This is a genomic window from Amycolatopsis sp. NPDC051716 (genome assembly GCF_040681595.1).
Classification (GTDB): Bacteria; Actinomycetota; Actinomycetes; order Mycobacteriales; family Pseudonocardiaceae; genus Amycolatopsis.
The window spans coordinates 57,672-113,596 of the sequence record NZ_JBFAZA010000035.1 but is presented as its reverse complement, the minus strand read 5'-3'; the positions used below and the strand labels follow the sequence as shown (position 1 = coordinate 113,596).

General features: G+C 69.6%; 58 protein-coding genes (2 of these 58 cut by a window edge). 37 read left to right on the top strand and 21 right to left on the bottom strand.

Going from position 1 to position 55,925, the window contains the following annotated elements:
* From AB0M30_RS36750 to AB0M30_RS36740, 3 genes are all read left to right on the top strand, one after another.
* Positions 1-234, top strand: the end of a protein-coding gene (locus tag AB0M30_RS36750; protein ID WP_364593840.1) for a glycosyltransferase. The gene continues 2,346 nt to the left of window position 1, outside the view; 234 of the gene's 2,580 nt are visible here — the last part of the coding sequence; its start codon lies beyond the left edge, outside the window; the stop codon is at positions 232-234.
* Positions 235-1,665, top strand: a complete 1,431-nt coding sequence (locus AB0M30_RS36745) for a radical SAM protein (protein ID WP_364593838.1) — start codon at positions 235-237, stop codon at positions 1,663-1,665.
* Positions 1,666-1,758: 93 nt separating this feature from the next.
* Positions 1,759-2,577 (top strand): GH25 family lysozyme, encoded by an 819-nt coding sequence (locus AB0M30_RS36740; RefSeq protein WP_364593836.1) that lies wholly within the window; start codon positions 1,759-1,761, stop codon positions 2,575-2,577.
* Between the two features lie 22 nt (positions 2,578-2,599).
* Here the strand turns inward: AB0M30_RS36740 and AB0M30_RS36735 are convergent, their stop codons facing one another.
* Positions 2,600-2,842, bottom strand: coding sequence for a hypothetical protein (locus tag AB0M30_RS36735; RefSeq protein WP_364593834.1), 243 nt, complete (start codon positions 2,840-2,842; stop codon positions 2,600-2,602).
* A gap of 128 nt (positions 2,843-2,970) precedes the next feature.
* Here AB0M30_RS36735 and AB0M30_RS36730 point away from each other — a divergent pair, with 128 nt between their 5' ends.
* Genes AB0M30_RS36730 through AB0M30_RS36720 form a run of 3 tightly spaced genes read left to right on the top strand, consistent with a single transcriptional unit; the run spans position 2,971 to position 5,034 of the window.
* Positions 2,971-4,218: a GDSL-type esterase/lipase family protein gene (locus AB0M30_RS36730; RefSeq protein WP_364593831.1), complete on the top strand. Its 1,248-nt coding sequence runs from the start codon at positions 2,971-2,973 to the stop codon at positions 4,216-4,218.
* 56 nt (positions 4,219-4,274) lie between these two features.
* Positions 4,275-4,661, top strand: coding sequence for a hypothetical protein (locus AB0M30_RS36725; RefSeq protein WP_364593873.1), 387 nt, complete (start codon positions 4,275-4,277; stop codon positions 4,659-4,661).
* 25 nt (positions 4,662-4,686) lie between these two features.
* Entirely contained in the window at positions 4,687-5,034 is a 348-nt protein-coding gene (locus AB0M30_RS36720; RefSeq protein ID WP_364593828.1) for a ClpX C4-type zinc finger protein, read from the top strand.
* Here AB0M30_RS36720 and AB0M30_RS36715 read toward each other — a convergent pair.
* From AB0M30_RS36715 to AB0M30_RS36705, 3 genes are all read right to left on the bottom strand, one after another.
* Positions 5,031-5,834 carry an SAM-dependent methyltransferase gene (locus tag AB0M30_RS36715; RefSeq protein ID WP_364593825.1) on the bottom strand — a complete coding sequence of 268 codons (804 nt, stop codon included), beginning with the start codon at positions 5,832-5,834 and terminating at the stop codon, positions 5,031-5,033. The genes AB0M30_RS36720 and AB0M30_RS36715 overlap by 4 nt on opposite strands.
* Before the next feature lie 324 nt (positions 5,835-6,158).
* The gene (locus tag AB0M30_RS36710; RefSeq protein ID WP_364593822.1) at positions 6,159-9,452 is read right to left on the bottom strand and encodes a hypothetical protein; all 3,294 of its coding nucleotides are present in this window, start codon (positions 9,450-9,452) and stop codon (positions 6,159-6,161) included.
* A gap of 83 nt (positions 9,453-9,535) precedes the next feature.
* A complete protein-coding gene (locus AB0M30_RS36705; RefSeq protein ID WP_364593819.1) occupies positions 9,536-12,718 on the bottom strand; it encodes a BTAD domain-containing putative transcriptional regulator in 3,183 nt (1,060 codons plus the stop codon).
* 148 nt (positions 12,719-12,866) lie between these two features.
* Here AB0M30_RS36705 and AB0M30_RS36700 point away from each other — a divergent pair, with 148 nt between their 5' ends.
* The 4 genes from AB0M30_RS36700 to AB0M30_RS36685 all read left to right on the top strand — a co-directional run bounded on the left by AB0M30_RS36700 (position 12,867) and on the right by AB0M30_RS36685 (position 16,092).
* On the top strand, positions 12,867-13,238 hold the full coding sequence (locus AB0M30_RS36700) for a hypothetical protein (RefSeq protein WP_364593816.1): 372 nt from the start codon (positions 12,867-12,869) through the stop codon (positions 13,236-13,238).
* A gap of 73 nt (positions 13,239-13,311) precedes the next feature.
* Complete coding sequence (locus tag AB0M30_RS36695; protein WP_364593813.1) at positions 13,312-14,532, top strand: MFS transporter; 1,221 nt, start codon at positions 13,312-13,314, stop codon at positions 14,530-14,532.
* A gap of 26 nt (positions 14,533-14,558) precedes the next feature.
* On the top strand, positions 14,559-15,536 hold the full coding sequence (locus AB0M30_RS36690) for an alpha/beta hydrolase (RefSeq protein ID WP_364593810.1): 978 nt from the start codon (positions 14,559-14,561) through the stop codon (positions 15,534-15,536).
* On the top strand, positions 15,505-16,092 hold the full coding sequence (locus AB0M30_RS36685; RefSeq protein ID WP_364593807.1) for a TetR/AcrR family transcriptional regulator: 588 nt from the start codon (positions 15,505-15,507) through the stop codon (positions 16,090-16,092). Before AB0M30_RS36690 ends, AB0M30_RS36685 begins: the two co-directional genes overlap by 32 nt.
* On the opposite strand, the gene AB0M30_RS36680 is transcribed toward AB0M30_RS36685, so the two are convergent.
* Positions 16,089-16,430 (bottom strand): helix-turn-helix domain-containing protein, encoded by a 342-nt coding sequence (locus AB0M30_RS36680; RefSeq protein ID WP_364593804.1) that lies wholly within the window; start codon positions 16,428-16,430, stop codon positions 16,089-16,091. The two genes, AB0M30_RS36685 and AB0M30_RS36680, sit on opposite strands and share 4 nt — an antisense overlap.
* Before the next feature lie 82 nt (positions 16,431-16,512).
* Here AB0M30_RS36680 and AB0M30_RS36675 point away from each other — a divergent pair, with 82 nt between their 5' ends.
* Positions 16,513-17,091, top strand: a complete 579-nt coding sequence (locus AB0M30_RS36675; RefSeq protein ID WP_364593801.1) for a hypothetical protein — start codon at positions 16,513-16,515, stop codon at positions 17,089-17,091.
* Between the two features lie 91 nt (positions 17,092-17,182).
* Here AB0M30_RS36675 and AB0M30_RS36670 read toward each other — a convergent pair whose 3' ends face one another.
* The gene (locus AB0M30_RS36670; protein WP_364593798.1) at positions 17,183-17,551 is read right to left on the bottom strand and encodes a helix-turn-helix domain-containing protein; all 369 of its coding nucleotides are present in this window, start codon (positions 17,549-17,551) and stop codon (positions 17,183-17,185) included.
* A 108-nt stretch (positions 17,552-17,659) separates the two neighbouring features.
* On the opposite strand from AB0M30_RS36670, the gene AB0M30_RS36665 reads away from it, so the two are divergent.
* From AB0M30_RS36665 to AB0M30_RS36635, 7 genes are all read left to right on the top strand, one after another.
* A complete protein-coding gene (locus tag AB0M30_RS36665; RefSeq protein WP_364593795.1) occupies positions 17,660-18,322 on the top strand; it encodes an NAD(P)H-binding protein in 663 nt (220 codons plus the stop codon).
* A complete protein-coding gene (locus AB0M30_RS36660) occupies positions 18,313-19,236 on the top strand; it encodes a TIGR03564 family F420-dependent LLM class oxidoreductase (RefSeq protein WP_364593792.1) in 924 nt (307 codons plus the stop codon). Before AB0M30_RS36665 ends, AB0M30_RS36660 begins: the two co-directional genes overlap by 10 nt.
* 90 nt (positions 19,237-19,326) lie before the next feature.
* The gene (locus AB0M30_RS36655) at positions 19,327-19,806 is read left to right on the top strand and encodes a hypothetical protein (protein ID WP_364593789.1); all 480 of its coding nucleotides are present in this window, start codon (positions 19,327-19,329) and stop codon (positions 19,804-19,806) included.
* 502 nt (positions 19,807-20,308) lie between these two features.
* On the top strand, positions 20,309-20,713 hold the full coding sequence (locus AB0M30_RS36650) for a ribonuclease domain-containing protein (RefSeq protein WP_364593786.1): 405 nt from the start codon (positions 20,309-20,311) through the stop codon (positions 20,711-20,713).
* A gap of 100 nt (positions 20,714-20,813) precedes the next feature.
* Positions 20,814-20,981: a hypothetical protein gene (locus tag AB0M30_RS36645; protein ID WP_364593783.1), complete on the top strand. Its 168-nt coding sequence runs from the start codon at positions 20,814-20,816 to the stop codon at positions 20,979-20,981.
* A 145-nt stretch (positions 20,982-21,126) separates the two neighbouring features.
* Complete coding sequence (locus AB0M30_RS36640; protein WP_364593780.1) at positions 21,127-21,447, top strand: hypothetical protein; 321 nt, start codon at positions 21,127-21,129, stop codon at positions 21,445-21,447.
* 36 nt (positions 21,448-21,483) lie between these two features.
* Entirely contained in the window at positions 21,484-22,044 is a 561-nt protein-coding gene (locus AB0M30_RS36635; protein ID WP_364593777.1) for a hypothetical protein, read from the top strand.
* Between the two features lie 21 nt (positions 22,045-22,065).
* Here the strand turns inward: AB0M30_RS36635 and AB0M30_RS36630 are convergent, their stop codons facing one another.
* The 10 genes from AB0M30_RS36630 to AB0M30_RS36585 form a co-directional block, all read right to left on the bottom strand.
* Positions 22,066-22,476, bottom strand: coding sequence for a hypothetical protein (locus AB0M30_RS36630; protein WP_364593774.1), 411 nt, complete (start codon positions 22,474-22,476; stop codon positions 22,066-22,068).
* A gap of 17 nt (positions 22,477-22,493) precedes the next feature.
* A complete protein-coding gene (locus tag AB0M30_RS36625) occupies positions 22,494-23,234 on the bottom strand; it encodes a hypothetical protein (RefSeq protein WP_364593771.1) in 741 nt (246 codons plus the stop codon).
* Positions 23,206-24,360: a hypothetical protein gene (locus AB0M30_RS36620; RefSeq protein ID WP_364593768.1), complete on the bottom strand. Its 1,155-nt coding sequence runs from the start codon at positions 24,358-24,360 to the stop codon at positions 23,206-23,208. The genes AB0M30_RS36625 and AB0M30_RS36620 overlap by 29 nt, the downstream gene beginning before the upstream one ends.
* Positions 24,353-25,993, bottom strand: a complete 1,641-nt coding sequence (locus tag AB0M30_RS36615; protein ID WP_364593765.1) for a class I tRNA ligase family protein — start codon at positions 25,991-25,993, stop codon at positions 24,353-24,355. The genes AB0M30_RS36620 and AB0M30_RS36615 overlap by 8 nt, the downstream gene beginning before the upstream one ends.
* The gene (epsC, locus tag AB0M30_RS36610) at positions 25,990-26,631 is read right to left on the bottom strand and encodes a serine O-acetyltransferase EpsC (RefSeq protein ID WP_364593762.1); all 642 of its coding nucleotides are present in this window, start codon (positions 26,629-26,631) and stop codon (positions 25,990-25,992) included. Before epsC ends, AB0M30_RS36615 begins: the two co-directional genes overlap by 4 nt.
* A 19-nt stretch (positions 26,632-26,650) precedes the next feature.
* Entirely contained in the window at positions 26,651-27,802 is a 1,152-nt protein-coding gene (locus AB0M30_RS36605) for an FAD-binding oxidoreductase (protein ID WP_364593759.1), read from the bottom strand.
* Complete coding sequence (locus AB0M30_RS36600) at positions 27,799-28,152, bottom strand: cupin domain-containing protein (protein ID WP_364593756.1); 354 nt, start codon at positions 28,150-28,152, stop codon at positions 27,799-27,801. Before AB0M30_RS36600 ends, AB0M30_RS36605 begins: the two co-directional genes overlap by 4 nt.
* Positions 28,146-29,525: a diaminobutyrate--2-oxoglutarate transaminase family protein gene (locus AB0M30_RS36595; protein WP_364593753.1), complete on the bottom strand. Its 1,380-nt coding sequence runs from the start codon at positions 29,523-29,525 to the stop codon at positions 28,146-28,148. Before AB0M30_RS36595 ends, AB0M30_RS36600 begins: the two co-directional genes overlap by 7 nt.
* Complete coding sequence (locus AB0M30_RS36590; RefSeq protein ID WP_364593750.1) at positions 29,522-30,829, bottom strand: SidA/IucD/PvdA family monooxygenase; 1,308 nt, start codon at positions 30,827-30,829, stop codon at positions 29,522-29,524. The genes AB0M30_RS36595 and AB0M30_RS36590 overlap by 4 nt, the downstream gene beginning before the upstream one ends.
* Before the next feature lie 86 nt (positions 30,830-30,915).
* A complete protein-coding gene (locus tag AB0M30_RS36585; RefSeq protein ID WP_364593747.1) occupies positions 30,916-31,440 on the bottom strand; it encodes a hypothetical protein in 525 nt (174 codons plus the stop codon).
* Between the two features lie 568 nt (positions 31,441-32,008).
* On the opposite strand from AB0M30_RS36585, the gene AB0M30_RS36580 reads away from it, so the two are divergent.
* From AB0M30_RS36580 to AB0M30_RS36540, 9 genes are all read left to right on the top strand, one after another.
* A complete protein-coding gene (locus AB0M30_RS36580; RefSeq protein WP_364593744.1) occupies positions 32,009-32,485 on the top strand; it encodes a hypothetical protein in 477 nt (158 codons plus the stop codon).
* Positions 32,476-32,955: a GNAT family N-acetyltransferase gene (locus tag AB0M30_RS36575; RefSeq protein ID WP_364593741.1), complete on the top strand. Its 480-nt coding sequence runs from the start codon at positions 32,476-32,478 to the stop codon at positions 32,953-32,955. The genes AB0M30_RS36580 and AB0M30_RS36575 overlap by 10 nt, the downstream gene beginning before the upstream one ends.
* Positions 32,952-34,607, top strand: a complete 1,656-nt coding sequence (locus tag AB0M30_RS36570) for an amino acid adenylation domain-containing protein (RefSeq protein ID WP_364593738.1) — start codon at positions 32,952-32,954, stop codon at positions 34,605-34,607. The genes AB0M30_RS36575 and AB0M30_RS36570 overlap by 4 nt, the downstream gene beginning before the upstream one ends.
* Positions 34,600-35,526: an alpha/beta hydrolase fold domain-containing protein gene (locus tag AB0M30_RS36565; RefSeq protein ID WP_364593735.1), complete on the top strand. Its 927-nt coding sequence runs from the start codon at positions 34,600-34,602 to the stop codon at positions 35,524-35,526. Before AB0M30_RS36570 ends, AB0M30_RS36565 begins: the two co-directional genes overlap by 8 nt.
* Before the next feature lie 34 nt (positions 35,527-35,560).
* Positions 35,561-37,195: an AMP-binding protein gene (locus tag AB0M30_RS36560; protein WP_364593732.1), complete on the top strand. Its 1,635-nt coding sequence runs from the start codon at positions 35,561-35,563 to the stop codon at positions 37,193-37,195.
* Positions 37,186-37,878 carry a rhodanese-like domain-containing protein gene (locus AB0M30_RS36555; protein ID WP_364593729.1) on the top strand — a complete coding sequence of 231 codons (693 nt, stop codon included), beginning with the start codon at positions 37,186-37,188 and terminating at the stop codon, positions 37,876-37,878. Before AB0M30_RS36560 ends, AB0M30_RS36555 begins: the two co-directional genes overlap by 10 nt.
* A 27-nt stretch (positions 37,879-37,905) precedes the next feature.
* The gene (locus tag AB0M30_RS36550; protein ID WP_364593726.1) at positions 37,906-39,153 is read left to right on the top strand and encodes an NAD(P)/FAD-dependent oxidoreductase; all 1,248 of its coding nucleotides are present in this window, start codon (positions 37,906-37,908) and stop codon (positions 39,151-39,153) included.
* Between the two features lie 49 nt (positions 39,154-39,202).
* Positions 39,203-41,779 carry an MFS transporter gene (locus AB0M30_RS36545; protein ID WP_364593723.1) on the top strand — a complete coding sequence of 859 codons (2,577 nt, stop codon included), beginning with the start codon at positions 39,203-39,205 and terminating at the stop codon, positions 41,777-41,779.
* A gap of 927 nt (positions 41,780-42,706) precedes the next feature.
* Positions 42,707-42,988, top strand: coding sequence for a hypothetical protein (locus AB0M30_RS36540; protein WP_364593720.1), 282 nt, complete (start codon positions 42,707-42,709; stop codon positions 42,986-42,988).
* 1,023 nt (positions 42,989-44,011) lie between these two features.
* On the opposite strand, the gene AB0M30_RS36535 is transcribed toward AB0M30_RS36540, so the two are convergent.
* On the bottom strand, positions 44,012-44,212 hold the full coding sequence (locus AB0M30_RS36535; protein WP_364593718.1) for a hypothetical protein: 201 nt from the start codon (positions 44,210-44,212) through the stop codon (positions 44,012-44,014).
* A 401-nt stretch (positions 44,213-44,613) separates the two neighbouring features.
* Between AB0M30_RS36535 and AB0M30_RS36530 the strand changes: the two genes are divergently transcribed.
* Positions 44,614-44,844, top strand: coding sequence for a hypothetical protein (locus AB0M30_RS36530; RefSeq protein WP_364593715.1), 231 nt, complete (start codon positions 44,614-44,616; stop codon positions 44,842-44,844).
* A 214-nt stretch (positions 44,845-45,058) separates the two neighbouring features.
* A complete protein-coding gene (locus AB0M30_RS36525) occupies positions 45,059-45,520 on the top strand; it encodes an SLOG family protein (protein WP_364593713.1) in 462 nt (153 codons plus the stop codon).
* A 108-nt stretch (positions 45,521-45,628) separates the two neighbouring features.
* Here the strand turns inward: AB0M30_RS36525 and AB0M30_RS36520 are convergent, their stop codons facing one another.
* On the bottom strand, positions 45,629-46,081 hold the full coding sequence (locus AB0M30_RS36520) for a peptidoglycan-binding protein (protein ID WP_364593710.1): 453 nt from the start codon (positions 46,079-46,081) through the stop codon (positions 45,629-45,631).
* Between the two features lie 71 nt (positions 46,082-46,152).
* Complete coding sequence (locus tag AB0M30_RS36515) at positions 46,153-47,772, bottom strand: hypothetical protein (protein WP_364593707.1); 1,620 nt, start codon at positions 47,770-47,772, stop codon at positions 46,153-46,155.
* Between the two features lie 440 nt (positions 47,773-48,212).
* On the opposite strand from AB0M30_RS36515, the gene AB0M30_RS36510 reads away from it, so the two are divergent.
* The 3 genes from AB0M30_RS36510 to AB0M30_RS36500 all read left to right on the top strand — a co-directional run bounded on the left by AB0M30_RS36510 (position 48,213) and on the right by AB0M30_RS36500 (position 51,940).
* Positions 48,213-48,683 carry a hypothetical protein gene (locus tag AB0M30_RS36510; RefSeq protein ID WP_364593704.1) on the top strand — a complete coding sequence of 157 codons (471 nt, stop codon included), beginning with the start codon at positions 48,213-48,215 and terminating at the stop codon, positions 48,681-48,683.
* Complete coding sequence (locus tag AB0M30_RS36505; protein WP_364593701.1) at positions 48,668-49,423, top strand: site-specific integrase; 756 nt, start codon at positions 48,668-48,670, stop codon at positions 49,421-49,423. Before AB0M30_RS36510 ends, AB0M30_RS36505 begins: the two co-directional genes overlap by 16 nt.
* Before the next feature lie 810 nt (positions 49,424-50,233).
* Positions 50,234-51,940 (top strand): AIPR family protein, encoded by a 1,707-nt coding sequence (locus AB0M30_RS36500; RefSeq protein ID WP_364593698.1) that lies wholly within the window; start codon positions 50,234-50,236, stop codon positions 51,938-51,940.
* 9 nt (positions 51,941-51,949) lie between these two features.
* Here AB0M30_RS36500 and AB0M30_RS36495 read toward each other — a convergent pair whose 3' ends face one another.
* Positions 51,950-52,417: an NUDIX domain-containing protein gene (locus tag AB0M30_RS36495; protein ID WP_364593695.1), complete on the bottom strand. Its 468-nt coding sequence runs from the start codon at positions 52,415-52,417 to the stop codon at positions 51,950-51,952.
* Positions 52,418-52,425: 8 nt separating this feature from the next.
* Entirely contained in the window at positions 52,426-53,169 is a 744-nt protein-coding gene (locus AB0M30_RS36490; protein WP_364593692.1) for a DUF5919 domain-containing protein, read from the bottom strand.
* Positions 53,170-53,405: 236 nt separating this feature from the next.
* Between AB0M30_RS36490 and AB0M30_RS36485 the strand changes: the two genes are divergently transcribed.
* The 5 genes from AB0M30_RS36485 to AB0M30_RS36465 form a co-directional block, all read left to right on the top strand.
* Positions 53,406-53,630, top strand: coding sequence for a hypothetical protein (locus AB0M30_RS36485; protein WP_364593690.1), 225 nt, complete (start codon positions 53,406-53,408; stop codon positions 53,628-53,630).
* Positions 53,631-53,652: 22 nt separating this feature from the next.
* A complete protein-coding gene (locus tag AB0M30_RS36480) occupies positions 53,653-54,105 on the top strand; it encodes a hypothetical protein (RefSeq protein WP_364593687.1) in 453 nt (150 codons plus the stop codon).
* A gap of 246 nt (positions 54,106-54,351) precedes the next feature.
* Complete coding sequence (locus tag AB0M30_RS36475; protein ID WP_364593684.1) at positions 54,352-54,618, top strand: hypothetical protein; 267 nt, start codon at positions 54,352-54,354, stop codon at positions 54,616-54,618.
* Complete coding sequence (locus tag AB0M30_RS36470; RefSeq protein WP_364593870.1) at positions 54,599-54,850, top strand: AMED_5909 family protein; 252 nt, start codon at positions 54,599-54,601, stop codon at positions 54,848-54,850. Before AB0M30_RS36475 ends, AB0M30_RS36470 begins: the two co-directional genes overlap by 20 nt.
* A 335-nt stretch (positions 54,851-55,185) precedes the next feature.
* On the top strand, positions 55,186-55,925 hold the beginning of the coding sequence (locus AB0M30_RS36465; protein ID WP_364593867.1) for an FtsK/SpoIIIE domain-containing protein. 814 nt of this gene lie beyond the right edge of the window; the window shows 740 of its 1,554 coding nt (coding positions 1-740); its start codon is at positions 55,186-55,188; its stop codon lies off the right edge, out of view.

Here is a 55,925-nt window from a genome sequence, read left to right as displayed (position 1 = left end):
ACGCCGATCCACGCCTACAAGACGCCGTCCTACCGGCTGTACTTCGAGTTCGCCGACGAGCTGTTCGCCTGCCTGCGGCGGCACGTCGGCGCGGACATCGGCCACCCGCCGCCCCTGCCGCCGTGCCTGGCGGCGGTGCCGGCCGCGCGGTTCGCGGAGTTCGTCCGCTACTACTGCGAGGACCGCGAGTCGGGAGAAGCGCACAACTACTTCGGCAACGGAGGGGTGTTCTGAATGACCCTGGGCTATGAAGAAGCGGTCGGCTCGCTGCACGCGATCGACCCCGCGTGGCCGCGGCCCGCCGTGCTCGACGTCCTGGAGGCGCCCGAGAACCGGCACCTGCTCGACTTCGTGCAGGAAGACCCGTTCGGGGCGCACGTGTTTCCGGGCAACGTGCCCGGCACGCCGGCGGAGTTCCTGCGCGACCTGGACGCGCAGCTGGCCTCGTCCGGGCCGATCCACCTGTGGTCCTACATCCCCACGTGCGCCTACCGCTGCCGGTTCTGCCAGTACCCGGTGGTGCTGGTCAAGGGCAAGATCGAGAAGGCGGCCGACTGGGTCGACCTCAACATCGCCGAGGCGCGGCTGTGGCTCGACGCCGTGCCGAACCTGGCCGGTGCCGAGGTGGGGGAGTTCAACGTCTTCGGTGGGACGCCGTCGCTGCTGCCGGAGGCCGAGATCCGCCGCCTGCTGGAGTTCTACCGCTCGCACTTCGGGTTCACCGCCGACACGACGATCCGCTTCGAAGGCGACCCGAGCACGTTCACCCCGGCCAAGCTCGAGCTGCTGCGGGAACTGGGCTGCACCAAGCTGTCCAGCGGGGTCCAGTCGTTCGACGACCACGTGCTCGAGCTGTGCGGTCGCGAGCACACCGCGAAGATGTGCGTCGACTTCGTCCGCAACGCGACGGCGGCGGGCTTCGAATGGGTCAGCATCGACCTGATGTACGGGCTGCTCGACCAGACCCTCGACAGCGTCCGCCGCGACCTCGACGTCGTGCTGGAGAACGAGGTGACGGCGGTGGTGTGCACGAAGCTGCACCTGGCGTCCTACAGCGACACCCGCACCGGCGTCACCGGGGAGAAGCCGGCCGCGTGGCAGCTGCCGTCCTACCGGGACAAGCTGGTGCGCGACGGGCACCGCTGGCCGACGCTCGGCGAGCAGTACCAGATGCGGGAGCTGCTCACCGAGGGCCTGCGCGCGGCCGGGTACACCGAGCACCCGACGATGTACTTCGCGCGCGACGGCCTCGGGCCGGAGAAGTGGAAGTCCATCATGGTCGACCAGGACAAGCAGGAGGCCGAGGTCGCGATCGGGCTGGGCGGCAGCTCGAGCTGCCGCGCGTCCGAGGCGATCACCGACGTGAACTCCCGCCGCTACCCCGAAACCGTGCGCTCCGGCCGGATCCCGCTGGGGTCCGCGACGCGGTTCACGCCCGAGGCGCAGGAAGCCCGGGCCGTCAAGATGGCGCTCACGACGTTGCAGCCGCTGCGGGATTCCCGGCACACCGCGCGGTTCCCCGGGCGCTCGCTGTTCGCGGAACCGTGGCTGGGCAAGTTCCGCTCGCTGGCTTCGCGGGGCCTCGTCCGGTTGCGGCCGGGTGTCGTCGAGCTGACGCCGGCCGGGGAAGTGCTCGTCGAGGCGATCATCACCACCGAACTCTGAAGATCACTGCATCGGGTGACACAAGCCTCGCGGGAACCGGGCCCGGCAGGCAGCATGGGTTCCGGAGCTGCTGCCACCGAGATCGGAGGCCGGATGAACCGAACCGTGACGAGACGGCGGCTGTCGGGCGCGACCGCGCTGGCGGTGTTCGCGGCGGTCGTGGCCGCGACGCCCGCCCGAGCCGACTGTTCCCAGGCCGACTACTCCCTGGCCGACACGAACTACGCGGGCACGCAGATCGCCCGGCACGAAGGCGTCCAGGGCACCCCGCGGACCGACCCGGCCGGGCAGACGCTCGGGCACGACGTCAGCGGGCACCAGGGCCCGGTCGACTGGGCCGCCGCGGCCGGCGCCGGCGCGAAGTTCACCTACGTCAAGGCGACCGAAGGCACCGGCTTCGTCAACCCGCAGTTCGGCCAGCAGTACGACGGCGCGCACGCGGCGGGCATCATCCGCGGCGCCTACCACTTCGCCCGCCCGGACGTCTCGGGCGGCGCCGAGCAGGCGGAGTACTTCATCGCCAACGGCGGCGGCTGGCGCGCGGACGGCACCACGCTGCCCGGCGCCCTCGATGTCGAATACAACCCGTACGGCGACGTCTGCTACGGCAAGAACCCGGCCGACCTGACGGCGTGGATCGCGGACTTCACCCGCACGTACCTGGCGAAGGTCAAGCGCAGCGCGCTGATCTACACGAGCACGGCCTGGTGGAAGCAGTGCACCGGCAACACGCCCCGCTTCGGCAACACCGACCCGCTGTGGCTGGCGCGCTACGGCCCGGACGTCGGCGAGCTGCCGGCCGGGTGGGAGAAGCAGAGCATCTGGCAGTTCGCTCGCGGCGGCGCCCTGCCGGGGGACCAGAACTACTACAACGGCCCGATCGGCCGGGTGCAGGCGCTGGCGAAGGGTTAGGTCTCCCTGGTCGGCCCCCGCCCTAGCGCCGGCGCGCGCGCAGGTCCGGCCACGGCGGCCGGTGCACCATGGCGATCCCGGCGAGGGTGGCGGCGACCAGCCCGATGCCCACGCCCAGGAGGGCGACGCGCGTGGCGTCGACCGCCGGTTCCCACTTGGCCTGGCCGTCGCGGACCGCGAACACGCCGACCGGCCGGTGGACCGGGATCACCGTCGTCCCGTCCGGGGTTTCGTACGGATCGCCGAAGGTGCGGGGTTCGCTCATGTCGCCATCGAACCGGAGACCGCCGCCGCTGACAAGATCGGACAAAACCTTGTCGCCTCCGTGACCGGCTGCTTACGATCGGCGGAGGAGCTGTTCGTCGCTCGTCCTTTGTGGACTCAGGAGGCGCCGTGCGCAGGATCGCCGTTCTCGCTGCGGTTTCCGTGGCCGCGGCCGCCGTCGTCTCCGCTCCGGGTGCCGCCGGGGCCGGGCGGACGTGGTTCACGTCGTGGGCGCAGTCCCAGGACGGGCGGGCCGACACGGCGGTCACCGGGCAGTCGCTGCGGATGATCACCCACCTCAGCCAGGGTGGCGACGCCGTGCGCGTCCGGTTCCAGAACACCTTCGGCGCCGGGCCGCTGACCATCGGGCACGCCACCGCCGGGCCGAGCGCGGGCGGCGCCGCGGTCACCGGGGTCCGCGACCTGACCTTCTTCGGGCGCCACGCCGTCACGATCCCGGCGGGGGGCGAGGTCTGGAGCGACGAGACGAAGCTCGTGACGCGCCCGGACTCCGACCTCGCGGTGAGCATGGCGGTCGAAGGGACCGCCGTGCCCGGCCGCCACGGCGCGGCCTTGCGCGACAACTACCTCACGCCAGCGGACTCGGGTGACCACGCCGGCGATGCTTCGGGCGAAGCCTTCACGGCGACGGTGGGCGCCACGTACGTCGTCAGCGCCGTCGACGTGCACAACGCGGCTTTGCAGGGCGTCGTCGTCCCGTTCGGCAGCTCGGTCGTCGACGGCATCGGCAGCACCAACTGCGGCCCCGGCTGCACCGAGCTCGGCGCGAACCGCCGGTGGACCGACGACCTGGCGCGGCGGATCGTCGCCTCGTCCGCGCCGCTCGCGGTCGCGAACGCCGGCGTCTCGGGCACGACGAGCGCCCGGTCGTGCCCGGGGATGCCGCCGTCGGTCGCGGGCCTGGACGCGGCGAGCAGGCTGGACCGGGACGTCCTGGCGCTGCACGGCGTCACGGCCGTCATCTACTACTACGGAACCAACGACCTGGCGTACGGCTGCGACGCGGCGACGATCCTCGACAGCTACCGGGCCGTGTTCGCGCGCCTGCGAGCGGCGGGCATCTCGGTGTACGTCACGCCGAGCACGCCGCGGCCGGGGTACAGCGACCAGGCGAACCTCGCCCGGCACGAGATAGCGCTGTTCGTCGAGCGCTGGAACACCTGCGGGGGCACGTGTTCCGGCGTCGTGGACTTCGACACGGTGCTGGCGGACCCGCTGAAGCCCAACAGCATCCTGCCGGCCTACGACAACGGCGACGGCATCCACGCGAACGCCGCCGGCCAGCAGGCCCTCGCGGACTTCGTCTCGGTGCCGATGCTCACCCGATCCGGGCTGGTCGGCCACACGATGGGGTGAGCCGGCGAGTCGGAACGGCGGGACTGTGCGTGCCGGTCAGCAGAGTACGTCCGGTGATGAACGAGTCGATGGACGACGCCGGGTGCTGCCTGCTGTCGGTGGCCTGGAACGTCGCCCCGCTGGCCGAAGGACCGCCCGGCTCCCGTCGCGGTGACCTGCGGCGCACGGTGGAGGCGGTGTGCCGCACCGCCGGCCACGGCGCCCGTGACTGGGCCGCGCGGCACGGGGCGGGCACGGAGGCCCAGTACCGGCCGTTCCTGCAGCTCGCCGACGTCGCCTACGAGATCGCGACGCTTCTGCTGCTGGTGGAGGACTTCCTGGTGCCGGACCTGGAGCGCGAGCACCGCCGCTGGGCGGAGATCGAGGAGCTGACCGGCCGGCTGACGGAGCTGTCCGAGTGGACGGCGGCCTTCCTCTTGTCAGGCGCACCCTTACGGTTGTAAGGTCACGCCTGACAAGGGAGGTCTCATGAGTACCGCGGTGTTCGCACGCTGTTCGTTCTGTTCCAAGCCCAACACGGAAGTGGACACGCTGGTCGCCGGCCCGGGGGTGTTCATCTGCGACGGGTGCGTGCAGCTGTGCGTGTCGGTGATCGAAGGCAAGCCGGCCGACGTCCCGCTGATCGCGCCGTGGGAGCACGACCTGCCCCTGGAGCAGGTGCTTTCGAACCTGCGCCCGGTATCGGCGGCGAGCACCCAGGTGCAGGACAACCTGGCGGCCTGGGTGGGCAAGGCCCGCGCCCTGGGCGGCACGTGGTCCCAGATCGGCGAGGCATTGGGGATGACCCGCCAATCGGCTTGGGAGCGGTTCGCCTAAACCTTGACACCGACCCCGGCGTACAAACCGTCTTCTTCGGGATCGACGACGGCGGCGAGCCGGTCCGGCCGCCAGTTGGCGGAGGTGGTCAGCCCGGGTTCGACGAGCTCGAAGCCCTCGAAGAGCGCGAGCACTTCGTCTTTGCTGCGCGGGTGGATGTGATCCTGGGTCTGGCGCATGGTCTCGGCGACGCGCGGGTCGCTCAGGACGGCGAAGTCGTTGGTCAGATGGGTGAGCGCGAGGTAGCTGCCGGGCGCGAGGGCGTCACGGTAGGCGGCGAACACCCCGCGGACCTCGGGCAGGTAGTGCCCGAGGGTGATGGCCAGCAGCCCGACGGGCTTGTCGAGATCGAGCAGCCGTTCGACCGGTTCGGACTTCAGGACGGCCGCGGTGTCGGTGGCATCGGCTTCGAGGGCCTCGGCGTGCACGTTGCCCTTGAGCAGCATCCGGCTGTGCGCGACGGCAACGGGTTCGTAGTCGACGTAGACGACCTTGGCGGCCGGATCGACCTCTTGGGCGACTTCGTGCACGTTGCCGACGGTCGGGATGCCGGAGCCGAGATCGAGGAACTGCCGGACGCCCCGGTCGAGCATGAACCGCACCACGCGCCGGAGAAAGGCCCGATTCCGCCGGGCGACCGCGGCGACCTGGGGCTGGATGGCCTCGAGCTTGCGCGCGACGTCCCGATCGGGCGCGAGGTTGTGGGCCCCGCCGAGCAGGTAGTCGTAGATCCGCGCGGCACTGGGCCGCGAGAGATCGGCCCCGGCCGGAATCCAGTCGGCGCCTTCCTGATCGGTCATGGCGATCCCCTCGAGTCGGCTCGGGTCACCTTAGCGCTCCCCGTGGCGTTCATCCCGTGAACGGCTTGGACGCCAGGGCGATCGTCGTTCTCTCCGTCTCGATGCAGCCGATGGTCTTGCCGGTCCGATAGGCGTGGTCCGTCAGGAAGAAGGGGCGCTCTTCGCGCTCTCGGTGCGCAGCACCGCCAGGAACGCTTCCCGTCGCGCAGCTTCTCGGCCGCGTCGGCCTCGGCCATTCCCAGACCTCGCCGTCGTCGGGCGAGCGGCGAGCTCAGCGCGCGGTTCCGCCGTTCGTCGCAATTCTGAACGCGAGGCGCCCCGGCATCACTCGGGAGCGAAGAAGATGTGCGACGCGCGTTCGCGGATATCCGCGTCGGAGTGGTCGCGCAACGCCGATACCAGCTCCCGCCACGGGGGCGGCCATCCCGCGTGAGGCCCGGCCTGGCTCGCGATACTCGCCGCGAACAACGCCTCCACGGGGTTCGCCGTGAGGGCCCAGGCGGTATCGCGCAGCTCCGGACGGCCCGGGGCGTGGCCGGCCAGCCAGGCCGCGAGCCGGTCCGCTACTTGCCAAGCCAGTGCGGGACGGTCGGCGATGGCGGCGATCCGGCGGAGGTCCGGCAGCAGGTCGCCGCGGCGGGGGAGGGCGGTTACCGCGAGCAGGAGCGCGTCCGTTCGGTACTCCGCCCGGTCCGCCAGCGCCATGGACAGCCGCTGCGCCTCAGCGCACATCGTTTCGCCCCCTGCGTCCAAGCTGGCCGCGAAGCGCGCGAGGAAGTGGCGCAGTCGCTGCCGGGCCGGCTGGTCGCGGCCGTCGACGACGACGTCGGCCGATTCGGCGAGCGTCGTCGCCACGGCGTGCACCGGTGCGGGATCGCCGGTGACCGCGGCTGCGGCGAGCACCGCCTCCACCACGGATCGCCAAGTCGCCGTGCTGGTCAGGTCGCCGATCAGGGGCACCAGCGCGGCAGGTCCTTCGCGGTCCCAGACGCTCCACGCGGGCCACGCGGCCAAGCCGATCCGCGCGGTGTCCGGGTCGGCGCTGCCCGCCACGGTCCGGACGAGCGCGCCGTAGCGCGCGCGGTACCGCTCGGCGACCGTCATCGGGTCGGCTTCGGTCACGGCCGTGGCCACCGCGGTCATCGCGGACGCTTCGCTGAGCCACCGCCACGCGCGTTCGTCGTCGAGCAGCCGGCGCGCGGCCGACACGATCGCGCGGCGGAGGTCGCGGTGCAGCCGCGGGTCCGCCCACAGCACGGCCAGTTCGCCGGCTGCGCCGGGCACGCGGTGCTCGGCGAGCAGCCGGACCGCCTCCTTGCGGGACGTCAGCTTCTTCCCCGCCAGCACCGGCCGGAGTGCCGCACCCAGTTCGGCCGGCGGGATGGTCCGCGCGGCCCGGCCGGCCGCGTACACCGCGACCCGGGCACGCTCGGTGTCGGCGTAGCCGAGCAAGATGCCCAGCGCGTCGCCCGGCCGATCGGTCCAGGCCAGCCCCGCCAGTGCGGCCTCGACCACGGCGACTTCACCGTCCTGGAGGAACGGCGTCACGTCGTCGACGCGGGCGCCGGGCAAGCTCGCCAAGCGGCGCACGGCGGAAACCCGCTCCCAGACCGGCTTGCGGGGTGCGGTGGCGAGGTCGGCCAGCAACTCGGCGTACCGCGCGACCTGGCGCGGCAGCCAGTGCCGCGACGACCCGCCGAAGGCCGCCACCAGCCGGACGCCGCGGGCGGCGAACCGGCCGTGCGGCGGCCGGTCCAGCACGAGGTCGAGCAGATCGGTCCGGCGCCCGCTGACCGCGTTCGCCACCGCGGCGACCGTGATCGTGGACGAGTCGCGCCGCAGCACGGACTCGACGCGCTCGTCCCGGGTCGCGGGCGGGGCCAGCCACAGCTCCAGGGCCCGGTGGACCGTGGTGTCGTCGGCCGCGCCGGTCGCTTCGCCGACGACGGCCTGGAGGCCGGGCATCGCCCACGCCCGCCGGCGCAGGCCCGCGGCCAGGGACAGGGCCAGGGCGTAGCGGCCGGCGCGGGCGTCGGCGGCGATGCGCGGCCGCAGCGCGGAGAACAGGCCGTGCTCGGCACCGCGGGGCAGGTCCTGGTCGAGCCGGTGCAGGTCGAGGGTGTGCGCGTGGCCACCGGAGAGTTCCAGGATCCGCAGGCCGCTTTCGACCAGGTCGGGCCGCGTCGTGAGGGTGCCCTGCCGGACCAGGCCGACGGCCGTGGTGCCGACCGCGTGCCGGGTGCCCCAGGACGCGTCCCGGGCCTGGACGGCATCGGTGGCCAGCTTGACCAGGGTGGCCGGATCGGCCGACCGCAGCAGCCACCCGGGGATCGCGGCGACGGCGGCGAGCGCGACCTGGCGGACCGGGTCCTGCTCGTTGGGCAGCCGCGTCAGTGACGCCAGCAGGCCGGCGACGACGTCCGGATCCCGGGTCGCGGCCGCCGCGCCGATCAGCAACGGGTAACCGAGGGCCCGTTCCGCCGCGGTCGGCCGCGCGATCGCGGCGCGCAGCAGGGGCTCGGCCTCCGGCCACGGCAGCCGGGCGGTCGCCTGCCGCCGCAGATCGGGGTGGTCGGCCACGGGGCGGGTGGCGAGCTGCCGGCGGGCCTGCTCGTGCCGGGACCACCACGGCAGGACGTCGAGCAGCGTCATCGGCAGCCGGGCCTGCTGCAGGTCCCGTTCGCCCAACGCTCCACTCAGGACGGTCGGACGCCGGCCGGGCGGAAGCCCGCGCAGCAACGCCGTCAACCGGTTCGCATCGGTGAGGCAGGTGCGCGCCAGCGAGGTCAGTGACTCGTCCGAGGCCAGCCGGAAAGCACGCTGCGCGCTCCGGCCCGGCTGGAACCGGATGAGCCGCGCCGGATCGGCGAGGATCGCGACGACGCGCTCCGGATCGGCGGCGGTCGCCGCGGCCAGCCAGCGGTCCGCGCCGGCCGGGAGCCCGATCAGCGGTCCCGAGTGCGCGAGCAGGTCGACGAGCTGCGCCGGATCGTGCCGGACCAGTTGCTTCAGCGCGGGCCCGAAACGCGCCCAGGTGACGTTGCGGCCGGCGTCGCCGGCTTCGGCCAACCGGCGGCGCAGGTGCGCGAGCACGACGGCGGGGTGCCGGCGGGTCAGCGCGGCGAGGTTGGGCACGGCGAAGTCCAGCTCCGGCAGCAAGGCCGTGACCGTGCCAGCTTCGCAAGCCGGGAGCACGGCGGCGGCCTCGTGGTCACCGAAACGGGTGCGCACCGAAGGCAGGAGAGCTTCGGCCCACTCCGTGGCGCCGGTGGCGCGCACCGCGCGGTAGAGGGTGTGCCGCCACGCGAGCGGCGCGGCCGGCAGGGCCGCGGTGACGGCGTCGAAGTGCAGGCCGTGGCGGGCGCAGTGGTGCATCGCCGGACCGGCGACGCGGGCATCGGCCGCGACGAGGCTGCGGCGCAGGTGCGTGTCGTCGCCCCCGATGACGGCCATCGCCGCGGCCCAGGTGCGCGGGAGTCCGGGGAGGGCGTCCAGGTCCGCGAGCAGAGCGGTCAGCTCCGGGGAGCCCGCCAGCGCGCGTGCGGTGTCGGCGAGGACCCGACGCCGGGCCGGCGCGGCCAGCGGATCGATCCGGGCGAGCAGGGCGCGCATGTCCATTCCGGCGATTGTTCCCGATCATGGAGCTCGCACCAACGCAATTCCGCCCGGGCGGCGCTGCGCAACCGGGCCGAACTCCGCACTCAATCCTCGAACTGCCCGCTCGGCCGGACGCCCAAGGAGGCGAAGGCGGCTTGCGCCCGTTCCCGCCACACCCGGGCGACGTCGGTACCGTCGGTCACCTCGAACACGTCGGCTAGGGCGGCGAGAGTAGCGGCTTCCCCCAGGCGATGTCCGGTGCCGCGATGGATTTCCAGCGCCTGCCTGCCGTGTTCGGCGGCCTGTTCGGTCTCGCCGCGCCGGTGCAGCAGCCGGGTCAACGCGGTGAGCGCACGGCCTTCCAAGCCGCGGTAACCGGCCGCGCGGGCGAGGCCGAGCGCCTCCCGGACACCACCGGGATCCTCGCGCGCCATCGCCAGCTCGATCCGGGCTTCGACGGTGCCGTACCGGATTCCGCTGTGCCGGGCGAGCTCGAGGGCCTTCCGGTGGCAGTCGATCGCCGCCACCGGCCGCCCGAGGCGCCGGTCGATGGTGCCGAGGACGTTGAGGGCGTCCGCTTCCACTCGCTGGTCCCCGGCCCGGCGCGCGAGCTCGAGGGCGGCCCGGGCGCGTGCGTCCGCGCGCTCGAGGCGGCCGCTGTCCCGGTCCACCGCCGCCATGCTGCGCAGGGTGGCGGCTTCGGTGCCGACGTCCCCGATCTCGCGGAAGAGGGGCAGCGCGCGAGCGAGTTCCGTCAGCGCCTCATCAAAGCGGCCCAGCGCGTGCAGGGCGTCGCCGAGGTTGCCCAGTGCCGTGGCCTGGCCGGAACGAATGCCGAGTTCGCTGTAGCGCGCCAAGGCTTTGGCGTGCCCGGCGGCGGCCTGCTCGTAGGCGCCCGACTCGTACTGGACGAACCCGAGGTTCCCGAGCGCGCCGGCCTCCCGGACCGGGCTGCGCGACTCCGCGGCCAGCGCCAGCGCGCGCCGGTAGCAGTCCGCCGCCTTCGCGGTCTCTCCCGACTCCCGGTACACCAGGCCCAGCTTGCCGAGCACCGCGGTCCGGCCCGCCACCCAGCCCGCGAGGCGGAGGAACCGGTCCGCTCGGGTGTAGTGCTCGATGGCTTCGTCGTGCTGGTTGCGGCGCAGGCACAGGTCACCGAGGTTGATCCGGGCGGCCGCGCGGGCCCGCGGGTCGCCTTCGGCTTCGGCCGCGGCCAGCGCTACCGACGCCAGCGCGGCCCAGTCGGGGCGGTGCAGGCCGATCCAGAAGTACCCGCGGAGGGTGTCGGCCAGCAGCCAGGCGACTCGCCGGTGACCCCGTTCGGCGGCCAGCCGGGCGACCGCGACCACGTTGGCCCGCTCGCTGTCCAGCCAGGCCACGGCCTCGGCCCGATCGCCGGTCCCGCTCGGCGGCTCGGAGTTCGGCGGCTCCGGCAGGCGCACCAGCTGCGGGTGGATCACCTTCGCCGCGGCGTCGGCGGTGCGCAGGTACCAGCCGAACAGCCGATCCAGCGCCGCCGCGCCCTCACCCTCGCCGTCGAGCCGGGAGCGTTCGCCGGCGTACCGCCGCAACAGGTCGTGGAAGGTGTACCGGGCGGGCCGGTGCTGCTCGATCAGGTGGGCCGCCGCCAGGCCGTCCAGCAGGACCGCCGCCTGCTCGGTGGTGCTGCCGGCGAGTGCCGCGACGGCGTCCGGGGCGAAATCCTCGCCCGGGAACAGGCCGAGCAGGCGGAACAGCCGTTGCTGATCTTCGGCCAGGGCCTGGTAGGACAGGTCGAAGGCGGATCTGAGAGCGGCGCGTTCGTCGTCCGGGATCGCCAGGTGGGCGAGCTGGTCATCCGGGCGGAGCCGGGTGACGTAGTCCGCCAGGCTGCCGGGGCGGCGGCCCAGCTTCGCGGCGGTGATCCGCAACGCCAGCGGAAGCCGGGCCGTGCGCCGGATCAAGGCGGCCACGGCCGCGGGTTCGCGGCCGACCCGCTCCGCGCCGAGGGTCGCGGCCAGCAGCCGGCCGGCTTCCTCCTCGGTGAACACGTCCAGCGTCAGCAGGACGGCGCCGTCGCAGGCGACCAGGCCGTCGAGCCGGTTCCGGCTCGTCACCAGCACGAGGCAGCCCGCCGTTCCGGGCAGCAGCGGACGTACTTGGTCCGCGGTCGCCGCGTTGTCCAGCAGCACCAGGACTTTCCGGCCGGCGAGCATGGTGCGGAACAGCGCGGCGGCCTCGTCGGCGTCGACCGGGAGCCGCTCCGGCGCCACCCCCAGCGACCGCAGGAACCGGGTCAGGGCCTCCAGCGGCCCGATCGGCGTGCCGGGCCCGTAGCCGCGCAGGTTGATGTACAGCCGGCCATCGGGGAACCGATCGGCCACCCGGTGCGCCCATTCGACGGCCAATGCCGTCTTCCCCACGCCGGCGGTGCCCGCGATCGCCGCGATCACGACGGCCGGGCACCGGGGGAAGGCCTGGCCCAGTTCCTTGAGGGCGTCCACCCGGCCGGTGAAGTTGGTGACGGCAGCCGGAAGCTGCTGCGGAACGGGCAGCCCGCCACTCGATGACGGCTCGTTCGCCACGTGCAGATCCGCGCTCGCCCGCAGGATTCGTCCGTGGAGGTCGCGCAGCTCCGGCCCGGGATCGATGCCGAGGTCGCCGGCCAGCCGCTTCCGGAGGCTCTCGTAGTGGGCCAGGGCCTCGGCCTGGCGGCCGCAGCGGTAGAGGGCCAGCACGAACTGACCGGCCAGCCGCTCGTCGAGCGGCCGGTCCGCCGTCCGGGCGGCCAGCCCGGCCAGCAGCGCGTGGTGCTCACCGCGTCGCAGCCGGAGGTCGGTGTGGTCCAGTTCGGCGGTGAACCGCTCGGTCTGGAGCGCGGTGCGCAGGGCGTCCGCCCACGGGGTGTCGAGGCCGGCCAGGGGCTCGCCGCGCCACAGGCCGAGCGCCTCGCCGAGCAGCGCCCCGACGCGGTCTTCGCCCGCGGTCGCCCGCGCCTCGGCCACCAGCGCGCGGAACCGGTGCAGGTCCACCGAAGACGGCTCGGCGAGCAGCACATAACCCCCCGTTCGGTGCTCGATCCGCAGATCGGCGATCCGGCGTAACCGGGACAAATACGAACGAAGCGAATTGCGGGCGTCGCCCGGAGTACGGGTGCCCCACACGCGGTCGATCAATTGATCAACGAGCACGACGCGGTTGACGTCGGCCAGCAGGGCGGCGAGCACCCACCGCTGCCGGGCCGGCCCGGCCGGCACCGCGACGCCGTGGACGCGCACCTCGACGGTGCCCAGTATCCGGAACTCCATGACCACGTCCCCGGCGAGTCGAGCACCCGGCATAGCACGCGGAATGCCCCGGAATCAACGTTTCGCCAATCTTCGTTCATTTCCCGGCGGGGATGCTCTTCGGCGTGACCCGGTGCGGAACCGGCGATCGACGGAAAGGGAGGTCCAAGTGAAAAATTCTCCATTGCGGCGGGGGCTCGCCGTCCTGGTTTTCGGGGCGGCCGTGGTGGGCGGTGGCCTGGCCATGTCCGGCACCGCCGGCGCCACGACGCTCGGTGACCCGGCCCCGGTGCTTCCGATGACCCTGGCGCCCTCCTGCGTGTCGTTCACGCAGTACCAGCACGGGAACGCCATCACCGGCTACTACACGACCGTCTACCTCGACAACAACTGCGGCTACCAGACGCGGGTGAAGATCATCATGCGCAACGGCTACGACAGCGGCTGCCTCCAGATGAACCCGGGCCTGCTCGACAAGAAGTTCACGTCGGACTCGGACAACGGACTGAAGCCCTACGTCGATCGGCTCGACGCCTGTTGAGTGCGTCACCATCTTGGATCGATCGGTCCACTAAACATGGACTGATCGATCCAAGATGGCTACCGTCAGCTTCATGGAGCTCATCGACCGGACGCACGACCGGCTTCCCGCGCCGACGCCTGACCGCGGCCGTTCCGCGAGCGGGTTCTGGTCGGTGGCCGCGGTCTACGCACTGGCCATGCTGGGTGGGACGCTGCCGGTCCCGCTGTACGCGTTCTGGGCGGCCGACCTCGGCTTCGGCCCGTTCGCCACGACGCTGATCTTCGCCGTCTACGCGGTGGGCGTGGTGGTTTCGCTGCTGCTGTTCGCCGGCCTGTCCGATCGGTCCGGACGGCGCCCCCTCACCCTCGCCGCCCTGGCCGTGGTCGCCCTCAGCACCGCCACCTTCCTGATGGCCGGCCAGGTCGTGGTCCTCCTGGTGGCCCGGTTTCTCAGCGGCTTGGCCACCGGGGTCGTCACGGCGACCGCGACCGCGTGGCTGGGCGAGCTGGCCGGACCGGGAAACGCGCGGCGCGCCACGACCACCGCCACCGCGGTCAACCTCGGCGGCCTCGGCCTCGGTCCGCTCGCCGCGGGCCTGCTCGCCCAGTTCGCGCCCGCCCCGGTCCACCTGGTCTTCTGGCTCTACCTGGGCGCTCTGGTCCCCGCGTTCATCGCCGTGGCCGTCGCTCCCGAGACCGTCGCCGATAGGCAGCCGGCTCGGGTGGCGGTGCAGCGTCCGGCCGTCCCCGCCGGGTCCGCCGGCCGGAGGGAATTCGCCACCGCCGCGGCCGGCGTGTTCGCCGCCTTCGCCGTCAACGCCCTCTTCGCTTCGCTGGTAACGAGTTTCCTGCACGACGCGCTGCGGGTGACCGGGCAGGCGGTGGCCGGGGGAGTGGTCTCCCTGCTGTTCCTGGCCGCCCTGACCGCCCAGCTGTCCGCTCCCCGGCGTTGGCTCGAGTCCCGGTGGTTCGCCGCCGGCGCGCTGGTCGCCGGGGTCGGACTGCTCGTCGCCGGGCTCTGGCTGCGCTCGCTGGCCGTCTTCGTCGCGGGCACGGTCCTGGCCGGCGCCGGCAGCGGGCTGACCTTCCGCCGCGGCCTGGGCGTGACCGCCGAACTGGCCGAGCCGCGGCGCCGGGCGGACCTCAACGCCACCTACTTCCTCGCCGCCTACGCCGGAAACGTCGTCCCGGCCCTCGTGATCGGCGGTCTGGACCAGGCCTTCGACGCGAACGTCGCGACATCCATCCTCGCCGCGGCGCTGATCGCCGTCATCTTCGTCCCCGCCGTGCGCAACCGGCGACACCCGGCCTGACCCACCCCCGTCCCCGAGGAGTTCCCATGCAGACGACCCAGCGATCCGCGCCGGCCGGTCCCGGTACCGCGAACGGCACCCCCGGCCTGCCCGCCGGTTTCGACGAGGTGTTCACCAGCCGGTGGGTGACCGTCGGCGAGCTGAGGCTGCACGCGGTCGTCGGCGGCGACGGCCCGCCGCTGCTCCTGATCCCCGGCTGGCCGCAGACGTGGTACGCGTGGCGGCTGCTGATGCCCGCGCTCGCTCGCGACTTCACCGTCGTCGCCGCCGATCCCCGCGGGATGGGCCTCTCGGGCAAACCCGGCGACGGCTACGACACCGCCACCCTGGCCGCCGACCTGACCGGGCTGATGGACGCGCTGGGCCACGAGCGGTTCGCCGTGGCCGGGCACGACGTGGGGATGTGGATCGGGTACGCCATGGCCGCCGACCACCCCGGCCGGGTGGTGCGGCTGGTGCTCGCCGAAGCCCTGATTCCCGGCCTCAGCCCGTCTCCGCCGCTCTTCGCGCCCCGCGACGTCGTCGAGCGCCTCTGGCACTTCGCGTTCAACCAGCTCGACGACCTCAACGAACAGCTCGTCGCCGGCCGCGAGGACGTCTTCCTCCGCTGGCAGTTCACCCACAAGACGGCCCGGCCGCTGTCCGAACCCGCCATCGAGCACTACGTCGACTCGCTCCGGCGTGATCCCCGGGCGCTGCACACCAGCTTCGGCTGCTACCGCGCGATCGGCGACACGGTCGCGCAGAACGCCGAACGCGTGAAGAACCGCCTCGATCTGCCGATCCTGACCATCGCCGGGGAACGCTCGACCGGTCCGCTGGTCGAGCAGACGATGCGCCCGGCCGCCACCGACGTCCGCGGCGTCGTGCTGCCCGGCTGCGGCCACTATCCTGCCGAAGAAGCACCCGAGGCGATGCTCGCGGCCCTGAGTGAGTTTCTCGCCCCCTGGGCGGACGGTGGAAGGAGCGAGCGTGTCCGGGCGCAAGCAGTTCGACGTCGATGAAGCGCTCGACCGGGCGATGCGCGTGTTCTGGGAGTTCGGCTACGCCGAGACCTCGCTCGATACCCTCGGCCGGGCGACCGGGCTGGGACGCGGCTCCCTGTACGGCGCTTTCGGGGCCAAGGACGACCTGTTCCGCCGGTCGCTCGAACGGTACGGCGCGCTCTACGAGCACCGCTACGAAGAAGCCGTCGCCGCCCACGCCGGTGACCCGGTCGCCGCCGTCGGTGCCTTCTTCGACGTGGTGCTCGACCGGATCGCCGACCCCGGTGTGCCGGACGGGTGTCTCGTCGTCCAGTCGGCCGCGCAGCTGCCCACCCTGTCGCCGGAGTCACGGGAAGCGGTCAACCGAGCGGTGACAGCGCAGCGCCGGCGGGTCCGCCGGGCCCTGGACGCGGCGTCCGCCGACCACGAACCGGCCGAACTCGAAAGCCTGGTGCTGCTCGTGGTCGGCGTCCAGCACGCCATCGTGGTCCTGAGCCGCACCGGCGCCCCGGCGGCCGACCTGCGCTCCCTCGCCGCGGCGGGGGTACGGGCGGTCGCCGACCGGCTGGCCTAGACGACGGCGTCGGTGCAGCTCATCGCCGGGTCCGGGGCCGTCCCGCCGCGAGTGTGCCGAAGGTGGGCTTCGCCCCACACCCGGACTCCTTCGACGACGGGCAGCAGAGTTGTCCCGTATGGAGTGAGCCGGTAGAGGACGCGCGCCGGGACCGGTCCGGTCACCACGCGTTCGACGAGGCCGTCGGCTTCGAGCTCGCGCAGCTGTTCGGCCAGGACCTTGGCCGTGATCGGCGTGCCCCGGCGGCGGAGGCCGGCGAAGTGGCACTCGCCGTGGGCGAGCCAGTAGAGCAGGGTCAGCTTCCACTTCCCGCCGATCGCGGCGAACGCCGCGGCCATCGGACAGCCGGGCAACGGGTTGGGACGGTTACCTGCAGGTGCCTTCTTGTCCACGGCGGTGCTCCCCTCGGATAGTCGGACCATGACCGTGCCATACAGAAGAGCCCTGATCGCCGGCCTTTCGGCCCTCCTGCTGATCGCGACGGCCGCGTCGACCTCGGCCGCGTCGGCCGCGTCGCCGGCGAGCGCCGCCGGCCAGCAAGACTTCGCGTGGGAAATCGGCACGTGGCGCAGCACCGTGCGGGTGCTCGCCGAGCCGCTGTCGGACTCCGCGGACACCTGGCTCCAGTTCGCGGGCACCAGCACCGTGCGGCCGCTCCTGGACGGGCGCGCGAACGTCCTCGAGTTCCAGGTCTCGGGGCCGGACGGGCGCATCGACGCCCTCAACATGCGGCTGTACGAGCCGCAGGCCCAGCGGTGGAGCCTGACGTTCGTCAACATCCGCGACGGCTTGCTCACCCCGGCGGTGTACGGCGGCTTCCACAACGACACGGGCGAGTTCTACGGCGACGACCAGCTCGGCGGCCACCCGATCAAGGTGCGGTTCCTCATCTCCCGGCCCACCCCGGACGAGGCGAGGTTCGAGCAGGCGTTCTCGGCCGACGGCGGGACGACGTGGGAAACGAACTGGCTGGCGGTGGATCGCCGGATTCGCCGGTGAAGTGACGCCGGAGCATCTTCGGGCGGCCGCACCGGAAACGGCTGCCTGCGCCGAAACTGTCTCTTGTGGACTCACCGATGGACCGGCTGGTTCAGTCCGCGGTGCTTTCGTGGGCTTCGCGGGCCGCGAGCAGTTCGGGCAGGTGTTCGCGGCTCCAGGCGCATTGGGCGGCCATCGGCTCGAAGAGCGTGTGGCCCAGTGCGGTCAGTTCGTACTCGACCCGGGGCGGGATTTCGGGGTAGGCGGTGCGCGTGATCAGCCCGTCCCGCTCCAGCGCCCGCAGCGATTCGGTGAGCACCTTGGGCGTGATGCTCCGCAACGGCGTCTGGAGCTCGGAGAACCGGCGGGGCCCCGATCGCAAACACGTGATGATCTTGGCCGTCCACTTGTCACCGATGCGCATCGGTGCCGCCACGGGGGCGCAGTCGGCGAACATGTCGGGGTCCAGCGGCTCACTCACACCGTCCACCGTACGTAACTATCGTTGCGGAAACCAAGGGCTCGCCCCGTAGCGTTCGCGGCATCGGCAGGTGATCGAATCCCTGCCCGGCCGAACGGAGTGAGCGCAGTGAGCAAGATCGTCGTTTTCGGGGCCGGCGGCCGGGCCGGGCGCCGCGCGGTGGCCGAGGCCACGGCCCGGGGCCACCAGGTCACCGCCGTCGTGCGCGACCCGCGGCAGCACCCGGAGCTGGCCGGGACCGGGACGGCCGTGGTCGCGGGCGACGTCACCCGGCCGGACAGCGTGGCCGAGGTCGCCGCGGGCCACGACGCCGCCGTCCATGCCGCGGCGCGGCTGAACGTGCCGGCGGAGACCTTCTTCCCGGCCGCCGCCCATGGGCTGCTGGACGGGCTGGCGCGGGCCGGTGTCGGGCGGCTGGTCGCGATCGGGATCGGTACGGTGCTGGAAACCGCACCCGGTGTCGCGGTGCACGACGACCCCGGTTTCCCGGCGGAGGGCCGGGCGTTTTCGCTCGGGCACGCGGCCGGGGTCGCGGCGTTGCGTGGAGCGGACACCGACATCGATTGGGTGGTGCTGGCCCCGCCGCCCATCGTCTTGGACGACGAAGCGGCGCGCACCGGCCGCTACCGGACGGGCGGTACTGGGATCTTGCCCATGGACGATGCGGCGCCGTTCTCCTACGCCGATCTCGCCGTCGCCCTGATCGACGAGGTCGAGACCCCGAAGCACCACCGCGCCCTGATCGCGGTGGCGGGTGTGCCGTGCGCATAGGAACGAACGTCGGCCTCGAAATCGACGGGCCCAAGTCGATGGCCGACATCGTCGACGAGGTCCGCCACGTCGCGGAACTGGGGCTGGGTGGTGCGTGGTGGGCCGAGCGGCATACCGCCGACGCGCTCACCGCCGCGACGGTCGCCGGGCTCGCCGTGCCGGGGCTGCCGCTCGGGACGGCCGTCGTGACCACCTACCCGCGCCACCCGCTGACGCTGGCCAGCCAGGCCCTGAGCGTGCAGGCGGCCATCGGCAACCGCCTCACCCTCGGCATCGGGCCCGGCCACCGGCACCGCGTCGAATCGGTGTTCGGACTGCGTTTCGAGCGCCCGGCCCGGCACACTCGCGAGTATCTCGGCGTTCTCGTGCCCCTGCTGCACGGCGAGACGATCGAGTTCGACGGCGAGATGTACCAGGTTGCCGGGCAGACGCACACGCCGGACGCGCTACCGCCGTCCGTGCTCCTGGCCGCGCTGGGCCCGGTCATGCTGCGCGTCGCCGGTGAACTCGCCGACGGAACCGTGGCCGTATGGACGGGTCCCCGAACGATCGAAACCCATGTCGCCCCGCGGATCACAGCGGCCGCCGAGGCCGCCAGGAAGCCCGCACCGCGCATCGTGGTCAACCTGCCCATCGCCGTCACCGAAGACGCCGACCAGGCAAGAGCCTGGGTCAGCGCCCATTTCGGCGGAGCCGGCCTGGTGCCGAGCTACCGGGCGCTGTTCGACCGGGAAGGCGTACGCGGACCGGCGGACGTCGTGGTGGTCGGCGACGAACACGAGGTGGGAAAGCAACTTCACCGCTACGCCGACGCCGGCGCCACGGAATTCATCGCCGTGCCGTTCGGATCGCGGGAGCAGATCGACCGCACTCTCAGCTTCCTCGCCCACGTCGACCGTGAGGTGTCAGTCTGACGCACTTCCAAACCGCCGATCCCCGCACTTGGCGCGGTGAGGGGACATATTGTGGTGGATAGAAGTTGACGAGCGGATATGGGGAGTACCATGGCTGCAGTCGTGATGGCGGCATTGGCGGGCCTGCTGGGGATCATCATCGGGCGCTTCTGGGACGGAAGGTCCGAATCTTCGCGATGGCGCCGAGATCAGACGACGCAAAGCTATCAGCGACTTGCCGAGGCATTCAGCCAGGTTTACGAGCACATCCGGGTGGTGGCGCTGGCGGAACCGGGCACTAGCGCGCTTGCTGAGGTCACGGACCGCGCTCGCCAGGACAAAACCTGGGACAACGCGTTGGCGGCCGTTTGGCTGCACGGGTCAACCAACGTCATCGAGAGCTCCTTGTCGCTGGACCGGGAGGTAACGAAGATCTTCCACCGGGTGCAAAAGATTCAACTGACCGTGGCAGACTGGAATGCTGCAAGGACGGAGGCCGCGGCCGCGTTCGAGCACTTCATCGAAGCTGCCCGCGAAGAGCTTCGCCTTCCATTTGTGGCGATCCGGCTGCTTCCTGATGCAGCGGCCTGATCAGTCACCGCCTGTGGCACAAGGGGGCCGGCGGCGTCGGCGCAGGTGTAAAAACGGAATGCGGCCAGCGCACTGTGGCTCTCACGAGTAAACAGGAAGTAGCCGTGCTCCCGGATGTCAGCGAAGGTTCCCTCGCGGCCGTCCACGGTGATCTTCTTGATGCCGCCTGCCGAACCGGGGTGGCGGGATTTCCGCCGAGGACGTACTTTTCCAGGGCCTGGCGGGTCCCCGAGTCGGTGGACCAGCCCACGATGCGGATCGCACCGGTGAAGATCCGCCGGGCGTCCGCTGCCGTCAGGGCGCCGACCGGCACGTCCGCGCCGGCCACGAACGTGAACGCACGATCGCCACCGGTTTGCCCACGGGACCGGGCGGTTCGATACCCGATCAGCCGATCCCGTGCCTGTCGCCGGAAGTTCACCGGATCGGTACGTTCGTGGTCGCCTTCCGGCGAAGCGCGGCAGCCATCATTCCCGGTGCCCGTACGAGACGAGGAGGTTCCGTGCCCGCTTCCCTGCTTTCCCGGACCGCGCAGCGGCTCGCCGTGACCGTCACCGCCGTGGCTGCCACGCTCGGTGTCAGCACCACGGTCGCCGACGCCACCGTGTACAGCTCCTGCACGCAGACCCGCTGCTCGGACGCCCGCTCGGCCAACACGACCTGGCAGAGCCAGGGCTACCCCGGCACGCGCGGCTGGTACGACTGGCCCGGCGGCAAATGCAACTACGCGGGCGGCACCTACCAGAACCGCGAAGGCGAGCTGCCGGCCGGCCACTCGTTCCGCGAGTTCGACGTCTACGCCCGCTCGTGCGGCGCGGCCCGCGACGCCTACCGGATCATCGTCGACCTGACCACCGGCGTGGTGTGGTTCTCGCCCAACCACTACACGGACTTCTACAAGATCTGAGACCGCCGAGGCCGTGCTCCGGTGCCCGCGGTTCGGGCACCGAGCGCGGCTGGCCGCGGGGAGACGAATGGAACGCCGGTCGCGCGGGTATGCCCGCGGTATGACGACTTCTCCGTTCGAGCCGAATCCGAAAACGGGACACCAGGAGATCGCGGCCGCCGATCCCGGCCAGGGGGCACCTGACACCGCCGACGGGTTCGGCCCTGGTGAGACGGGGCCCGATGTGATCCTGCCGCCCGCCGACGCCGGCGAAGAGCCCGAGTCCTAGAGCGGGTGATCCCCAGCATCCAGCCGGAGTCGGCTGCCCGTCGACCTGCGCGCGGTCGCATTCGCGACAGGCGACCACGACGAGCGGCGGACGGACGATCAGGACAAGCCGCAATGGCCAGCCGGCAGGAGAGGAACCGAACGCGATGGGCAAGTCCGTGAGCATCGCTTTCACCGGCTTTTCGGCGGGGTGTCCGGAACACCTGGAGCTTTGTGGACACGAAGGGGCCAGGCTTCCGGCACGGGCCGATGGCGGGGAGCGAGTCGTGGTCGTTCGGAGAAAGAACCGATGGCGTGGCTTTGGAGTGCAGCTACTGGTACTGGCGATCTGGTCGGTCGCTTACCGGTACCTGATCCGGCCGCTGCTGCCCAGCGGCGACGTGCTGGGTATCGTGATCCTCGTGGTGCTGGCGTTGGGGATCTTGGCTGTTCCGATCGTTTCCGCGTGGAATCGCCGGAAGCGGTGAAGGGCTTCCGGCCGAGCGGGAACGTGGGGGAGAGGCGTGGAGTCGTCGGCAGCGCTGCTGTTGAGACCGTCGGTCCGGGGCCAGTTGCCGGCGCTCGGCGTGCTGGCCGGGTTCCTGGTGTTCGAAGTCTTCATTGCCGTGCGGGGTTTGCTGACGCCGTGGCTGGCGATCGCCTGTCCCGCGGTGTTCGTCGTGGCGTTGGCGATCGGCGTCGTGTCGCTGGTTCGGTCCCGCGGGAAGCCGTGGCAGCTGCGTTGCGGGACGGATGGTGTCGAGGCGCGCGGATTCGAGGTGGTGCCGTGGTCGGCGCTGGCGGAGGTGCGGATCAGCCGGCTTCGGCCGGGCTGGCTGTATGCCGTGGTGCTGGGTCGTCACCGGGTGGTGGCGTTCGTGCCCCGGCCGGGGGCGACGGTGCCGGCGGTCGCGGTGTTCGATCCGCTGTCCCGGCGCGGGGCGTCCTCGAAGTGGGCTGCGCGGTGGCAGCGGAGATGGTACGGCAGTTCCTTCGTCGTGTTGACCCACACCGTGAACGCGACCGCTGAAGAGATCGCCGAGGCGATCCGGACGTTGACCGGCGTTCCGGTCGTCACGAGCTGATGATCAAGGTCGCGCGCGAGGTCAGCCGATGAGTTCGCCTTCGAGCAGGTAGGTCACGTCCACTCTCGTCAGCGCGGAGTTTCCCGCGGGCCACGGCTGGACGGACACCGTGTCCCCGGTGATCTGCGTCCGGCATGCCCGCCCGTCGGCGTGCAGCAGGATGTTCCGGTAGCCGTAGCGGCGGCGGATCGACGTCGCCGCTACGGCCGCCCAGGTGGCGTCGGACTCCGCCGGGGTTCCGTCGGGGTCGAAGCAGCGCAGGTCGAAGTTCGCTCGTCCCCGGTGCGAGAGCACCCCGAACCCGTCGCCGGACACGCCGGACGACTCCGCGCAGATCAGCGCGGCCAGCCGTTTCCAGTCGTCGTCGGCCGAATCGATGGTGTTGACCAGGATGTGGTCGCGGCCGCCGGCACGGAGTTTGGAAAAGCGCATGCGTGCTCCGTGGGTGCTCAGCTTGTGCGTCGGATCCGAAGTCCGCTGTGGAACCCGTCGACCGCCCACTCGTCTTGGGCGAAAACGGCGACCGGGAACAGGCCTTCGTAGAAGTCCAGGTAGTCGGTGCACAGCCCGCGCAGCACCGGGGCGATCTCCCCGCCGAGCGCGGCCGCGGCTTCCCGGACGAGGCCTACCGTGTGCATGGACGTGCCCGGAAGGCCGCGCAGCAGGTCGAGCACCCCGTTGAGCTTGGTGTGCCGCATCGCCTCCTCGACCTCCTCGGTGACCTGGGCCGCGGGGACCGCCGGTGTCGTCTGCCACAGGACGACCCGGACCGCGGCGCCCGCGACGAGTTCGCGCGGGGGCACGATCGGCAGGTCGGCGTGGGAGTACCGGGTGCCGTCCGCGTCGAGCTCGAGCGACCACTGCTTCTCGTCCGCCTCGTCGCGCGCCCCCACGACGTGGGGACCGCCGCCGCCGAGGTCCCACCACCACGCCAGCACGTGCATGGGCAGCTCGGACTCGGTCGTCCGGCGCATCATCACCCGGCACTGCCGCTCGAGACGCACGTCGGCCAGGTCGAGCCCGGCCGGCGTGGCGGTGCGGGCGAAGGTCAGCGGCACCGGCTGCAACGGCCGGGTGACCTCGCGAAGGACCGCGAACGGCTGCACGGAGTCGAGGCCGTACTCGTCCGCGGCCGGACCGCCGGCGATGGCGCTGAACCGGTCATAAGCGCCGGAGCTGATGAGGGGCACCGCGATTCCTCCTGAGGTAGCGGGTCAACGCCGTGGCGAGCAGCACGGCGGCGGGCCACGCGAGGGCGAGGCCGGCGAAGGGGACGAGCAACGCGTAACCGAGCAGGGCGGCGCCGGCGGCGAGCCTGGTCGCGGGCCGTCCGGTCGCGAACGCGCCGGCGGCCGCGGTCCCGAACACCGCGAGGGCCATCGCGTTGGGGACGCTCAGCAGGTCTTCCAGCCGGACCCACCCGGCGTCGAGCAGGAGCACCCCCGACGCGGCGGCCGCGGCCGGGACAACCATCCACATCGGACTCTTCAGCCGCGGGAATTCTGCGCCACCGAGCACTTTGACCAGGGCGAAGTTGCGCGCACAGGCCACCGCGCAGACAACTCCGGCCACCGCGGCCACGCCCCGGCCGAGCGCGTCGTGGCCGAACGGGGCAAGGGGGAAGGGCAGCCCCGGCTCACCGGCCCCGGCCCGGCCGGCGGCACCGGCGGCGAACAGAGCCAACCCGACGTACACGAGCCCGACCAGGCCCGCGCCGGCCAGCAGCAGGCCGGCCCGGGTGCCACGCAGCCGGGCGGCGCCTTCCCAGCCGACGAAAGCGAACAGCATCACGAACGCCGCCTTGCCGGCCCCGGTGACGGAGCTGGGGCCGGCCGCGATCCCGCCGCCGGTCGCCGCGATCGCCGCCACCACCACGATCACGGCGAGCATCGCGTACGGGGTCCACTCCGGGCCCCGCCGGCCGGTGGCGCCGCTCGCCGCGGCGGGCACCAGCACCGCGAGCGCGAACACCGCCCAGCTCGCGCTCACCCCGGCGGCGGTGGCCAGGAAGCCACCCGCCACCGAAGCGACCACCGCCTGTCCCACGCTCACGCCGAGCAGGTAGTAGCGCGGCACGGCCCGCAGGGCCACGGCGAGCAGCCCGGGTTGTGGGGTGCGGGCCGGCTCGGCCCGCGCCCCGAGCGCGGTCACCAGCAGCGCGCCGACGACGAGGTGGAACACCCACGCGGCGACCGAAATCGTGCCGTACCGCGCCACGGCGAGCCACGGCAGGAACAGGGCGCCGACCCCGACCACGCCGGCGGCCAGCGAGACCGCCGCACCGGGCCCGCGTCCGCCCGCCGCGGGCTCAGCCATCGACCGCGGACCGCGCGGCGAACACCTTCGGATACGCCGTGCCGATCCGCTGTCCTTCGGCCAGTGCCGCGACGCCGTCGGCCGGCCACGCCGGGTGTTCGTCCAAGCCGATGGTCGGCAGGCCGAAGAGCCCGGCCACCCGCCGTGACCATTCCGGCAGCAGCGGCGCGGCCACCGCGGCGAGCGTCGCCAGCAGTTCGGCGTGCCCGCCCAGCACCGCCGACAGCTTCGGCGCACCGGCGGCGAGCGCGGCGGTCCGGAGGTCCTCGGCGGCCCAGGTCACGGTTCCGGCGATGGCGGCCGCCGCCGAACGAGGCAGGAACACGTCGGGTTCCAGCGCCGCGGCCACGTTCGCGGTGAGGGCGGCGGCGCGTTCCCGGGGTTCGGCTGCCCGCTCACCGGGCATCACCGAGCCGCACTCGGCCGCGAGCCCGGCGAGCACCGCGCCCGCCCAGTCGTCGAGCTGGGCGCCGAGCACCGTGTGGAGCGTGTGGTCGAATTCAGTGCGCCGGAAGTCGGTGCGCTCGGTTTCCGGGTTGGTCAGCGCGAGGTGGAACCGCGCCGCGTCGGCCGGTACTTCGCGCAGGAAGTCGGACGCCCAGATGGCCCAGCCCCGGCTGGTCGAGAACTTGCCGCCTTCGAGCGCGTAGAACTCGTTCGAGATCACGTGCCGCGGCAGCACCGGGCTGCCGAGCGCCATCAGCAGCGCGGGCCACAGCGTCGCGTGGGAGAACGAGCAGTCGAACCCGATGAAGTGCACCAGTGTGGTGTCCGGGTCGTTCCACAGCTCTCCCGCCAGTTCCGGAGTGCCGAGAGCGGCGGCGTACGCCTCGGTGGCCGCGATGTAGCCGAAGATCCCGCTGAACCAGGTGTCGAGGATGTGCCCTTCCCAGCCGGGCAGCGGTACGCCGATGCCGTAGGAGTCGATCCGGCTGATCGGGGTGTCGGGCAGGCCCGCCGCGACCAGTTTCTCGCAGTAGTCCAGGACCCGCCGCCGCCACGGGCTTTCCTCGTACAGGGCCGTGAGCCGACCGGCCCACTGGGCGAGCGGGAACACCAGGCGCCGCGACGGCCGGGTGGTCGTCAGCGTGCCGCAGGTGGTGCACTTCGCCTCGTGCAGCCCTTCGACGTCCTGCGGCAGCCCGCATTCCTCGCAGTAGGTGCCGTCGGAGGGCGACTCGCAGAAGCGGCACTTGCCGCGGAGCTGGGCTTCGTAGCGGTAGGAGCCGCACGGCTCGCAGTACGCCGTGGGCAGCTCGCGCTCCTCGATCTTCCCCGCTTCCCACAGCTTCAGGAATTCCCGCCGCACGGTCTCGTCGTGCACGGGCTCCCGGTGCGGGTGCTCGTAGTAGTCGGGCAGCATCCCGGCCAGGGCGAGCGACTGTTCGATGCGGCGGGTGTACCGCAACGCCGTTTCGTGCGCCGGGTACCCGATTTCCGCGCCTCGGCGCGGGATGTAGCACGAGTGGTCGTCGGTGTAGCTGACGTAGCTGACCGAGGCGCCGCGGGCGATCAGGTACCGGCGCAGCACGTCCGCGCCGAAGAACGGTCCGGACAGGTGCCCGAGGTGCAGGTCGCCGTTGGGGTTCGGGGGTGCGCAGGTGATCAGTACCCGCCCGGTCGTCGTGGTCACTTCCGTGCCTCCTCGTGCGCGTCCATCTCTTCGGGGGAATACCAGGGCTCGGTTTCCCCGGCCGGGAGCAGCTCTTCCCCGGCCGCGTCGACCCGCCGGACCACGCAGCCGGGCGCCACCCGGGACTGCGCCGCGAGGGACCGCAGGACCACCGCGTGGGCGCCGACGATGCTGCCGGAGCCGACCACGACCGGGCCCAGCACCGTGGCAGCCGTGCCGAGCACCACGCCGTCACCGAGCGTGGGGTGGCGTTTGGCGCCCTTGGTGCGGGCGAAGTCCCGCCACCAGCCCACCGAGCCGAGGGTGACCAGGTGGTAGAGCATCACGTCGTCGCCGATCTCCACCGTTTCGCCGATCACCACGCCGGCACCGTGGTCGATGAAGAACCGGCGGCCGATCCGGGCGCCGGGGTGGATGTCGATGCCGGTGACGGCTCTGGCGAACAGCGCGATGGCCCGCGCCGTCGCGAACCGCCGCCGCCGGTAGAGCCGGTGCGCGAGCCGGTGCAGCCACAGTGCGTGCAGGTGCGGGTAGAGCAGCACCTCCCAGGTCGAGGTCACCGCCGGGTCCTTCGCGCGGACCACTCCGATGTCCTCGCGGGCTCGCGCCAGTGCCGTCTTGCCGGGGAATCCCTTCACCGCGGCCCTCCTTTCTGCCTCACATGTGCCGGTAGCGTCTGGCGACCGGGCGGCGGCCTTCCCCGCTGAAGCGGGCGAACCGGTACGGGTCGAGTTCCTCGGCCGGTCCGGCGCCGGCCAGCTCCGCGGCGACCGCACGGCCGATCGCGGGCGCCGACTTGAAGCCGCCGCCGGAAGGCCCCAGCGCCAGGTACACCCCGCCCGGCCCGGCTCGGCCCAGCACGGGTTTGCCGTCCGGGGTGTAGGACTCCAGTGCCGATCCCGACGCCGTGGCGACGCGGCCGGCCAGTGCCGGTACTCGCCGCGCCACCAGCGATCGGGCGGGCTCGAGCAGGTCGGGGCGCACCGGACCGGACGCGGTGTCCGGTGGGCCGCCGCGTCCGTCCATCGGCACCCGGTACAGCACGCCGTCCTCGCCCCAGGGGCGGAAGTACGTGCCGATCGTGTCGTCGATCGTGACGTCCACCGCCGGCAGCTCCGGGCCGGCCACCGCGGCCCAGCCGACGCGCGTGGTGGAGAGGGGGACGGCCACGCCGGTTCCGGTGAGCAACTCGGCTCCCCGGACGTTGGTGGCGAGGACCACTTCCGCGGCCGAGACGACCTCGGTCGCGGTCCGCACGCCCCGGACCGTGTCCCCGGACACGACCAGGCTGTCGACCCGCGTGCCGGTGCGCACCCGCGCCCCGAAGCCGGCGGCGCGATCCAGGAGCGCCGCGGTGGTCGCCACCGGATCCGCGTAGCCGGAGCGCGGTTCGGTGAGGACCGCGGCGACGCCGTCGTACCGCAGGCCGGGCCGCCGTCGCGCGTACTCGCCGGGGTCGAGCAACCGGGCCTCGATGCCGAGGACGTCCAGCTCCTTCACCGCCGTCGCGGCCACCGCCAGGAAATCTTCGCCGACGAGCAACGCGAACCCGGTCGCCCGGAAGCCGCAGTCACCGCCGACCACCTCCGCCCACCGTTCGAACACCGGCAGGCTGAGCGCGGCGAGCCGCATGTCGGCGGGATCGCCGTGCGTCAGGCGCACCTGCCCGGCCGACCACGGGGTGGCGCCCTGCCGCCCTCCGTGGCCCTGGTCGCAGACGACGACGTCGACGCCGCGGCTCGCCAGGTGGAACGCGATGCTCGCGCCGACCACCCCGGCGCCGACCACGACCACGTCGGCGGTGGTCACGAGAGCGCGTCCCGGACGTGCGTTTCGCCGCCCCACCAGAGGGCGAGGCACAGCAGGGGCGTGTCGCCGTGGTTGACGAGCACGTGCTTCACGTCCGGCGGGATGAGCACGGTGGAGCCGGGGGTCACGGTGGTGGTGTCGTCCCCGACCGTCATCCGGCCCCTGCCTTCGAGGAAGTAGAAGATCTCGGTCTCGCCGCCGGGGTTCACGTGCTCGGTCATCGTGTCGCCGGGAGCCACCCGGACCCAGGCGCCGCCTTCGTAGGGCTCGTTGTGCAACCTGGTGAGCCGCTGGGCGTGCACGTTGTAGTCGGGTTCGTACGTCAGGTCCGTGCGGTTGTCGATCAGCATCGGTTCTCCTCTCGGCGTCCGGCGGCGGCCACGGCTTCGGTCAGGATCTCCAGCGCGAGATCGGCCGTGTCGCGGTCGATCGTGAGCGGCGGCAGCAGCCGCACGACCGCGTCGCCGCGGCCGCCGAGCTCGACGATCAGCCCACGCCGCAGCGCGGCCGTCTGGATCGCGGCGGCCCGGGACGGGTCGGGAGCGCCGGTCCGCGGGTCGGTGATCTCCATGCCGAGCATCAGCCCGACGCCGCGGACGTCTCCGATCGCCGGCTCCTTCGCCGCGAGCGAGTCCAGGCCTGCGCGCAGCTGCCCGCCGCGGGCGGCGACGTTGCCCAGCACATCTTCCCGGCGCATCACCTCGAGCGCGGCCACGCTCGCGGCGAAGGCGAGCTGGTGCCCGCGGAAGGTGCCGATGTGCGCGCCGGCGTTCCAGGTGTCGAGCCGCCGGTGGTAGAACATGACCGAGATCGGCAGGCCGATGCCGCCCGCCGCTTTGGACGCGATCACCACGTCGGGTTCGAGGCCGTAGCGCTCGAAGGCGAACCACGAGCCGGTGCGGCCGTACCCGGTCTGGATCTCGTCGACGATCAGCGGCACGTCGAGCTCGCGCGCCAGCCGGGCGACTCTGTTCGCGAAGGCCGGGGTCGCCGGGATCACGCCGCCTTCGCCCTGGACCAGCTCCAGGAGCACGGCCGCCGGTTTCGGGATCCCGCCGTGCGTGTCGCGCAGGCTGTTCTCCAGGTACGAAGCGCAGTTGGTGTCGCATTCGGTCGCCGTCAGCCCGAGCGGGCACCGGTAGCAGTGCGAGTACGGGAAGAAGTGCACGTCCGGCATCCGGCCGGGCACCGCCGCCTTGGGGGCGACCAGCCCGGTGACGGCCATCGCTCCGTGCGTGGACCCGTGGAAGCCGCCCTGGAAGGAGATGATGTCCGAACGCCCGGTGTGGGACTTGCACAGCTTGAGCGCCGCTTCCACCGCGTTGGCCCCGGTGGGTCCGCAGAAGTGGACCTTGGTCGTGGCCCGCATCGACTCCGGCAGCAGCGCCAGGTGCGCCTCGGTGAACTGGTCCTTGGCCGGCGTCGGCAGGTCCAGTCCGTGCACCAGTTTTCCGAGCTGCTCTTGGACCGCGGCGACCACCTCGGGGTGGCTGTGCCCGAGGGCGAGCACGCCGGCACCGGCGAGGAAGTCGAGGAAAACGTTGCCGTCGACGTCTTCGACGTAGGCGCCCATGCCCCGTTCGAGCGCGACCGGCAGCCGCCTCGGGTAGGAGCGGGCGTTGGACTCGCGGGCTTCCTGCCGCCGCAGGAGCTCCATCGACTTCGGGCCGGGGATCGCCGTGCGCACGTCCGGTCGCAGGCCGGTGCCGAGTGACGTGCTCATGCGCCGGCCGCGGTCGGCTCGAGCGAGGTGAAGACCTTGGCCAGGCTTTCGGCTATGGTCGCCGCCCGCAGCGACAGCAGGCTGAACGAACCGGCGTCGCCGAGCCCGTGGGTCGTCTCGCAGAGCCCGTTGAGGTAGATCGGGGGCAGCGTGCCGCCCGGTGCGGCACCGAGGTCGTACTCGCGCCCGATCATCGCGTGCCCGGACTCGGTGCGCCCGACCTTCGCCGCGATCCCGGACAGGACCGTGGGCAGGAACTGCTCGCCGTCCGCGCCGGTCAGGTCCACGAAGCCGGTGGCGAGCACGACGGCGTCGAACCGCTCGTCGTCGGTGGTGCCGCGGTGCACTTCCCGCAGCCGCAGGGTGATTCCCGCCGGCTCGACGGTGCAGGCTTCGACCGCCGTGTTGCGCACCAGCTTGATCCGCCCGTCGCCGTCGAGGCCCTGCTCGTACATCGTCGTGTACAGGGCCTGGATCACGTCGCTGTCGGCCGCCGAGTAGTTGGTGAACCGGAGCTCTTCGGCGAGCTCGCGCTTGGACTGCTCGGTGCTGTCGTAGAAGTAGTCGACGAAGCCGGGGTAGAAGACTTCGTTGGTGAACGGGCTGAGGTCCTTCTGGCGGTAGCCGAACCCGCGCATGATGTTGTGCACTTCGGCGCCCGGCACATGCTGCAGCCGTCTGTTCAGGTCGATGGTGAGCTCCACCGCGCTCTGGCTCGCGCCGATGACGGCCACCCGCGGCCGCTCGACCGCGGTCAGGTCGCCGACCCGGTTGAGGTAGTCGGTCAGGTGGAACACCCGACGGTCCTCGACGCCCTGGAACACCCCGGGGATGCGCGGGGATCTGCCCGGCGCGACCACGGCGGCCCGCGCCCGGATCACCGAGCCGTCGTCCAGCGTCGCGACGACGAGGTCCTCGCCCGATTCGGTGACGGTGCCCAGATCCGTGACCGTGCTGCCGTAGCGGACCTGGCCGGCGAACTGCTCGGCCGCCCAGACGACGTAGCGCGCGTAGTCCTTGCGCAGCGGGAACGGCAGGCCGACGTTGAGGTACTCGAACAGCCGCTCGTTCTCGAAGAGGTAGTTGAGGAACGTGTAGCGGCTGCGCGGGTTTCTCGGCAACGCGAGGTCACGGACCGCGTTGTGCTGGATATCACTGCCGTCCAGCATCATGGCGGGTTGCCAGCTGGGACCCGGGCGCCGTTCGAGGAAGATCGCCGAGACATCGACGCCGAGTTCCTCGAGCGCAATCGCGGTCGCGATGTTGGCCGGACCGAAACCAATACCAAGGACGTCTACATCCACTGTCTTTGTCACCAATCGGGTCGACGCCGGAAAAGGGCGGCACGCATTGTTCGTTCCGTGCGTTTTGAGGAAATCCTGGTGGGTGTTCAGTTCGTTGCGGGCGTGAACGGCCCCAGAAGGTAAAGTGAACAATCGGGTGGGCCGCCGTCGGCGGACGGCCGTCCGGCGGATTCGACGCGGCCGCCCCGCTCCCGGGTCACCCGCCCGAGGGCGGCCGGAGTGGTCCGGTCGCCGTCGAGCACGGCGATCTCCGCCCGCCGGGCGCCGGCGCAGACCTGCAGGCCGATCGCCGTCGTCAGCAGCGTCGCGCGGGCCTCGACCGTGTCGAACTCCGGAAGCAGGGCCTGCTGTGCGATCACGTAGTCGTCCGGTGCGGCCGGACGGCGGTAGCCGATGACGAAGCCGATCAGCCGGTTCGGGTCGCAGGCGACCAACGACGTTCGCGAAAAATCGCGGAAGAACGTCGAATAGTACTCCACGCTATTGCCGTGTGTGCTATTGCTCTGCTTCGCGATGGACCGGATGACGGAACAGTCGACCACGTGCGGCGACCGGTAGTCGAACATCAAAGACTGCATCGTCCCCCCAGGCATTGCCGCCAGGTTAACCATGCGATCTTGATCCACTCAAGCCGCCCGATGGGGTTCACTCGGACAGTCTAACTAGGTGTGTACCCGGAGTGATGATCCGATTCGGCAGCAATTTTCGGGAGTTGCCGTGCGGCGCGCCCGCCCGAGACCAAAAAGGACAGGCAAACGCGGCGAGCGCCGAGATGGATTCGATTGCCCGGAATGTTCGGCGAACAAAGTCGGGGGTTGACACGTGTGGCCGGGCGTGGTCAGGATGGGCGACGGCCAATGGTTCTGGGGCGAAAACTTTCAGGGGGCTGGGGCGATGAAGCGGTCGTTGGCGTGTCCGCCGTCTGAAGAGGCACACTGAGCCGATCCCGGCCGGACTCAAGGGAACCGCGGCGCGCTCGAGCGCTCCGCCGCCGGAGTTCTGTCCAGGGGACGGCATTTCTGCCGCCGGCTGGGCGGTCCGGACCAATCGTAAGCGAAGCGGGCCGGCGGAACACCGCCCGGGCCGGTGGATGGCCGCCACCGCATCGACGACCCAGATTTCGGAGGCGAACGAGCGCATGAGGAACAACCGGCTGCCCGCGGACGGGGACGCCGTCGGATGAACCCGCTGACGTACACGCCGCGCCTGGTGAAATCGCTCCCGCCGCTGGACGTGGGCGGCCGGGCCCTGAAGGCGTACGGACTCTTCGCCGACCCGGCGGGCGCGCTCGACCCGCCGTCGCCGGAGTGGCTGCGGCAGCAGGTCGCTTCGGTGCTGCCCGAACTCCCGCACCCGGGCGACCACCCGGCCGGCTTCGTGATCCTGCACCGCGCCAAGGACGGCGACTACTTGCTGGTGAGCCAGTGGTACGACGCCAACATGCTCAAGCACTGGGTGCGCGGCTCGGTCGCCGGCGCCGGCGAGAGCACGGCTTTCGAGCCGCTGGCCGAGCCCGCGGTCATCGCCTGCGTCTGGGAGCTCGAGATCGTCAAGTTCGAGCGTGACGCCTGGGTGAGGACCGTGCTGGCGCACGGCCGGCTCGACTCCGAGGCGCTCGACGCCTACCTCGGCACGACCTTCTCGGGATGGGTATGAACGACGACATCAAGGTGCAGCCGGTCGAACCGGGTCAACTCGAGGCGTTGCTGGAGCTGTGCCGCGAGCACGCGGCCTACGAAAAGGCGGACTTCCGCGAGGACGGCCAGATCGAGCGCTGGCGCACGGCGCTGTTCGCCGAGCAGCCGGCGTTGCACGGCTGGATGGCGACGGACGACGGCGAGCCCTGCGGCTTCATGACCGTCACCGTCGACTTCGCCACTTGGAGCGCAAGACCGTTCGCCTACCTGGATTGCCTGTACCTCCGGGAGCCGTACCGCGGAAAGGGCGTCGGCCGCGTGTTCTTCGAGCGGCTGCGGGAGTTCGCCGCCGCGCACGGTTGCGGCTGGGCCGAGTGGCAGACCCCGCCGCACAACGAACCCGGCATCGGCTTCTACCGGCGCATGGGCGCCACCGCCAAACCCAAGGTCCGCTTCCACTACGACGTCGAAGGGGTGAACGTTTCGTGACGGACGTTTCCGCTCCGGTGGCGTCGCCGGCCGCGTTGCCGCCGTGGTCGCTCGACCCCGCCGACCAGGCCGGCCCGCCGCCCGCGCTCGGCGACCTCGTCCGGGCGGCGGCGCGCAACTGGCCGGACCGCCCGGCCGTGCACGACGGGCGGAGCGGGTTCACGTTCGCCGAGCTGGAGCGGCAGGCGCGGGCGCTCGCGGCCTGGCTGGCCGAGCAGGGTGTCGGCCGCGGCGACCGGGTGGCGATCCTGGCCGGGAAGTGCGCGGTGATGCCCGCGCTCGCCATCGGGATCTGGCGATGCGGGGCCGTCTACGTCCCGCTCGACGCGGCGCAGCCGGAACCCCGGTTGCACGGCCTGCTCGGCCGGCTCCGGCCGCGGGTCGTGCTCGCGCTGGACGACCGGGAGCCGGTGGTCACCGGCGCCCGCTGGGCGGGCGGGACGCAGCTCGACGCGATCCTGGCGGGGCCGGCCCCGGACCGGCCGGCCGTGCCGCACCGGCCCGAAGACCCGGCCTACATCATCTTCACCTCGGGGTCGACCGGGGAGCCGAAGGGCGTCGAGATCAGCGTCGCCAGCCTGATCGCCTACTTCGGGAACCACAACGAGGTGCTGCGGTTCACCCCGCAGTCGCGGGTTTTCAGCCTGTCCCCGTTCCACTTCGACGTCTCGATCGAGGACACGCTGCTGCCGCTGTCGCTGGGCGCGTACGTCCACCAGTTCCGCGGTGTCCACGCCGGCGCCGTCATGCGCGCGGTGATCACGCGCGAGCGGATCACGCACCTGATCGCGGTGTCCACGCTGCTGACCATGATCACCGAGGACGGGCGGCACGTCACGCGGGAGAAGTTCCCGTGCCTGGAGATGGTGATGACCGGCGCGGAGGTCTGCGACCCCGGCGTGATCAACACCTGGAAGACCCACCTCCCCGGCGTGCGCGTCATCAACGTGTACGGGCCGACCGAGGCGACGATCGTCTGCGTCGCCCACGAGATCGGCCGAGCCGACGACGTGCGGACGGGCTCGTACCCGATCGGCAGGCCCCTGCGCGGAGTGGTGGCCCGTCTCGTGGCCGAAGCCGGGACCGAGGTCCGCGAGCCCGGCCTCGTCGGCGAGCTGTGGATCGGCGGCGAGCAGGTGATGCGCGGCTACTTCGACCAGCCGGAGGAGACCGCCCGCCGCGTGGTCGAGGTGGACGGCGTCCGCTACTACCGCACGGGAGACCTGTGCAGCTACGACGCGGACGGCGACCTCGTGTTCATCGGCCGCAACGACGACGAGGTGAAGCTGGCCGGCCGCCGGATCCACCTCGGCGAGATCCGCCAGCTCGCGCTGGGCTGCCCGGGCGTCGAGCGGGCGGCCGTCGCGCTGGTCCCGCGGCGCGGCCGCGACCTGATCGCCCTCGTGGTGATGGCCCCGGACCCGGCGGTGGTGGCCGGTGTCGAGCAGCGGCTCGCCGACCTGCTGCCCGAATACATGCGCCCGGGCCTGGTCGCGTGGTCGCCCGAGCTCACCGTGTCGTCGACGGGCAAGACGGACGAGAACCGGCTGATGCGGCGGCTCGCCGAGGCAGCCCGGGAGTCGGCCGCGAGCCATTTCGCCTTTTCGCCCGGCGGGGACGTCGAACCCCTCGGCGGAGCCGGCGATGCCTGAGCGGCCGGCGCGGCGGCTGAACGCCGAGTTCGGCCGGCTGGCCGCGGCCAGGAAACTGACGGCGACCCGGGCGTCCACCGGCTCGCTCGCGGCGGACCGGGCGAACGCCGAGCGGTGGATTTCCCGCTTCGGCGGCGCGGCGGAGCAGGACGACGGCGCGTCGATCGAGGTGGGCGCGCATTCGGTGCTCGTCCGGCCGGCGCGGGAGGCCGCGGCCGCCCCGCACGTCCTGTACGTCCACGGCGGCGGGATGGTCTACTACTCGACGGCCACCTTCCGGCCGTTCCTGCGCACGCTGGCGAACAGCCTGCACGCGCCGGTGGAGGCGTTCGACTACCTGAAGGCGCCGGAACACTCCGTCGGGGATTCGGTGGAGCGGCTGGGAAGACAGCTCGCGGCGCGCTGCGAAGCGCTGGGGGAGCGGGACCTCGTCATCGCCGGGGACAGTGTCGGCGGACTGCTTGCGCTCTACCTCAGCGTGCGGGTCCTGCCCGCGGTCTTCTCGCGCGTCGTGCTCATCTACCCGGTGCTGGACCTGCGGACGGAGCGCGAGTCCTATCGGACGTTCGGGGAGGGGTACTTCCTCGACCGGGACGCCATGCGGCTGTTCAAGTCGGTCCTGAGCCCGTTCTTCGCCGAACGCGCCTTCGATCCGTTCGCCCTGCCCGAAAGCGAGCTGGCCCAGCTGCCGCCCTGCTCGGTCGTGACGGCCGGCTGCGACGTGCTGCGTGACGAAGGAATCGCGTGGGTGGAGCACCTGGCCGGGCGGTCGATCACGGCGCGGCACCGCCACTTCCCGGATCTCCCGCACGATTTCTGCCTGTACACCGGCAAGCTGGATTCGGCCCGGAACGCCGTGGCCGAGATCGCCGGGACCGCGTTCCGGCTCGGCTCGCCGGCCGAGGCGACCGGTCGATGAACCGGCCGCGAGAAGAACGAGGGGAGTGGCAGGCTTGAAAGCAGTCGTCAACGGCGAAGCGCCGGCATCGCCACCGTGGTCGGTCGATCCCGGCGAGAGCGGCCCGCCGCCCGCGCTCGGTGATCTGCTGGCGGCCCCGGCCCGCAGGTGGCCGGAGCGCACCGCGATCGACGACGGCGACACCGGCTTCACCTTCGCGCAGCTCGAGCGGGGCGCGCGGGCGGTGGCGGCCTGGCTCGCCGGGCAGGGGGTCGGTGCCGGCGACCGGGTGGCGGTCCTGGCCGAAAAGCGCGCGGTGACGCCGTTGCTCGCCGTCGCGATCTGGAAGTGCGGCGGCGTCTACGTCCCGCTCGACGCGGCCGAGCCGGCGGCCCGGCTGCAGGGACTCCTCACGCGCCTGCGGCCGGCCGTCGTGATCACGCCGGACGAGCGCGACCCGGGTGTCGCCGCCGGTCGGCTGGGCGCGGCGCGGCTGGCCGAGATCCTGACCGGGCCGGCCGCGGACCACGCCACCGTGGCCCATCATCCGGACCAGGCCGCCTACATCGTCTTCGCCTCCAGCCCGGCCGGGGAGCCCCAAGGGGTCGAGATCAGCCCGGCGAGCCTCTTCGCCTGCTTCCACAGCCACAACGAGGTGCTCCGCGTCACGCCGGATTCGCGAGTGCTCGGCCTGGCACCGTTCCACGTCGATGTGTCCTTTTTGGACACGCTGCTTCCGCTGTCGCTGGGCGCCTTCGTCCACCAGTTCCGCGGCCTGCCGGCCGGCCCGGTCATCCGGGCCGTGCTCGGGCGCGAGCGCGTCACGCACCTGATCGCGGTCTCGCTGCTGCTGACCATGATCACCGGCGACGGCAGGCAGCTCACCCGAGCCAAGCTGCCCGCCCTCCAGGTCGTGCTGACCGGTGCCGAGGTCTGCGATCCCGGAGTCCTGGCGAAGTGGAAGCGGCAGCTGCCGGAGACCCGCGTCGTCCACGCCTTCGGGCCGCCGGAAGCCACGGTCTTCTGCCTGACCTACGAGGTCGGGTCCGCGGACGCGGACCGGACCACGGCCTACCCCATCGGCAAACCGCTGCGCGGCATGGTCGCGAAGATCGTGCGGGACGGCGTCGAGGTCCACGAGCCGGGCGCGCAAGGGGAGCTCTGGGTCGGCGGCGACCAGGTCATGCGCGGCTACTTCGACCACCCCGGGGAAACCGCCCGGCTCGTGACCGAGGTGGCCGGGACGCGCTACTTCCGGACCGGGGACATCTGCAGCCGCGACCCGGACGGCGACCTCGTCTTCCACCGCCACGACGACCCGGAGATCGTGTGGCTGATGGGCCGTCGCACGCACCTGGCGGAGATCCGGCGGGTCGCCCTCGGGTGCCCCGGTGTCGAGCAAGCGGCCGTGGCCGTCGTCCCGCGCGGCGGTCGTGCGGTGGTCGCGCTCGTCGTCGTCGCGCGCGAGCGGCGGGCCGTGGCCGACGTCGAGGCGCACCTGGCCGAGCTGCCCCCGTACCTGCGTCCGGCGGTGATCGGCTGGTCGCCCGCCGCGGAGCCCGGCGACCTGGCCGGCCGGCTCGCGGCCGCGGCCTCGCGGTCGAACTCCGCCCGTTTCGTCCTGGCGGCCGACGGTGCCGCCGAGCCCTTCGAACCCGAGCCTGCCGACAAGGGGGAACCATGTCCGTAGCGGTGAAAGACCAGATCGCCGGGAACCTGGAAATGGCGCTGGGCAATCCGGTGGACCTCGCGCCGTTGTCCGACGACACACCACTGACCACTCTCGGCCTGGACTCCCTGCTGACCGTCAGCGTCCTGGTCTCGCTCATGGAGGACTGGGGGGTCGACCCGGGCGAGCACGCGGACTCGCTGGTCACCCCGAGCACCCTGGGGGATCTCTACGCCCTCGCCGACCGGTTCACCAAGGCCGGGGACCCGACCTCGAACGGAAGTGACATGCCTCCCGAGCAGCGTTCACAGCTGGACTACTACCAGGAGAAACTCGCCTACGAGATCGACTCCGCGGACCTGAAGGGAGCGCTCGAGGAAGGTCAGGACGTCGTCGTCGTCGACGGCCGCAGCGCCGAGTCGTACGCGCAGGAGCACATCGCCGGCGCGATCAGCATCCCGCACCGCTCGATCTCGCAGGAACTGCTGGCCGGCTACTCCCGGACGCCGCTGTACGTCGCCTACTGCGACGGCATCGGCTGCAACGCCTCCACCAAGACGGCGTTGAAGTTCGCGACCGCGGGCTTTCGGGTCAAGGAGCTGATCGGCGGCCTGAACTGGTGGAAGCAGGACGGCTACCCCACCGAGGGGTCGGCGGCGCTCTGCACCGTGGCCGGCCACGTCGACTGCGGGTGCGCGGGCTAGCGCCCGCGGCGGAAGAAGGGACGAGCTGTGAGCACTCCGATTCCGGCCGAGCCGGTGGATGTCGCCGTGGTGGGCGCCAGCATCGCCGGCTGCGCCGCCGCGATCCGGTTCCGGCAGCAGGGCCGCCGGGTGGCGATCTTCGACAAGAAGGCGATGGACGACCGGTTCTACAAGCGGCTCTGCACCCACTTCATCCAGCCGCACGCGGTGCCGGTGCTGGCGGAGCTCGGGCTGGCCCACCTCCACGAACCCGCCTGGTCGGTGCCGACGAAGGCCGTTTTCGTCACGCCGGGCGGCCTGGTGGAAGGGCCGGGCAACTACCTGCCCGGCGACCAGGACCTGTACGCGCTGAACCTGGAACGCCGGGTGCTCGACCCCGCCCTGCGCGCGGCGGCACGGGAGCAGGGCGTCCGGTTCGTCGACGCCACCAGCGTGGAGAAGCTCGAAGAAGACGATTCCGGCTGGCTTTTGCACACCCACGGCGAAGCCGGCTCCGGCCGCTTCCGGGCCCGGCTGGTGGTGGCCGCGGACGGCCGCCGTTCGCGGCTCGCCAAGGAGCTCGGCAACCCGGCCGAAACGCATCCGAACGAACGTTCGGCGCTGTTCGGCTATTTCACGGGAATCACGACCAGGCCGGACAACCGCTCGGTGTTCATCATGAACGAAAAGGACCTGGCCTGCGTCTACCCGCTCCCCGGTGGCCGGACGCAGCTGGTGCTGTTCGCCGAGAAGTCGCGGGTCGAGGGGTGGAGCGGCGACGACAAGGTCCGGCGGTTCCTCGATTACTTCGACAGCCTGCCCGACGCGCCTTCGATGGCGGGCGCGGTTCTCGAAGACGGCCTGCTGGGCTACACCGACTACCCGAGCCAGATCCGGAAGCCGGTAGTGGGTTCGGTTCCGTTCGTCGGGGACGCGGCGCTGTCGCTGGACCCGATGAGCGGCGTCGGGTGCGGGTTCGCGCTGACGTCGGCGGACCTGCTGGCCCGCTCGTTCGACGGCCGTTCGCTGGCCGGCGCCGATCCGGCCGCCGGATTGGCCGAATACCGGCAACGGCTCGAAGACGTCATCCTTCCGCACGCCGAAGGCATTTGCGTCGATTCCCTCGTCGAGAAGAACGAGGTGTCCCGGCAGCGGATGTTCCGGACCATCAGCGGAAACCCGGAGCTGAGCCAGCAGTATCTGGCCCTCACCGGGCGGATGCTGCTGCCGGGTGAATTCCAGCGGATGCTCATGCGAGCGATGATGACGCGCCGTACCGCTCCCCTTAAGCTGTAGCGCGAATTGACCTTCGGGGGTCAGGCGCATCACGACGGAGGGGACACGCATGCTATTGAGGCCGCTGGCGAAAGCGCGATCGTCGGCCGGTGCGGTGTTCGGCGGCCTTCCGGCCGGTTTCTGGTGGCTCTGGGTGGCGCAGCTGATCAACCGCGTGTGCGGTTTCGTGATGCCGCTGCTCGCGTTCTACGTCACCGACGAACTGCACTACAACGCGGCTTTCGCCGGCGCGGTGGTGGCGGCGATCGGGATCGGTTCACTGGTGGCGGGCCCGTTCGGCGGCATCCTGGCCGACTGGCTCGGCCACCGGCCGACGCTGGTCGGCGCGCAGACCGCCACCGCGCTGGGCATGGTGTCGCTCGCCTACGCCCGCTCGCCGTGGGCCCTGCTGCTCGGCGCCTTCGCCGTCGGTGTCGTCAACAACGCGACGCGGCCGGCGCACAACGCGCTCATCGCCGAGGTCGTTCCCCGCGCCGACCAGACCCGGGCGTACTCGCTCAACTTCTGGGCGATCAACCTCGGGTTTTCGGTGGCGATGCTGTCCGTCGGCATCGTCACCTTGACCGGCTACACCGCGCTGTTCTGGCTCAACGGCGCCACCATGCTGATCAGTGCCGTGCTGGTCGCCGTCCGGGTCCCCGGGCGCGGCCGGACCGCCGCGCCGGCGGAGACGGAGACCACCGGCGGGTTCGGGACGGTCCTGCGCGACCGGGGTTTCGTCGTGTTCGTCGTCGCCGAGTTCCTGGTGCTCACGATCCTCTACCAGTCCGAAAGCGGCCTGCCGATCGCGATGGGCCGGGACGGGTTCTCGCCCAGCACGTTCGGCCAGGTGGCCGCGCTCAACGGGATCGTGATCGCGGTGGCGCAGCTGCCGCTCACCCGGCTCTACAAGCGGTTCCCGGAGTCCCGGGTGCTCGCCGGCTCGTCGGCGCTGATCGGGATCGGGTACGCCGTCCTCCTGCTCGGCCACTCGCCGTGGATCTACGGCGCCTCCATCGTCGTGTGGACCCTGGGCGAGATCGGCAACACCCCGACCAGCTTCGCCATCGTGGCGCGGATTTCCCCGGACCACCTCCGCGGCCGCTACCAGGGGCTCTACCAGGTCGCCTGGACGGGGTCGCTGGTCGTGGCGCCCCTGGTCGGCGGCGCGGTGATCAACGCGTGGGGCACGGCCCCGCTGTGGATCGGCTGCCTGGTCGTCGGAGTGGCGGCGGCCGCGGTGCAGCTGCGCGTCGGCACCCTGCTCAACCGCCGCGCCGAGCCCGAGCCGACCCCCCGTGAGGGCCGGCAGCCACCGAACCCGATCGAATCGACTGGAGGACTCGTGGTGAACCAGAGCGACCGCCGACCCGCGGTGATCGTGATGAGCGATCTGGCGGCGCTGGCCCGCCAGCACCGGTTGATCACCGACATCGCCGAGCGCGGGCTGACTCCGCTGGTGATCGTCGGGCCGGTGACCGACCTCGAGAAGCTGAGCAAGTACATCGAGGACGAGACGCATCCGCTGTCCCGGATCGCGGAGGTCCGCAAGCTCCCCGGCCCCGCGGTCGACGGGGTGCTGGCGTCCGTGCAGGACTGGATCGCGGACTTCGACGTGCGCGGGGTGATCTGCAGCGGCGAGGTCTTCGTCGATCCGGCGGGCGCGCTGGCCGAGGCGCTGGGCCTGCCGGGCACCGGCGCGTGGGCGGCCCGGGTGTGCCGGGACAAGGTCATGCAGCGCGTCATCCTGCGTGATCACGGACCGGTGTCCCGTGCCTTCGCCCCGCACCAGCGGGACGCCGTGAAGTCCGACGTGTACCCGTGCGTGGTCAAGCCGGCGGGCCGGATGTTCAGCTCCGGGGTCTTCCGGGTCGCGGACGAAGCGGAGCTGCGCGCCGCGCTGACCGAGTACGGTCCGGAGGAGACGATCCTGGTGGAGGAGCTCGTCTCCGGGCCGGAGTTCTCGGTCGAGGCGCTGGTCCACCACGGCGAGGTGGTGTGGAGCGGCGTCACCGGCAAGCTCACCAACGAGGACAACAGCCGGTACTTCACCGAGATCGGCCACACGAGTCCCGCCGCCATCCCGCTCGCCGAGTCGAACGCGCTCGTCGAGGCGAACACGGCGATCCTCAAGGCCCTGCGGTTCGGCAGCGGCATCACGCACGCGGAGTTCCGGCTGCGCGACGGGCAGCCGGTGCTGATGGAGATCGCCGCTCGCCTCCCCGGCGACGCGATCATGATGCTGTGGCACCTGGCCACCGGCCGCCCCCTCGAGCCGGCCATGGTCGACCTGGCCCTCGGCGTGCGGCCGGAGCACCCGGCCGTGACCCGCAGGGCGGTCCAGCGTTTCGTGGAGCACCACCCGGGCCGGTTGACGGACGTGCGTTACGCGGGCAGTCCGGTGTCGTGGATCTCGGAAGAAGGCCGCTGGCCGACGGTGGAGCCGTCCGCAGCGGAAGCCCCGTCCCGGTGCGCGTCGGTCATGGTCGGTCTCCCGCGAGGAGCCAGCCTCGGGCCGTTGTACGACTCGAACGGACGCTCGGCGTGCGTGGTCGCCGACCTTCCCTGGGGAGCGGATCCCGAAACCGAAGTCGCCGCCTTCGTGGACCGCGTCGAGCTGACGATCGAGGCGGAACCGGCCGGCTGAACCCACGGCCTGGGGCGGGCTACTGCTGAAGAGATTTCCAGGCTGTCGAAAGGGTGCCGCCTGATCAGGCGGCACCCTTTCGACACACCCTTGAAGGCTGACGCTGGCGCGCCGGCTCGACCGGTTCCCCTCAGCAGGTCTGCCCGGCCTCGGGCAGGGGCGAGGCCGGGTCGCGTCGCGCCGGCGAGGGCTTTCTCGCAGCGCCAGGAGCGTTCAGGGTCGCCCTCGACGGTATCGCCGGAGGACTCGGCGATCGTCACCTGATGCCAGTATCCGAATTGGCCCCGTCCCATTCCGGCGGACACAGATTTTCTTCTCGGCACGTATCGAGCAAGCGGGCGAGTTCGTCGTCGGACACCGCTGTTACGAGTTTGTCCGGTGTCCGGCTGGCTGAGGCAGGCATGTCGTCACCGAGCGCTGTGCCAGACCGGATCGACACCATGACCAAAGCAAAAAGCGGGCCTCTGCAGCCGTGAGCTGCGGAAACCCGCTGTCCGTCGGGCTGACAGGATTTGAACCTGCGAACCCTTGCTCTAATTTGGTCTTCATCAGACCTGCGCGCTGGGCGTCGAGATGCCCGCTTACCAGGGCAAGTCTGGGCGTTGTTGGCCATCGTTGGTCGTTCCTCGGTAGTGCGGTGTGGCACGGATGTGACACGGGCGGAGCTCGAACTTCGAGGGGCTGGCTGCGACACTCGCTTTTGTGGAGCATGTATTCCGTCGATCATCACGACTGATCGACATGTGCCGTGACCAGCTGATCCGGCGGCAGCACCAAAGGGGGGTTCGTGGTCATCTGCGGTCGCCTCGCGACCATTTGCGAGGCTAAAGCATGGGACGGGCGCCGTGTCAGAGCTGGACGGGCACGTAACGATCCGACGGTCGCCGAGGTGGAAGCATAACGCCGGGTTCGTTGAGGTCGACTCCCGTGTATGACGAGTTGGGCTGCACGGGCACTGCTGGCTACTGCCGTGAGCCTTGCTATGGCCGCGTGTGGCCGGCCTCCAACGCCGCCGCCCGTTCTCTCGGTGATGCCTCAGGCGTCGTCGAGTCCGCCAACGACACAAACGCCGCCAACCCCTCCTTCGACGTCACCGACGCCATCCGCGCCGACGACATCGGCAACAAGCACTCCACCGAGATCTACTACGAAGCGGTCGAGTTCCTCCAACGGGCCAGGCTGTGGGCAGCGGGCTGTTGCTGCGGGTAACTACAACCCCAAATGCCACGAGTATCAGGGGTAGCTCGATCCTGGAGGATCAGGCCGGCAGAAGACGTCGGGCGATCTACAACACGAGTATGGGTGCCAGCAGGGCTACATACCGAAGGACGAGTGTTGACCGAAGGTCCCTTTGCACTTACTCGCTACCCAGCGGCCAGCGCACGAGGAGGCGGCTCGGTCGATGCCCAGGAGAAACTTGGTCTTTGATTACGGTCCTTCGTCGTCGTTCACTGGTGCCATGTGGGCAGAATGTGGGCTGTCGACGTCTTGGACGCTTTGCAAGCTCAGCTGCGCTCGCCGCGCTCGGCGACGGCGGTGGACTACTGGCCAGAGGCGAGTAATGTACTGGAAAGTCGAAGACTTACTATTAGATGTATGCAAATCTTTTCGGACGCGATGCCGTAATTCAATTTCGATACTGAGTGACATCTTGGCTACGAATTCCCATTCGCTCTGGTCAACGGTGTTTTTGTAGTCCAGTTGCATCAAAAGATCCTGCTGTCGACTACGGATTCCGTGTCGGATTCCCCTGAGCAAAAACGGCTGCATCTCATCGCCGGCAACCAATTCGGCCTTCGTCAAGGCTAGGTCCGTCTTGGCAAAGTTATCGCTCCACTGCCTGAGTTGTTGCCTGATGCGCGGGTGGTCGGGTGGTCGGGTGGCGGTGGTTTGAAGTCGTGAAGATCTAGATCGGCTTTTATTAGGGCAAAAGCCTCGAAAGACAAGCTCAGAGGTTCGATTAGGTCGGCGTACGCTTTTAGGCGTTGGTCTCGGAGCCAGCCGCTCGTTTCGCGTCGATCGGTGAGTCTCGAACCTATCGCGACGCCCAGCAACGCCGCTATCGGTGCCAGCAGAGCTGACAGGGCGGTGATCCAATTCAAAGAACCCTGTCCTCCTCGTGGCGGCTCTGGATGCTGAGCATCCTACAAGTGGGTGGCCTCCTCGCCATCTCGTCGGCCCGGCAGCGCCCGATCGCGCCGGGCCAAGGGGTGCCGGAGGTGGGCTGTCGGACTACGTGTCGCCTTCGCCGTCCTTGGGGCTGGCGAAGCGTCGCAAGGTCATGATGAGGTCGTTGATGGCGTCCGGGTCGATCAATAGCTCGATCGTCTCCTCCTGGTCGCCGCCGAGAGCCTGGGTGTTGATCGTGAAGTACTGGAGGAACTTCCCCGCATGGACGTACGTCCCGTCATCTTCGCGCCGGTTCCGGTCCATACCCGAAGTTTCCTGGCATAAAGGTCTTCGCCCATGACTATGGCTTTCGGGGCGTGCCTCATGACCGGGTCGGTGTAGTCGGTGCCGTCCATGGCCCAGGGCTCACCTGCGTCGATCGCTGCCTTATGGGCAGAGCAGACGACCGTCTCACGGCTGAAGCCCCGGGGTGGGGAGATCGTAAGAATTTCCTGTGCGGGTAATTGGCACCTCAAAACGACGCACTGCGCTGAACTGGTCATGATGATCCTTTCTTGACCTCCTCGGAGGTCGCATGGCAGGGCGCACCCGTTACAGGCCGACTTGCTTTGACTCACCAGTGGGTGCCTTTCGGCATCTCGTCGACCTGGCGCAGCCCAATCACGCCATGTCAAGGGAGCAGTTCCGGGCTTACTGTCGCGCGCTTGCTCGGCTGCCCCCTTGACGCCGCTCGCCCTACGGGCAGCGAAAACCGGACCAGCAAGCAAATCGCCCGTTCCGTACCCGACAGTTGGGTCGAGACCAACGTCGTCGAAGCCGGCAGCGAGGTCGAAGAGGCGTACCGCATGGTGCTCGACGCCACCGACGAGATCAGCGCCCAGCGCGACGCAACCCGGGTGCAGACCGACGACGACGCAGACACCGACTGCCTTTGAACCCGCCCGCCGGGCGGGGGCTGACATCGCTTCCGCCCGGCGCGATCACCGTCCAGATCAGACAGGAGACGCGCGATGGCCAAGCCGAAGAGGACCCGCGAGCAGTCCGAGACGCCCGCCGCGTCACCTGCAGCGGTCCGGGGACCGCGGTGTTGACCGTGATCGAGGCTGCCCGTGTCAGCGAGCAGATCAGCGCGGCCGTCGAGGTGTTCCTGTGGGAGACGCGATGACCGGCCGGCCGCGCGTGTTGGTCACCGGGTCGCGGACGTTTATCGACGCGGTTGCGATCCGGGACGCTCTCGCCGGCGTCTGGCAGAAGTTCCCGGGCGCAGTCCTAGTGTCGGGCGCCTGCGGACACGGCGCGGACCTGCTGGCCGAACAATGCTGGACCCACTGGGGCGGGGACGTGGAACGGTGGCCGGCCGACTGGCGCGGCCCGTGCGCCACCAGCTGCCCGCCTGGGCACCGCCGCCAGGGCCAGCGCGGAGCGTCGTTCTGCCCGGCCGCCGGGATGGTCCGCAACGCTGCCATGGCCGCCGCTGGCGCCGACATCTGCCTCGCGTTCATCCGCGACCGCTCCCGCGGCGCCACCTACTGCGCCACCACGGCCCAGCGGGCCGGGATCCCCGCCGAGATCCACCGCTACCGCACCGACGACGACCACCTCACCTACTGACCGCTTTGGAGGAAGCCGTGTCGCAGTACTTGCAGGCTGATAGACACCTTCCGATGTGTTGGGCAACTCGTGGTTACGTCCCAAAGAGTCGAGAGGCGCCTGTTGGCTTCAGCCCATCAGAGGCCATATTTGAGCCCCGCAGATGCCGTCGACGACAATTTCTGGGGCACCCGTCTGCTGGTATTGCTTGAGCGCTGCGGTTGTTTTCGGACCAAAAACGCCATTAATCGGGCCGGGATCATATCCCTGGCGGCGCAAGCATCGCTGGAGCAACGCCACGGCTCCGCCCGACGATCCCTCTCTGATTACGGGTATCCCCTGCAAAGTTTCTGCTGGGAGCGCATTCCACGTCGCGGGTCCGACGATGCCGTCGGCAGTAAGATCCCGCGCGGCCTGAAAATTCCTTACCGCTGTGACTGTTGCAGCAGTAAATCCGCCGTTAACAGGGCCGCCGTAGAAACCCTCTCTCTGGAGCACTCTTTGAAGAAGCTCCACGATACTGTTTGGCCCTGGCCGCTCGATGCCTGGTATTCCCCCAGGAAGAGTGTGGTAGGGGAGCATCTCTCCTCCATGCTCGCAGTTACGGGTGTTACGAGGATGCCACGGAAGACAGCGGGTCGCATGTCGGCGGATCAGGTCTTTCGGACGGCTCCGGTGAAGCCTGCGACGAACAGGGTGGCGAAGGCCCAAGCCAGCAGGCGTAAAGCCCAACTGGTGGCAGTGAGGACCTGACCGGTGACGGAGTCGGTGGTGTCGCAGCGTGCACGGGCGCCAGTGTTTATCAGCGGGGCGGCGAGGTCGAGGCCCACTCCGACTTGTTCGACGACGGTGCATCCGGTCGGCGTGGGTCTGGGTGGAGTACGGGTCTGGACGAGGCCACCGTGGTTGCCAAGATTGATGGCGAGGATGACGGCGGTGACGATGGCGGCAAGCAGGCCGAGGAGAGCTCGCCAAGGCTGATAGCCGTAGCCGAGAGTCAGTCCGGTAAGTCGGGCCCAGATCCGTGCGGAGCGTCCGGTGAGCGCTCTACGGCGGACCTGGTCGCGCCGTTGGGCAATGAGGATGCGTCGGGCTTGGCTGTCATGGCCAGCGACGCGGTGCGCAGCTGCGAGGTGCTGGTAAGGCTGAGCCGAGTATTTGGGTGTGCCCTCACGCAGAAGATTTAGCCACTCGTTGGTGGAAATCCCCACCGGCAAGCCGGCGTAGGTCAGGCCGTCCAGTTGGAGCCGGGCATGAGGATCGGTGCTGTGTTCTAACCGTTCTGGGTCGAATATCAAGCCTCCGCCGATCTCCGTGTGGGAAAGGTCGAGGACGGCGTAGCTGCCAGAACCGACTGCCTCGAACCCATGTCGGATTAACACGTGTTGGTCTACATGCAGGCCGTCGGCGTAGAGGGCGGGGCCGGAGTCGTTGCTCAGACGCGCACCATCGCATTCTAAGTGGCCCAGGTGGGCACCGAGTAGTCGGATTCCGCCGATTTCGCTCGAGGCGGAGCTTTCGAACCCGCCACGTAGGAACACCCCCTGCTTCGCGTGTAGACCGTCGCCGACGAGGGTGGGGCCTGAATCATTGTGTAGCTTTGCGCCATCGCACGAAAGGAAGGCGACGTCGGCGTGGAGCAAGCTGACGGTACTGTATGAAGCGGTAGATGCGATAGCCGTGAATCCACCCATAAGAGTTACACCGTGCTCTACGTGCAGATTGTCGGCATACAGAGCCGGGCCGGAGTCGTTGCTCAGGTGTGCACCATCACAGTCGAGCTCGCCGATATGGGCACCAAGCAGGTTCACGGCACCCGCATCGCAGCTGGCCGTAACGGTTGCGCCCATGAGAACAAGCGTCGGAACGTTTAGCATGTTCGCGTCCAACGCGGACACTGTGGAATGGGCCAGATGACATCCCGCCAGGTGAAGGACGTGAAGGGTGGCACCGCGAGCGGTCACGCCGGCCGGCAACAGGCAGTCGCGAAGCTTGATCGCCACGGAGCTGATGATGTTTTCAAGGTCGAGCCGACCTTCGATACGGGCTCCGCGAAGCTGTACGCCATGCGGGTCAGGGTTAGCCGCGAGGCGGCCGAGTACGATCTCGCGGATCACCACAGCGCGCACGGTGTGTGAGTCGTCCCAGGAGCGCATGGCCGGTTCATCGACTGGCTGGTCACCGACCAGGTCGAGCCATTCACCGCGCTCGACGTGGCCTACGAGCCGCCGTTCGGTCGGGTTTAGGATCAAGTCGTCGTCAGTTTCGCCCATTGCGCCCCCTTGCGACGTCGTCGCCGTCGTCAGCGGTGAATCTGACGGCCAATCCATCTAGCTAGTCGTTGATAGGGTCCTCGACGCTACCGTCTCCAGGAGTTAACGGTAGACGTCTGTCCGGTGGCGGTGCGGCACCGCGAGACAACTCCGGGCGTGCGTCACGCGAGGCTGTCAAGTTGATCAATGGCAGTCACGACGACTGCGAACGTCGATCGTTGGGTGCATCAGAGCCAGTTCAAGCGCGGCAGTTGGTGGCGACGTGGCGCGCGCAGCGCAGGGTGCGTCCCGATGCCGGCGCCACGCTGGGCACGTTATTGACGTGCTTATTCGTGTTTTATGTGAGCAATGTGCGAAATATGGGAGTGTCGCAATTTGCGCAGCGAAAGAAAATGTAAATTGCGGCAGTCAAGGGGTTCAATGTGCCGTACTCTGCCCTTATGGTCGCAAGAAAGAAGAAACGTCGGACACCTTCGATGGGTGTATCGCTCGCAACTGACGTCGAATTTCGAGCCGGACGGCCGAAGCCCTACTGGGCGAGGGTTCGTTGGGTCGACCCGGAGACGGGCGATTACCCGTCGATCTCCGAGCCTCACGCGACCAGGAACGCCGCCGATGACTGGATCGTCTGCATGGAACGGGCCGCCGCGAGCGGTGTCGATCCGGCAATGGCCGAAATGGCGCTCGGTGAGTACGGCGACCACAACCTGTCCGTCGCCATCCGGGGACTCGCTGCGAAGACGACCGACCCGTACCTCGCGGGCTGGCGTAAGCGTGTCAAGCCAGCGCTTGGGCATCTACCCGTGCGAATGGTCACCTATGGTGCAGTTGATCGCGCGGCAATGGTTGGATTGCTGACGGGTGCAGCAAATCCACGATCAAGAATAGCCTTGCCATGCTGGTTCGCGTGATGGAGCAGGCGTACCGCGACGAACTCATCACCCGTAACCCGGTTCGGATCAGCGGATGGCAACGCGAATTTCAGCTTGCCGAGGATGAGCTCGATGACCCGCGATCACTGGCGCTTCCGGACTGGGACACGCTCGTGCGGCTTGCGTCGGCGTTGGTTGCCCGTTCGGCGAATCAGTTTGCCGGCTGGGGCAACATCGTTACATTCACGGCCTCTACCGCGGCACGGATCGGTGAGGTGTCTGGTGTTCGAGTGTGCGACATCGATCGGGACACCTGGATTTGGAAGGTGCGCAGGCAGACGCCCACTGCTCCAGGAGGGCTCATCGATAAGGCCACGAAGGGCAGGCGCTTGCGAGACGTGCCGCTGATCGAGGAAGTGCGGCCCTTGGTTGCAAGCCTTCTGGCTGCTGTCGGTTTAGATCCGATGGCGCGGCTGTTCACTGGACTGCGCGGCGGTCGGGTCACGACGGCGATTCTTCGCGACGCGACCCACTGGGACGAGATCGTCGGCAAGCTCGGGTTCGAGCATCTCCGTCGACACGATCTCCGGCACACCGGACTCACGTGGATGGCGGACGCCGGCGTGCCCGTACATGTTCTGCGCAAGATCGCCGGGCATGGATCGTTGACGACCACTCAGCAATATCTGCACCCAGACCTCCGATCGGTGATGGACGCCGGCGAGCTACTGACCAAGCACCTGTCAGCGCCCCGACGGCCGCAGTTGCGCGCGATCTGACCGCAGTAGACAGCGGCAGCCGGAATCTGTCCCCAATCTGTCCCCGGTTGGTCAAGCGCGAGATCAACTTCCATCGTCTCTGGTGATCATGACAAAGGGCCCGTGAGCAGCGGTTATGCTCCTCACGGGCCCTTCAAGTGCGTCCGTCGGGCTGACAGGATTTGAACCTGCGACCCCTTGACCCCCAGGACGGGGGAGTCGGGGTCTACGCAGCTCACGGCACGTGCGCTTGATCAACTGGCGTGTCGCGAACACCTGGTCGTTCATCGGTGTGCATGACGTGTGGTCCCCGACTGGTCCCCGAGGTCGAGCTGGTCGTTGGCGTGTCGGTCGCTTGTTTGCGCTCGCTGGCGTACACGCCGGACGACGTGGTGGACCCCGCCACAACCTGCCCTGCATCCCGATATGAAGCCAGCACGCGGCCGGTGGTGCCGGGTCAAGACACGCTTCATCGTCTTGACGCGGTGCTACCGGCCGTTGTCACGATCAGGCGTCGGGATGGAGGTCTCCCGCGACGGGCGTAACAGAGATCGACTCACGAACGACCCGAATGTCAGACCGCTTGTAGTTCGTCGAGGAGGCCAACGTTGTCACAGGGGAGGGGTGCGGTGCCGCTGCGCGGCGCTGCGTCAGGTGACCCGCTGGCGGCCGTACCGCCCGGCCGGCGGGCGAAGCGGAGCGGCAGCCCGCCGTGTCGGACGCGGATGCGGCCGCCAAGGCGAGGGGCTACATAGGCGACAGGCGCGCCGCGCAGCGGCGGCGCGCCCTTGATCCCATAGAGCCAAGTTCGGCAACTAATGGAGCCTTAAGATGAATCCCCTCGTGCAGGGCCTGTTCAACAAGTTCAAACAGTCGGAGGAGCTTGAATCTCTCAGCGATTCCGACGCATTCGAACTTTTTGCTGCCAGCATCCTTCTTCCCGACTACCTTCTTTCACAGGCTGAACGAACCGACTTTTTGCTGGACCCTGGAGCAATCGGTGTAGATGTAGTCGCTCTAGAGGTCAACAGTCAACTCGTTTGGGATAAGACCGACGCGAGCGAGATTTGTGACGGTACTAACAGGCTCGAAGTGTCATTGCATCTGATTCAGGCGAAGAAGTCGGCCGGCGTCTCTTCATCTGAAATATTGAACTTTGGCGACGCTGCCTTGAAGATCTTGAACAACTCGGTCGATAGTGCATTCCAGAGGCTAGTGAGTGTTGCAGGTGCCTTGTCTTATATCTTCGAAAATCACGCTGCAAAGCTGAAGTCGCCGCCTGCGGTCGCCCTACATTTCACAACCACTGCGCCAAGGGTGGCTGTGGAGGACTCGACTGTCGTGGATCGGGTCGAGACGGTCCGGGGGCAGATCTCATCACTTGGGTTCGTGGGTAGAGTCTCTGTGCGCGTCCATGGAGCGGACGACTTGCATGACCTTTGGACCAAGAAAAATGTGTCTAACGAGGTTGAGATCCAGCTGGAAAAGTCGGTAAATCTTCCTAAGATGCAGGGTGTCACGCAAGGGATAATCGGCGTGGTCTCCGTCTCGGAGTTGTTGAGACTGGTTGAGAATGACGAAGGAAGCCTTGATGAGCGCGTTTTCTACGATAACGTACGCGGGTTTCAAGGGACTGGCAACTCAGTAAATAAGCAGATCATCTCCACGCTTGCCTCGGATGATCGAAACCTTCTCCCTGTTCTCAACAACGGCGTCACTGTCGTTGCGTCATCGTATTTCCCCAAGCCGGGTGATGCGATGTCTCTTTCTGGATATCAGATCGTCAATGGTGGCCAGACTAGTCATTGTGCATACTTGTCTAAGGAGCACCTGGGAGACAACGCCGACTCGACCTATGTTCCCATCCGTATAGTTGTCACTGAAGATGCTGATATAGCAACTAAGATCACGCAGGCAACAAACTCTCAGACTGAGGTTAAAGAAAACGATCTAGTTGCTTTAAATAAGTTTCAAAAGCGATTAGAGGACTTCTATCGGATCGACACCGAAGGTGTCAGTCTGACGTACGAACGCAGGTCGGGGCAATTTTTCGGTCGAGAAGTAACAAAAACTCGACTGGTTTCTATTAGTGACCAAATGCGAGCTTTGTCGGCGGTGTTTCTGGACTCGCCGCATGTAGCGGCCCGCTATCCTAAGCAGCTTTACAACGAAGTTGGTTCTAGGATTTTTCAGGATGACCACAAACTTATTCCGTATGTCGCTAGCGCATTTGCGGCCTACAAACTTGAAAACGCGTTTAGGACGGTCTTGGAGGCTTTCTACAAGCCCGCCAGGTATCATATTCTAATGGTTTATGCATACCAAGCGCTTGGACACAAGGCTGCTCCCTTGAAGAGTGCAAAGGTTGAAGAGGACTCGCGGAAGCTGATAGCGGCACTGAAGCGTCCGGATCAGGTCTCTTACTTCCGGCAAGCGGCAGCGGTCGTTGTCGAAGTTGCAGGCGGTAACCTGCGCTCCTCTGATCAGTTGAAGCGCTCTCAGCTTACCTTAGACTTGTTGAAGAAGTTCAATGCTTGACGTCGGCGGCTACGTGAAGAAAGGGTCTCCCGCTTCGAGTCCATGATTAATTCTTAGCCTGATTGCTTGGTGAACTTCGAGGTCGTTCACGTCATCTGGGTGAACCCAGATGACCTCACTGCTCTCCAGGCTGGTTTGCGGATCCCCGGAAATGGCCGAGGCTCGAAAACAGATGGAGAACTCTTGCCTTACCTCGCCGTCGTCGTAGGCGATGACGTGCTTGGGGTCTGAGTACAGGCCGATGACCCCCGTGACCTCACACTCAATGCCGGTCTCCTCGCGAACCTCCCGGACTGCAGCTTCGGCTAGGGTCTCGCCGAGCTCAAGCTGGCCGCCGGGGATCGAGTACAGATCGTTGTCAGTGCGCCTAATCATCAAGATCCGGCCTTCGTCGTCCTGAATGAATGCGGACACTGCCACTGCGATGCTGTTGGCCTTGGGTGCGTTCGGGTCGTTGTAGTAGTCGACTCGGGTCATGCTGCCTCCTAGAAGGTGGCCGGCTTGGCGAGGTTCCAGACTGACTCGAAGCTCTCCGAGTAGGTCTCGAAGAGGTCCCCGGCGGACAGTCTCCGCAGGTGGAGGGACGGGGCGTGGGCTCCCTGAAACCCGTACACGTGCGTGTTAATGATCATCTCGTCGTCGAACCGGAAGATCGAGTTGTAGAGCGTCGTGTTGTGGAACCGCATCTCCACACCGTCGACGCCGATCAGTGGCCGGTAGAACGCCAGGGCGTTGCGGATGCGCGCTGCAAGCGTCCCGTCGCCTAGCTGCTCTTCCTCGCCGCGCAGTGCGACGCTGTCCCCCTCGGGGTCTCCGAATACGAGCCGGATCTTCGCCCCGGCCGCTGCCTTGGCTGCCAGGTCCTTGATGAACCGCGGGCGTTCCACCAGGAACAACGCCGCGTGTACCAGGATCTCGACGGTCTCCGATGCGTCCTTGATCAGTCGGTCCCACAGCTCGACGGGGACGGCGTTGCGGTGCGGGAAGACCTGCACAAGCTCGGCGGCGGCCGTCTCGGCCTTGCGCTCGGGAGCCACGGAGTCCGGCCACAGGTAGGTCTCTGACTCGCGCGCCATGGCGGCGATCTTGTGCCGGTGCTTGGGGTAGGGCGTCCGGTTCTTGGTGATCCAGCGCTCGACGGTCTTCTGATCGACGCCGACGGCCTTAGCGACCTGCTCCAGCGTCAGGCCGTTGCGCAGCAGCGCGTCACGCAGGCGTTCGTTCGGCATCGGCACCCCTCGGGACGTGTAGGGACGTCTTCGACGGTACCAGGGACGTCCCGAGATGTCCCGCCACGTGGTGATCACGTCCCGCGTTTTGGCGGAGATTGAGTGTCAGGTTGCCGGGGCAGGCCCGGTGCCAGGACACCGAGGAGGAACGCGTGACCACTGAAGCGACTGTCCGGCTGGCTGGCTTGGACAAGCGGGCGGTCCCTCGCCGACGTGCGGCGTAGGCGCGGCGTGGCATGCGCGACACGGTTCAGATCCACGTCACGGCTGATCTGCCGATTCGTGTCCGGGCGCTGACGTACGCAAACCGCGCGGAAGTCCGGTTCGGCAAGGCGTTCCCGGTGGTCCTGCTCGTGGACTCCGACGCCATCGCCGTACTGCGGAGGGAACTGGACGAGGTGAGCGCGGTACTGGACGCCGCAGCGGCACGAGGCGGAGAGCCGCCAGAAGTAACCGACTAACAGACGACACAAGGGATTCAGCATGGCTATCGACAAGGGACACCGGTTCGGCATCGACTTCGACGACGCGTTTCCGCAGGGCTTGGTGATGGTGGGCGAGGTGTCGCCGGACAACGAGTACCAGTCGCGTGAGGACCGGGCCGCGAACCGTCCTGTGCGGCAGCGGGTGGACGAGGTGACGGGTAAGCGGCAGTGGAAGGTGATGGTCACCGACCCGGCGGAGACGCGGGCGAAGCGGGCGTCGTTCGAGATCAGCCTTCTCGCCGACGTGCAGCCGGTGCCGACCACCTCGGAGGCGCTGCCCGGGATGCGGCCGATCGAGCTGGACGGCCTGACGGCGGAACCGCGTGTGGCGGGGCAGGGTGAGTTCAAGTACCAGTCCTACGTGTTCCGTGCGACCGGGTTCAAGCAGGCCACCGGCAACGCGAAGCCGTCTCGGTCGGGTGGGTCCGGTGAGACGGCGAAGGCGGCGTGACAGGCATGGGCTTCCGCGAGCGGGTCGAGGCGTGGGAGCAGGCGTATCGGGACTACATGGCCGCGTGGGAGCACGGCCGTGCGGTGTTGTCGCCGGTGAGTGCGGCGAACACGGCGAATGCTGCTCGGCGGGTGTCGCGGGCGTGGCAGGAGCTGGCGCAGGTGCGCGGGTTGCCGTGGTGGTGTGTGGCGGCGCTGGAGTCGGCGGCCGAGGGGTTCGCCGACTTGGCCCGGGAGTGGGAACAGCATGACGGCGACGTGGGACGGGCTGGGGCTGCGCTGGACGGTGGGCGCGGGTACCGAGGTGACGGTGGAGGAGACCGGGACGGGCGCGTCACATCCGCCGGTCCTGGTGCTGGCGGGTGGGCTGTGCGTGGTGACGCTGGTGCCGCCGGAGGACCAGACGGCCTGGGCGGGGTGCGCGGTGTTCCTGCGCCGACTCCGCGACCACGCCGAGGACCTGGCGGCCCTGCTGGAAGCCCGCGCGGAGAGGACTGACCGTGCGCAGGACTGAGCCGAAGACGCTGCGGGACGCCCACGAAGTCGTGATGGACCGCCGGCCACCCAACGACGCGAACCCGGCGGTGTGGCTGGCGTTCCGCCTCGGCAACGCGCGGCTGTACAAGGCGGTCGCCGACGTCGACCGGGGTCATCACCACGAGGCGCTGTACTGGGCCGGATACGAGGAGCGGAAGGCGGGTGAGATCTCGGCGGAACTTCAGGCGGAAGGGACGCCTACTGAGTAGTCCCATGTAGACGACCGAAAAGTCAACAGTATTAGCGAAAAGCGCGCGCTCCGGCGTGCGGTGATGAAGCACGTCCTGTTGCGGGTGCGTGTGATCCGTTAAGGCGCAGAAGCGGAACCTGGCTACCAACCTTGCCGCTCCTGCGCTGTCCACAACCAGCGGAAGTGAACAATGACAACGCTAAACGACGACAACCGGCGAGCGTCAACGGGGGTCACCCGAACGCGCTGCGCCTCCTGCAAACGCTTCGCCAAACTCCTGCCCGGTGAGACCAAGTGCGCGCCCTGCTTGGGAATGCTGCAGCTGGATCTCGACGTGAAGCGGGGTGGTCGGTGATGTCTCCCGGCTTCGCAATAGTGGCCCTGGCCGGGCTGGGGCTCGGTGTGTGGGTGCTGCACAAGGTCGGCCGCGCCTTGGCTTCGATCCTGGAAGCCTTGGCTGCGGCGGCCGTGGTGTTCGTGGCCCTGTGGTGGCTGTGGAAGGCGGTCGTGTGGATGCTTGCGCAGGTTGTGACGCGCTGGCGGACCAGCCTCGCCATCGTCGCGGTCTACGGCTGGTGTGAGCTGGTCGGCTGGCTGTCGCTGGCGATCACTCTTGGCAGCGTCGCGGTGGTCCTGGCGATGTGGTGGATGATCGACGCGGTCTCGTTTGACCAGTGGTGCTGGCGGTTCCTGCGCTCCTGGTGGGCTCGCTGGGCCGTGTACGGGCGGAAGCTTCCGGAGTGGCTACACGCCTGCGGCCTGTCGGCGCGGGACGAGGCGCTGCCGGTGGTGGTGAACGTGAATCTCGTCGGCCGTCGACGCGCGCTGTCCCGCTCGACCTCGACCCGCTCCGGCACGCGATTGCCCAAGGTGCTCGGCGTCCGCTCCGGTGCCTCGTGGGATGAGGTGCGGGTGGAGCTGGTGGCCGGGCAGAAGCCGGAGGACTTCGACGATGCCGCCCGTGCGCTGGCTGTCGCGCGGAAGGTTGCTCGTTGTCAGGTTCGCGAGCTGGCCCCCAACGTCGTGTCGATCGACTTCCAGCGGCGTGACCTCCTTGGCGGCGGGGTGGCCGGCCCCCAGGTTCCGGACGGCGT

Coding starts and splice junctions, on each gene's coding strand:
- AB0M30_RS36745 (WP_364593838.1), top strand. CDS start 235: ATGACCCTGGGCTATGAAGAAGCGGTCGGCTCGCTGCACGCGATCGAC.
- AB0M30_RS36740 (WP_364593836.1), top strand. CDS start 1,759: ATGAACCGAACCGTGACGAGACGGCGGCTGTCGGGCGCGACCGCGCTG.
- AB0M30_RS36735 (WP_364593834.1), bottom strand. CDS start 2,842: ATGAGCGAACCCCGCACCTTCGGCGATCCGTACGAAACCCCGGACGGG.
- AB0M30_RS36725 (WP_364593873.1), top strand. CDS start 4,275: ATGAACGAGTCGATGGACGACGCCGGGTGCTGCCTGCTGTCGGTGGCC.
- AB0M30_RS36720 (WP_364593828.1), top strand. CDS start 4,687: ATGAGTACCGCGGTGTTCGCACGCTGTTCGTTCTGTTCCAAGCCCAAC.
- AB0M30_RS36715 (WP_364593825.1), bottom strand. CDS start 5,834: ATGACCGATCAGGAAGGCGCCGACTGGATTCCGGCCGGGGCCGATCTC.
- AB0M30_RS36710 (WP_364593822.1), bottom strand. CDS start 9,452: ATGGACATGCGCGCCCTGCTCGCCCGGATCGATCCGCTGGCCGCGCCG.
- AB0M30_RS36705 (WP_364593819.1), bottom strand. CDS start 12,718: ATGGAGTTCCGGATACTGGGCACCGTCGAGGTGCGCGTCCACGGCGTC.
- AB0M30_RS36695 (WP_364593813.1), top strand. CDS start 13,312: ATGGAGCTCATCGACCGGACGCACGACCGGCTTCCCGCGCCGACGCCT.
- AB0M30_RS36690 (WP_364593810.1), top strand. CDS start 14,559: ATGCAGACGACCCAGCGATCCGCGCCGGCCGGTCCCGGTACCGCGAAC.
- AB0M30_RS36680 (WP_364593804.1), bottom strand. CDS start 16,430: ATGGCCGCGGCGTTCGCCGCGATCGGCGGGAAGTGGAAGCTGACCCTG.
- AB0M30_RS36675 (WP_364593801.1), top strand. CDS start 16,513: ATGACCGTGCCATACAGAAGAGCCCTGATCGCCGGCCTTTCGGCCCTC.
- AB0M30_RS36655 (WP_364593789.1), top strand. CDS start 19,327: ATGGCTGCAGTCGTGATGGCGGCATTGGCGGGCCTGCTGGGGATCATC.
- AB0M30_RS36645 (WP_364593783.1), top strand. CDS start 20,814: ATGACGACTTCTCCGTTCGAGCCGAATCCGAAAACGGGACACCAGGAG.
- AB0M30_RS36640 (WP_364593780.1), top strand. CDS start 21,127: ATGGGCAAGTCCGTGAGCATCGCTTTCACCGGCTTTTCGGCGGGGTGT.
- AB0M30_RS36630 (WP_364593774.1), bottom strand. CDS start 22,476: ATGCGCTTTTCCAAACTCCGTGCCGGCGGCCGCGACCACATCCTGGTC.
- AB0M30_RS36620 (WP_364593768.1), bottom strand. CDS start 24,360: ATGGCTGAGCCCGCGGCGGGCGGACGCGGGCCCGGTGCGGCGGTCTCG.
- AB0M30_RS36600 (WP_364593756.1), bottom strand. CDS start 28,152: ATGCTGATCGACAACCGCACGGACCTGACGTACGAACCCGACTACAAC.
- AB0M30_RS36595 (WP_364593753.1), bottom strand. CDS start 29,525: ATGAGCACGTCACTCGGCACCGGCCTGCGACCGGACGTGCGCACGGCG.
- AB0M30_RS36585 (WP_364593747.1), bottom strand. CDS start 31,440: ATGGTTAACCTGGCGGCAATGCCTGGGGGGACGATGCAGTCTTTGATG.
- AB0M30_RS36580 (WP_364593744.1), top strand. CDS start 32,009: ATGAACCCGCTGACGTACACGCCGCGCCTGGTGAAATCGCTCCCGCCG.
- AB0M30_RS36575 (WP_364593741.1), top strand. CDS start 32,476: ATGGGTATGAACGACGACATCAAGGTGCAGCCGGTCGAACCGGGTCAA.
- AB0M30_RS36565 (WP_364593735.1), top strand. CDS start 34,600: ATGCCTGAGCGGCCGGCGCGGCGGCTGAACGCCGAGTTCGGCCGGCTG.
- AB0M30_RS36555 (WP_364593729.1), top strand. CDS start 37,186: ATGTCCGTAGCGGTGAAAGACCAGATCGCCGGGAACCTGGAAATGGCG.
- AB0M30_RS36545 (WP_364593723.1), top strand. CDS start 39,203: ATGCTATTGAGGCCGCTGGCGAAAGCGCGATCGTCGGCCGGTGCGGTG.
- AB0M30_RS36535 (WP_364593718.1), bottom strand. CDS start 44,212: ATGGACCGGAACCGGCGCGAAGATGACGGGACGTACGTCCATGCGGGG.
- AB0M30_RS36520 (WP_364593710.1), bottom strand. CDS start 46,081: ATGCTCCCCTACCACACTCTTCCTGGGGGAATACCAGGCATCGAGCGG.
- AB0M30_RS36515 (WP_364593707.1), bottom strand. CDS start 47,772: ATGGGCGAAACTGACGACGACTTGATCCTAAACCCGACCGAACGGCGG.
- AB0M30_RS36510 (WP_364593704.1), top strand. CDS start 48,213: ATGGTCGCAAGAAAGAAGAAACGTCGGACACCTTCGATGGGTGTATCG.
- AB0M30_RS36505 (WP_364593701.1), top strand. CDS start 48,668: ATGCTGGTTCGCGTGATGGAGCAGGCGTACCGCGACGAACTCATCACC.
- AB0M30_RS36500 (WP_364593698.1), top strand. CDS start 50,234: ATGAATCCCCTCGTGCAGGGCCTGTTCAACAAGTTCAAACAGTCGGAG.
- AB0M30_RS36495 (WP_364593695.1), bottom strand. CDS start 52,417: ATGACCCGAGTCGACTACTACAACGACCCGAACGCACCCAAGGCCAAC.
- AB0M30_RS36490 (WP_364593692.1), bottom strand. CDS start 53,169: ATGCCGAACGAACGCCTGCGTGACGCGCTGCTGCGCAACGGCCTGACG.
- AB0M30_RS36485 (WP_364593690.1), top strand. CDS start 53,406: ATGCGCGACACGGTTCAGATCCACGTCACGGCTGATCTGCCGATTCGT.
- AB0M30_RS36480 (WP_364593687.1), top strand. CDS start 53,653: ATGGCTATCGACAAGGGACACCGGTTCGGCATCGACTTCGACGACGCG.
- AB0M30_RS36475 (WP_364593684.1), top strand. CDS start 54,352: ATGACGGCGACGTGGGACGGGCTGGGGCTGCGCTGGACGGTGGGCGCG.